This is a genomic window from Streptomyces sp. NPDC004609 (assembly GCF_042873655.1).
In the GTDB taxonomy this organism is placed as follows: domain Bacteria; phylum Actinomycetota; class Actinomycetes; order Streptomycetales; family Streptomycetaceae; genus Streptomyces.
In genome coordinates this window covers 57169-112149 of sequence record NZ_JBIALS010000022.1, presented here as the reverse complement: position 1 = coordinate 112149, position 54981 = coordinate 57169, and the positions used below count along the sequence as shown (strand labels likewise).

Annotated in this window: 55 protein-coding genes, 1 pseudogene and 1 riboswitch (1 of these 57 only partly in view); of the genes and pseudogenes, 27 read left to right on the top strand and 29 right to left on the bottom strand. The window is 72.1% G+C overall.

The genetic code is table 11. The features are described from left to right. A protein-coding gene (locus tag ACFYT4_RS22185; RefSeq protein WP_389271527.1) for a hypothetical protein crosses the window boundary here: on the bottom strand, positions 1-198 show its 5' portion. Its footprint begins 159 nt before the window's first position; 198 of the gene's 357 nt are visible here — the first part of the coding sequence; its start codon is at positions 196-198; its stop codon lies off the left edge, out of view. A gap of 101 nt (positions 199-299) precedes the next feature. Here ACFYT4_RS22185 and ACFYT4_RS22180 point away from each other — a divergent pair, with 101 nt between their 5' ends. From ACFYT4_RS22180 to ACFYT4_RS22170, 3 genes are all read left to right on the top strand, one after another. Next, a complete protein-coding gene (locus ACFYT4_RS22180) occupies positions 300-1220 on the top strand; it encodes a MurR/RpiR family transcriptional regulator (protein WP_389271524.1) in 921 nt (306 codons plus the stop codon). Positions 1221-1328: 108 nt separating this feature from the next. Continuing rightward, complete coding sequence (gene murQ, locus ACFYT4_RS22175) at positions 1329-2264, top strand: N-acetylmuramic acid 6-phosphate etherase (protein WP_389271521.1); 936 nt, start codon at positions 1329-1331, stop codon at positions 2262-2264. Positions 2265-2419: 155 nt separating this feature from the next. Further along, positions 2420-4060, top strand: coding sequence for a PTS transporter subunit EIIC (locus tag ACFYT4_RS22170; protein ID WP_389271518.1), 1641 nt, complete (start codon positions 2420-2422; stop codon positions 4058-4060). Between the two features lie 189 nt (positions 4061-4249). Here the strand turns inward: ACFYT4_RS22170 and ACFYT4_RS22165 are convergent, their stop codons facing one another. From ACFYT4_RS22165 to ACFYT4_RS22145, 5 genes are all read right to left on the bottom strand, one after another. Further along, positions 4250-5281, bottom strand: a complete 1032-nt coding sequence (locus ACFYT4_RS22165; RefSeq protein WP_389271515.1) for a Clp protease N-terminal domain-containing protein — start codon at positions 5279-5281, stop codon at positions 4250-4252. Between the two features lie 250 nt (positions 5282-5531). Next, positions 5532-5951, bottom strand: a complete 420-nt coding sequence (locus ACFYT4_RS22160) for a RidA family protein (RefSeq protein WP_389271512.1) — start codon at positions 5949-5951, stop codon at positions 5532-5534. A gap of 198 nt (positions 5952-6149) precedes the next feature. Continuing rightward, on the bottom strand, positions 6150-6566 hold the full coding sequence (locus ACFYT4_RS22155; protein WP_389271509.1) for a PPOX class F420-dependent oxidoreductase: 417 nt from the start codon (positions 6564-6566) through the stop codon (positions 6150-6152). Between the two features lie 104 nt (positions 6567-6670). Continuing rightward, positions 6671-6868, bottom strand: coding sequence for a hypothetical protein (locus tag ACFYT4_RS22150; protein ID WP_389271506.1), 198 nt, complete (start codon positions 6866-6868; stop codon positions 6671-6673). After that, positions 6865-7095 carry a hypothetical protein gene (locus ACFYT4_RS22145; protein ID WP_389271503.1) on the bottom strand — a complete coding sequence of 77 codons (231 nt, stop codon included), beginning with the start codon at positions 7093-7095 and terminating at the stop codon, positions 6865-6867. Before ACFYT4_RS22145 ends, ACFYT4_RS22150 begins: the two co-directional genes overlap by 4 nt. Positions 7096-7704: 609 nt before the next feature. Between ACFYT4_RS22145 and ACFYT4_RS22140 the strand changes: the two genes are divergently transcribed. Beyond that, the gene (locus tag ACFYT4_RS22140) at positions 7705-8178 is read left to right on the top strand and encodes a hypothetical protein (protein WP_389271500.1); all 474 of its coding nucleotides are present in this window, start codon (positions 7705-7707) and stop codon (positions 8176-8178) included. Positions 8179-8450: 272 nt separating this feature from the next. Here the strand turns inward: ACFYT4_RS22140 and ACFYT4_RS22135 are convergent, their stop codons facing one another. Beyond that, positions 8451-8615, bottom strand: a complete 165-nt coding sequence (locus tag ACFYT4_RS22135) for a hypothetical protein (RefSeq protein ID WP_389271497.1) — start codon at positions 8613-8615, stop codon at positions 8451-8453. A gap of 47 nt (positions 8616-8662) precedes the next feature. Between ACFYT4_RS22135 and ACFYT4_RS22130 the strand changes: the two genes are divergently transcribed. Beyond that, positions 8663-9589 carry a hypothetical protein gene (locus tag ACFYT4_RS22130; protein ID WP_389271494.1) on the top strand — a complete coding sequence of 309 codons (927 nt, stop codon included), beginning with the start codon at positions 8663-8665 and terminating at the stop codon, positions 9587-9589. Positions 9590-9707: 118 nt separating this feature from the next. On the opposite strand, the gene ACFYT4_RS22125 is transcribed toward ACFYT4_RS22130, so the two are convergent. Then, positions 9708-9842: a hypothetical protein gene (locus ACFYT4_RS22125; protein ID WP_389271491.1), complete on the bottom strand. Its 135-nt coding sequence runs from the start codon at positions 9840-9842 to the stop codon at positions 9708-9710. A 329-nt stretch (positions 9843-10171) separates the two neighbouring features. Continuing rightward, entirely contained in the window at positions 10172-10387 is a 216-nt protein-coding gene (locus ACFYT4_RS22120) for a hypothetical protein (RefSeq protein WP_389271488.1), read from the bottom strand. 116 nt (positions 10388-10503) lie between these two features. On the opposite strand from ACFYT4_RS22120, the gene ACFYT4_RS22115 reads away from it, so the two are divergent. From ACFYT4_RS22115 to ACFYT4_RS22080, 8 genes are all read left to right on the top strand, one after another. Then, entirely contained in the window at positions 10504-11343 is an 840-nt protein-coding gene (locus tag ACFYT4_RS22115) for a helix-turn-helix domain-containing protein (protein WP_389271485.1), read from the top strand. Next, a complete protein-coding gene (locus ACFYT4_RS22110) occupies positions 11327-11533 on the top strand; it encodes a DUF397 domain-containing protein (protein ID WP_389271482.1) in 207 nt (68 codons plus the stop codon). Before ACFYT4_RS22115 ends, ACFYT4_RS22110 begins: the two co-directional genes overlap by 17 nt. Before the next feature lie 155 nt (positions 11534-11688). Continuing rightward, positions 11689-12135 (top strand): hypothetical protein, encoded by a 447-nt coding sequence (locus ACFYT4_RS22105; RefSeq protein WP_389271480.1) that lies wholly within the window; start codon positions 11689-11691, stop codon positions 12133-12135. A gap of 250 nt (positions 12136-12385) precedes the next feature. Further along, on the top strand, positions 12386-12985 hold the full coding sequence (locus tag ACFYT4_RS22100) for a YceI family protein (protein WP_389271477.1): 600 nt from the start codon (positions 12386-12388) through the stop codon (positions 12983-12985). 331 nt (positions 12986-13316) lie between these two features. Next, positions 13317-14159 (top strand): GNAT family N-acetyltransferase, encoded by an 843-nt coding sequence (locus ACFYT4_RS22095; protein WP_389271474.1) that lies wholly within the window; start codon positions 13317-13319, stop codon positions 14157-14159. Positions 14160-14449: 290 nt separating this feature from the next. Further along, the gene (locus ACFYT4_RS22090) at positions 14450-16408 is read left to right on the top strand and encodes a hypothetical protein (protein WP_389271471.1); all 1959 of its coding nucleotides are present in this window, start codon (positions 14450-14452) and stop codon (positions 16406-16408) included. Positions 16409-17854: 1446 nt separating this feature from the next. Continuing rightward, positions 17855-19534, top strand: a complete 1680-nt coding sequence (locus ACFYT4_RS22085; RefSeq protein ID WP_389271468.1) for a hypothetical protein — start codon at positions 17855-17857, stop codon at positions 19532-19534. Continuing rightward, complete coding sequence (locus ACFYT4_RS22080; RefSeq protein ID WP_389271465.1) at positions 19524-21200, top strand: hypothetical protein; 1677 nt, start codon at positions 19524-19526, stop codon at positions 21198-21200. Before ACFYT4_RS22085 ends, ACFYT4_RS22080 begins: the two co-directional genes overlap by 11 nt. Before the next feature lie 297 nt (positions 21201-21497). Here the strand turns inward: ACFYT4_RS22080 and groL are convergent, their stop codons facing one another. The 4 genes from groL to thrC all read right to left on the bottom strand — a co-directional run bounded on the left by groL (position 21498) and on the right by thrC (position 25910). Beyond that, positions 21498-23120, bottom strand: coding sequence for a chaperonin GroEL (gene groL / locus ACFYT4_RS22075; RefSeq protein ID WP_389271462.1), 1623 nt, complete (start codon positions 23118-23120; stop codon positions 21498-21500). A 528-nt stretch (positions 23121-23648) separates the two neighbouring features. Beyond that, a complete protein-coding gene (locus tag ACFYT4_RS22070; protein WP_005315736.1) occupies positions 23649-23852 on the bottom strand; it encodes a cold-shock protein in 204 nt (67 codons plus the stop codon). A gap of 478 nt (positions 23853-24330) precedes the next feature. Then, positions 24331-24606, bottom strand: coding sequence for a MoaD/ThiS family protein (locus tag ACFYT4_RS22065; RefSeq protein WP_389271459.1), 276 nt, complete (start codon positions 24604-24606; stop codon positions 24331-24333). 20 nt (positions 24607-24626) lie between these two features. Continuing rightward, on the bottom strand, positions 24627-25910 hold the full coding sequence (gene thrC / locus ACFYT4_RS22060; RefSeq protein WP_389271456.1) for a threonine synthase: 1284 nt from the start codon (positions 25908-25910) through the stop codon (positions 24627-24629). A gap of 17 nt (positions 25911-25927) precedes the next feature. Beyond that, a riboswitch (SAM riboswitch) is annotated at positions 25928-26092 on the bottom strand. 160 nt (positions 26093-26252) lie between these two features. On the opposite strand from thrC, the gene ACFYT4_RS22055 reads away from it, so the two are divergent. The 5 genes from ACFYT4_RS22055 to ACFYT4_RS22035 all read left to right on the top strand — a co-directional run bounded on the left by ACFYT4_RS22055 (position 26253) and on the right by ACFYT4_RS22035 (position 30638). After that, the gene (locus ACFYT4_RS22055; RefSeq protein ID WP_389271632.1) at positions 26253-27197 is read left to right on the top strand and encodes a glucosyl-3-phosphoglycerate synthase; all 945 of its coding nucleotides are present in this window, start codon (positions 26253-26255) and stop codon (positions 27195-27197) included. Between the two features lie 38 nt (positions 27198-27235). After that, entirely contained in the window at positions 27236-27490 is a 255-nt protein-coding gene (locus ACFYT4_RS22050) for a hypothetical protein (protein ID WP_389271454.1), read from the top strand. A gap of 92 nt (positions 27491-27582) precedes the next feature. Next, entirely contained in the window at positions 27583-28989 is a 1407-nt protein-coding gene (locus ACFYT4_RS22045) for a trehalose-6-phosphate synthase (RefSeq protein WP_389271451.1), read from the top strand. A gap of 235 nt (positions 28990-29224) precedes the next feature. Then, positions 29225-29746, top strand: coding sequence for a SigE family RNA polymerase sigma factor (locus ACFYT4_RS22040; protein ID WP_389271448.1), 522 nt, complete (start codon positions 29225-29227; stop codon positions 29744-29746). Between the two features lie 148 nt (positions 29747-29894). After that, positions 29895-30638, top strand: a complete 744-nt coding sequence (locus ACFYT4_RS22035) for a hypothetical protein (protein WP_389271445.1) — start codon at positions 29895-29897, stop codon at positions 30636-30638. A 51-nt stretch (positions 30639-30689) separates the two neighbouring features. On the opposite strand, the gene otsB is transcribed toward ACFYT4_RS22035, so the two are convergent. The 3 genes from otsB to ACFYT4_RS22020 all read right to left on the bottom strand — a co-directional run bounded on the left by otsB (position 30690) and on the right by ACFYT4_RS22020 (position 33555). Further along, positions 30690-31565 carry a trehalose-phosphatase gene (gene otsB, locus ACFYT4_RS22030; RefSeq protein WP_389271442.1) on the bottom strand — a complete coding sequence of 292 codons (876 nt, stop codon included), beginning with the start codon at positions 31563-31565 and terminating at the stop codon, positions 30690-30692. Between the two features lie 10 nt (positions 31566-31575). Beyond that, on the bottom strand, positions 31576-32022 hold the full coding sequence (locus tag ACFYT4_RS22025) for a DUF3263 domain-containing protein (protein ID WP_389271439.1): 447 nt from the start codon (positions 32020-32022) through the stop codon (positions 31576-31578). A 306-nt stretch (positions 32023-32328) separates the two neighbouring features. Continuing rightward, positions 32329-33555, bottom strand: coding sequence for an extracellular solute-binding protein (locus ACFYT4_RS22020; protein ID WP_389271629.1), 1227 nt, complete (start codon positions 33553-33555; stop codon positions 32329-32331). Between the two features lie 345 nt (positions 33556-33900). Between ACFYT4_RS22020 and ACFYT4_RS22015 the strand changes: the two genes are divergently transcribed. The 5 genes from ACFYT4_RS22015 to ACFYT4_RS21995 all read left to right on the top strand — a co-directional run bounded on the left by ACFYT4_RS22015 (position 33901) and on the right by ACFYT4_RS21995 (position 39663). Continuing rightward, on the top strand, positions 33901-34794 hold the full coding sequence (locus tag ACFYT4_RS22015) for an SIS domain-containing protein (RefSeq protein WP_389271436.1): 894 nt from the start codon (positions 33901-33903) through the stop codon (positions 34792-34794). 559 nt (positions 34795-35353) lie between these two features. Beyond that, the gene (locus tag ACFYT4_RS22010) at positions 35354-36292 is read left to right on the top strand and encodes an ROK family protein (protein WP_389271433.1); all 939 of its coding nucleotides are present in this window, start codon (positions 35354-35356) and stop codon (positions 36290-36292) included. Continuing rightward, positions 36292-37467, top strand: coding sequence for an N-acetylglucosamine-6-phosphate deacetylase (gene nagA / locus ACFYT4_RS22005; RefSeq protein WP_389271430.1), 1176 nt, complete (start codon positions 36292-36294; stop codon positions 37465-37467). The genes ACFYT4_RS22010 and nagA overlap by 1 nt, the downstream gene beginning before the upstream one ends. 205 nt (positions 37468-37672) lie before the next feature. Further along, positions 37673-38599 (top strand): 1-phosphofructokinase family hexose kinase, encoded by a 927-nt coding sequence (locus tag ACFYT4_RS22000; protein WP_389271428.1) that lies wholly within the window; start codon positions 37673-37675, stop codon positions 38597-38599. A gap of 203 nt (positions 38600-38802) precedes the next feature. Next, a complete protein-coding gene (locus ACFYT4_RS21995; RefSeq protein ID WP_389271425.1) occupies positions 38803-39663 on the top strand; it encodes a ketose-bisphosphate aldolase in 861 nt (286 codons plus the stop codon). Here the strand turns inward: ACFYT4_RS21995 and ACFYT4_RS21990 are convergent. Together ACFYT4_RS21990 and cdgB are read right to left on the bottom strand one after the other, a co-directional pair. Next, entirely contained in the window at positions 39644-40621 is a 978-nt protein-coding gene (locus tag ACFYT4_RS21990; protein ID WP_389271422.1) for a CBM35 domain-containing protein, read from the bottom strand. The two genes, ACFYT4_RS21995 and ACFYT4_RS21990, sit on opposite strands and share 20 nt — an antisense overlap. Before the next feature lie 213 nt (positions 40622-40834). Continuing rightward, positions 40835-42478 (bottom strand): diguanylate cyclase CdgB, encoded by a 1644-nt coding sequence (gene cdgB, locus ACFYT4_RS21985; protein WP_389271419.1) that lies wholly within the window; start codon positions 42476-42478, stop codon positions 40835-40837. Between the two features lie 667 nt (positions 42479-43145). Between cdgB and ACFYT4_RS21980 the strand changes: the two genes are divergently transcribed. Then, complete coding sequence (locus tag ACFYT4_RS21980) at positions 43146-43730, top strand: flavin reductase family protein (RefSeq protein WP_389271416.1); 585 nt, start codon at positions 43146-43148, stop codon at positions 43728-43730. A 117-nt stretch (positions 43731-43847) separates the two neighbouring features. On the opposite strand, the gene ACFYT4_RS21975 is transcribed toward ACFYT4_RS21980, so the two are convergent. The 7 genes and pseudogenes from ACFYT4_RS21975 to arfB form a co-directional block, all read right to left on the bottom strand. Further along, positions 43848-45017: a YncE family protein gene (locus ACFYT4_RS21975; protein WP_389271413.1), complete on the bottom strand. Its 1170-nt coding sequence runs from the start codon at positions 45015-45017 to the stop codon at positions 43848-43850. Continuing rightward, complete coding sequence (locus tag ACFYT4_RS21970) at positions 45014-45613, bottom strand: ankyrin repeat domain-containing protein (protein WP_389271410.1); 600 nt, start codon at positions 45611-45613, stop codon at positions 45014-45016. Before ACFYT4_RS21970 ends, ACFYT4_RS21975 begins: the two co-directional genes overlap by 4 nt. Positions 45614-45885: 272 nt before the next feature. Then, positions 45886-46293 carry a PIN domain nuclease gene (locus ACFYT4_RS21965; protein WP_389271407.1) on the bottom strand — a complete coding sequence of 136 codons (408 nt, stop codon included), beginning with the start codon at positions 46291-46293 and terminating at the stop codon, positions 45886-45888. After that, positions 46290-46523: a type II toxin-antitoxin system VapB family antitoxin gene (locus ACFYT4_RS21960; protein WP_389271403.1), complete on the bottom strand. Its 234-nt coding sequence runs from the start codon at positions 46521-46523 to the stop codon at positions 46290-46292. The genes ACFYT4_RS21965 and ACFYT4_RS21960 overlap by 4 nt, the downstream gene beginning before the upstream one ends. 381 nt (positions 46524-46904) lie before the next feature. Beyond that, positions 46905-47729 (bottom strand): hypothetical protein, encoded by an 825-nt coding sequence (locus tag ACFYT4_RS21955; RefSeq protein WP_389271400.1) that lies wholly within the window; start codon positions 47727-47729, stop codon positions 46905-46907. A gap of 265 nt (positions 47730-47994) precedes the next feature. Beyond that, positions 47995-48063: pseudogene (locus tag ACFYT4_RS21950) on the bottom strand (hypothetical protein); the annotation flags it as partial. 311 nt (positions 48064-48374) lie between these two features. Then, positions 48375-48803 (bottom strand): alternative ribosome rescue aminoacyl-tRNA hydrolase ArfB, encoded by a 429-nt coding sequence (arfB, locus tag ACFYT4_RS21945; protein ID WP_389271397.1) that lies wholly within the window; start codon positions 48801-48803, stop codon positions 48375-48377. 227 nt (positions 48804-49030) lie between these two features. Here arfB and ACFYT4_RS21940 point away from each other — a divergent pair, with 227 nt between their 5' ends. After that, complete coding sequence (locus ACFYT4_RS21940; RefSeq protein ID WP_389271394.1) at positions 49031-49606, top strand: TerD family protein; 576 nt, start codon at positions 49031-49033, stop codon at positions 49604-49606. 231 nt (positions 49607-49837) lie between these two features. Here ACFYT4_RS21940 and ACFYT4_RS21935 read toward each other — a convergent pair whose 3' ends face one another. The 4 genes from ACFYT4_RS21935 to ACFYT4_RS21920 all read right to left on the bottom strand — a co-directional run bounded on the left by ACFYT4_RS21935 (position 49838) and on the right by ACFYT4_RS21920 (position 52783). After that, positions 49838-51223, bottom strand: a complete 1386-nt coding sequence (locus ACFYT4_RS21935) for a M1 family metallopeptidase (RefSeq protein ID WP_389271391.1) — start codon at positions 51221-51223, stop codon at positions 49838-49840. 83 nt (positions 51224-51306) lie between these two features. Continuing rightward, positions 51307-51717: a PIN domain-containing protein gene (locus ACFYT4_RS21930; protein ID WP_389271388.1), complete on the bottom strand. Its 411-nt coding sequence runs from the start codon at positions 51715-51717 to the stop codon at positions 51307-51309. Continuing rightward, positions 51714-51935, bottom strand: coding sequence for a type II toxin-antitoxin system VapB family antitoxin (locus ACFYT4_RS21925; RefSeq protein ID WP_389271385.1), 222 nt, complete (start codon positions 51933-51935; stop codon positions 51714-51716). The genes ACFYT4_RS21930 and ACFYT4_RS21925 overlap by 4 nt, the downstream gene beginning before the upstream one ends. A 290-nt stretch (positions 51936-52225) precedes the next feature. Further along, complete coding sequence (locus ACFYT4_RS21920; RefSeq protein ID WP_389271382.1) at positions 52226-52783, bottom strand: heme-binding protein; 558 nt, start codon at positions 52781-52783, stop codon at positions 52226-52228. 341 nt (positions 52784-53124) lie between these two features. On the opposite strand from ACFYT4_RS21920, the gene ACFYT4_RS21915 reads away from it, so the two are divergent. Together ACFYT4_RS21915 and ACFYT4_RS21910 are read left to right on the top strand one after the other, a co-directional pair. Next, entirely contained in the window at positions 53125-54270 is a 1146-nt protein-coding gene (locus ACFYT4_RS21915; RefSeq protein ID WP_389271626.1) for a sensor histidine kinase, read from the top strand. Further along, a complete protein-coding gene (locus ACFYT4_RS21910) occupies positions 54267-54890 on the top strand; it encodes a response regulator (RefSeq protein ID WP_389271379.1) in 624 nt (207 codons plus the stop codon). The genes ACFYT4_RS21915 and ACFYT4_RS21910 overlap by 4 nt, the downstream gene beginning before the upstream one ends. Positions 54891-54981: the final 91 nt, after the last annotated feature.

Here is a 54981-nt window from a genome sequence, read left to right as displayed (position 1 = left end):
CTGGACGTCCTGGGCGACCAGGCCCGTGACGAACGCGACGCCCTCCGGCCACTGCCCCACCCACCAGCGGCGGTGGGTCAGCGACTCCTCGACCATGGAGACCACCTCGGCGTCCGCTACGTCGCGCGCGGCCAGATCGGCGAGGACCAGGGCACGTGCCGTGTGCAGGGCCTGCTCGATGGGGTCGGCGTCGTCCATGGGGCCATTGTCCCGCACGGGTGTCCCACGGTGGACCGGGAGCACGATTCCTCCCGAACGGGGGTTGACCGGACAGCACGTTCGAAAATATCTTTCATGATGTGAGCGAAACAGTGAAGGAAATTTTCAGCGACAAGGCCCCGCCCGCGCCCGCCGCCCTCGCCGCCAAGGTCCGGACGCTCAGCCCGTCCATGACCCGCTCCATGCAGCGCGTCGCGGAGGCCGTCGCCGAGGACCCCGCCGGCTGCGCCGCCCTCACCGTCACCGGTCTCGCCGAGCGCACCGGCACCAGCGAGGCCACCGTCGTCCGCACCGCACGCCTCCTGGGTTACCCGGGGTATCGAGATCTACGCCTCGCGCTCGCCGGACTCGCCGCCCACCAGCTCTCCGGCCGCGCGCCGAGCGTCACCGCCGACATCGCCGTCGACGACCCGATCGGGGACGTCGTCGCCAAACTGGCGTACGACGAGCAGCAGACCCTCGCCGACACCGCCGCCGGACTCGACACCGCCCAGCTCTCGGCCGTGGTCACCGCCGCCGCGACCGCCCGCCGTATCGACATCTACGGCATCGGCGCGTCCGCCCTGGTCGGGATGGACCTCGCGCAGAAGCTGCTGCGGATCGGACTGATCGCCCACGCGCACTCCGACCCCCATCTCGCCGTCACCAACGCCGTACAGCTCCGCTCCGGCGATGTGGCCGTCGCGATCACCCACTCCGGCTCCACCGGCGATGTGATCGAGCCCCTCCGGGTCGCCTTCGAGCACGGCGCCACGACCGTGGCCATCACCGGCCGCCCCGACGGGCCCGTGACGCAGTACGCCGACCATGTGCTGACCACCTCCACCGCACGCGAGAGCGAGCTGCGTCCGGCGGCCATGTCGTCCCGGACGAGTCAGCTCCTGGTCGTGGACTGCCTGTTCATAGGCGTCGCCCAGCGGACGTACGACACCGCCGCCCCCGCGCTCGCCGCGTCCTACGAGGCCCTCGCCCACCGGCACAGCCCGCGCGGCACCCGCTGACCCGGCGCACCTCCACGCGCAGGCTCCTCGGACTCTCACCGGCCCACCGCTCACCGGCCCATCGCTCACCAGCTCACCGGCCACCGGCTCATCAGGAAGGCGTGCCCCATGACCCCCACGTCACCCGCCTACGGCGAACTCCGCGCCCAGCTCAACTCGCTCACCACCGAGGCGTTCCGGCCCGAGCTGGCCGACATCGACCGGCTGCCCACCCTTGAGATCGCCCGGATCATGAACGGCGAGGACCGGACCGTGCCCGGCGCGGTCGCCGAACAGCTGCCGCGGATCGCCGCCGCGATCGACGCGACCGCCGAGCGGATGGCGCGCGGCGGGCGGCTGATCTACGCGGGTGCCGGCACGGCCGGCCGGCTCGGCGTCCTCGACGCCAGCGAGTGCCCGCCCACCTTCAACACCGATCCCTCGAAGGTCCTGGGGCTGATCGCGGGCGGTCCGTCGGCGATGGTCGAGGCCGTCGAGGGCGCCGAGGACAGCGAAGAACTGGCCACCGCCGATCTGGACGCCCTGGCGCTGCGCGCCGAGGACACCGTCGTCGGGGTCTCCGCCTCGGGCCGTACTCCGTACGCGGTCGGTGCGGTGCGGCACGCCCGTGCGCTCGGCGCGCTCACCGTCGGGCTGTCCTGCAACGCGGACAGCGCGCTCGCCGCCGAAGCCGACCACGGTATCGAGGTCGTCGTCGGGCCCGAACTGCTCAGCGGCTCGACCCGGCTGAAGGCCGGTACGGCGCAGAAGCTCGTTCTGAACATGATCTCGACGGTCACCATGATCCGGCTCGGCAAGACCTACGGAAATCTGATGGTCGACCTCCGCGCGTCCAACGACAAGCTGCGGGCCCGCTCCCGAAGAATCGTTTCCTTTGCGACGGGTGCCTCGGACGAGGAGGTCGAGACGGCTCTCGCCGCGACCGACGGCGAGGTGAAGAACGCGATCCTCACGATCCTCACGGGCGTGGACGCGCCCACGGCCACGCGTCTCCTGGCGGAGTCCGGGGGGCATCTGCGGGCCGCCCTGCGATCGGCGGGGTGAGCGCTCCGCCACGGTGAGCCGCCGCCGCCCGGCGGCCGGCCGCCCACCGCTCACAGGCCGCACAGGTCACGACACCGCAGGCCCCGACACCACAGGCGCGGCGCGTGAACACGCGCCCGCACCGCACCACCCGCACAGAACAAGGCACCCGCACCATGGCACAAGACCCTGCCGACAAGGCATCCGGCAAGAACCGGAGGATCGCGGCCGAGATCCTCCCTCTCATCGGCGGCGCGGCCAATGTCTCATCCGTCGCGCACTGCATGACCCGCCTGCGCATCGGGCTGCACGACCGCTCCCTCGTCCAGGACGAGGCCCTCAAGGCGCTTCCCGCCGTACTGGGCGTGGTCGAGGACGACACGTACCAGATCGTGCTCGGGCCGGGCACGGTCGGCCGTGTCACGCCCGAGTTCGAGGCCCTGGTGGCCGAGGCGCGGACGGAGGAGGACCTCGCGGTCGGCGCGGGCGCCGACACGGACGCACCCCGCGCCTCCGGTGGATCCGCGCCCGCTCCCGGTGGCGCCGGAGACCCTCAGCAGCCCCTCACCGCCGAGGAGCTGGCCGAGCGCGGTGCCGCCATCAAGGCCGCGCAGAAGACCCGTAACGCCACCCCCTTCAAACTCTTCCTCCGGAAGATCGCGAACATCTTCGTCCCCCTGATCCCCGCCCTCATCGGCTGCGGCATCATCGCGGGACTCAACGGGCTCCTCATCAACCTGGAATGGCTCCCCTCCGTCACCCCCGCGCTGGCCGCGATGGCGAGCGGCTTCATGGCGCTGATCGCGGTCTTCGTCGGCTTCAACACGGCGAAGGAGTTCGGCGGCACCCCGATCCTCGGCGGCGCGGTCGCCGCGATCATCGTGTTCCCCGGGGTCGCCAACATCGAGGCGTTCGGCCAGAAGCTCTCCCCCGGCCAGGGCGGTGTGCTGGGCGCGCTCGGCGCGGCGGTGCTCGCGGTGTACGTGGAGAAGTGGTGCCGCCGCTGGGTGCCCGAGTCGCTGGACGTCCTGGTCACCCCGACGCTGACCGTCCTGCTGTCCGGCCTGGTCACCATCTTCGGCCTGATGTTCCTGGCCGGTGAGATCTCCGGCGCCATCGGCGACTTCGCCGACTGGCTGCTCGACAACGGCGGCGCGGGCGCGGGCTTCGTCCTCGGCGGGCTGTTCCTGCCGCTGGTGATGCTGGGTCTGCACCAGGCGCTGATCCCGATCCACGCCACGCTCATCGAGCAGCAGGGGTACACGGTTCTGCTGCCCATCCTCGCCATGGCGGGCGCGGGCCAGGTCGGCGCGGCGATGGCCGTCTATCTCAGGCTCCCGAAGAACACCTCGATCCGCGCCACCATCAAGTCCGCGCTCCCCGCGGGCGTCCTCGGCGTCGGCGAGCCCCTGATCTACGGTGTTTCGCTCCCGCTGGGGCGCCCGTTCATCACGGCGTGCGTCGGCGGCGCGTTCGGCGGCGGGTTCATCGGGTTGTTCACCATGCTCGGCGACAAGGTCGGTTCGACGGCGATCGGCCCCTCCGGCTGGGCGCTGTTCCCGCTCGTCCAGGGCAACCAGGGCCTCGGCACGACGATCGCGATCTACGCGGGCGGGCTGCTCGTCGGGTACGCGGTGGGCTTCTGCGCCACGTACTGGTTCGGGTTCACCCCCGCGATGCTGGAGGAGTTCAACAAGGCGCCCGCGCCCCGGCCGACGACACAGGTGGCGGGGTCGGAGCCGGTCCCGGCCACCGCCACGGCATCGGCGGCCCAGCCCGGGGGCGGTGTCCCGGCCTCCCCGGCGGACCGGCCGTAACCACGGGCCCGGGTGGCCCGTGCCCCGGCCCGTGTCCCCGGCGGACCCGCCCGAACGCACGGGTAGAACCACCCGCACGGGCGAGGAAGGGGACCCGTACGTCGTACGGGAGGACGGGACCCGTACGACGTACGGGAGGGCGCGCTCGACGGGACCGAGCCCACCGGTCCGGAAGCCCCCTCCGGAGGGTCACCGCTCCAGAAGGCCGAGCAGTCGGCGGGCGCGGGCCTCCTCCGCCAGCAGCGAGGTCACCAGCGCCGCCGTCCCGCCGTCCCGCGTCCGGCGCAGATACTTCTCCGCCGGACGGGCGTCGCTGCCCAGGTTCCCGCCCCGGGTGGTGAGGGCCGCGTGGACGGCGGCGTAGTCGATGCCCCGGGCGGCCAGGGAGGCACCGCCCGCGTAACGGGTGTCCGGATCGCCCGTGCCCGGGCCGGTCAGCTGGGGATACCGGAGCCCGACCTCGTGGGTCGCCAGGACCGCCAGCAGGAGGTGCTCGGTGCCGATCGCGCGGTCACCGAGGCGACGGGCCTGCTCGCGCACCTCCAGGCCGATCCAGATCAGGGGCACACTCGCCCAGTTGGCCGCCGGACCCGTCAGGAACCGTCGCCAGAAACTCATCGGATACGGGGTGCGGCCGAGCAGCGCGTCACGGGTGGGCCGCAGCAGCGGACCGACGCGCTCCGCCGGGGTCACCGGCTCACCGTCGAGGGCGCGCAGTACGTCGGCGGGGTCCGCCTCGCACGTACGCAGCAACTCCCGGGCCCGGTTGCCCTCCTCCGCGAGCAGCCCCCGCAGCACGTGCACGGCGGTGAACTCCTCCGCGCCCTCGCCCCGGGCACACCGCATCGCGGCGCGCAGCGCCCGCGCCGCGGCCCCGCTGAGGCGGATGCACCGGTCGCCGCTCTCCCCCAGGACGGCCACCGAGTCGACGCGCCCGTCCTCGTCGTCCGTGCTGTCCCACGCCTCTTCCCACTCGTCCCGCTCCTCACGGTCCGACAGAACGGCCAGGACGAGGGTCGCGGCCGCCCCGGCGTCGGAAAGCGCCTCCCGGGCCGCGCCCTTGGTGCCGACGACGGCCGCGAGCAGATGCTCGGTGCCGATCGTGCTTCCCCGCCCGCCCGCCGCGCCCCGGGCCGCTCCCAGGAGGCCTGAGGCCCGCCGGTCGGGCTCCACGATCGCCGGCGCGCGGCTCTCCCCGTTGTCACCGGTCAGGGGAGCCACCCTGCCCGTTCCCGCCCGGTGCCGCGCCGGGCGCGGGTCGCGGCGCCCGCCTCTCCTCCGTCGTACAGCGGCGGGGAGAAGAAGCCGCCGGAGATACGTGCGCGACCGGGTACGGGCGGGCCGGACCGCAGCAGACGCCCGGCACCCGGGAGCGCCACGGGTAGCCTGCGCCCTCGCTGCGGGTGCGCCACGGGTGACCTGCACCCCTCGCTGCGGGAGCCCCACGGACGCTCCGGTCCGCCCGGCCCGCTCAGGCGCCCGGCGCGGCGGTCAGGTCCACCTCGACCAGTTGCCCGGGGAAACCGAGCCGGGCCACGCCCAGCAGGGTGCTCGCCGTGGTGAACGCGGGTGCGAGGGGTGAGTCGTTGAGGCGGAACCAGGCCGCGGCCAGAACCTCCTCGTCGTCGCTGACCACGTAGATGACCGAGCGGACGACGTCCTCCGGGCGGGCGTCCACCGCGCTCAGGGCGGCGACGGCGTTGGCGGCGACCTGGTCGATCTGCGCGTCGAGATCGCCCTCGCCGACGAGCGCGCCGGTGGGGTCGAGGGGGCACTGCCCCGCCAGATAGAGCGTTCTCCCGGGCTGGACGACGGTGATGTGGTGGTAGCCGGGGGTGGGATGGAGCTTCTCGGGGTTGATACGGGCGATGCGGTCGTTCGTGTCGGTCATATGCCCGAGTCTGCGAAAGCTTCCCGGTTCGCGCATCCGGATTTCCCCTCGCGTCCGGCCGCCCTCACCACCGTCCGGCCGGGTCACCAACCACCCGGCCTGATGACCAAGCGCCCGGAGGCCCTCACCTGCCACCCGGCCGGTCATCACCCGCCCGAAGGCCCTCACCGCCCGGAGGCCCTCACCGCCCGGAGGCCCTCATCGCCCGCGGTGCACGGCCCGTCTCGCCTCGTACCACTCCTCGCCGACCGGCAGCCCCGCCATGTTCCAGCTCCAGGACACGGTCGGGTTGATCCGCAGATACGTCCCCGGCCCCACCAGCCCCACCCGCTCGACGGGGTCCTCGGCCTCTCCGTAGACCCGCACGCCCCGCGCGATGAACGGCTCGAAGGACACATGGTCGTCGATGACCAGGGAGACCTTCCGCTGCCCCGCCCGCACATTGCGCATCTTCCGTGTCCTGACCACGCCCGGCCCGCCCCCGATCCAGAACCCCACCCCGTCGAACTCGAAGGCGACCGGCACGACATCGGGCTGCCCGTCCCCGGACACGGTCGCGAACCGCGCGAGCGGCTGCGACCCGATGTACGCGATCTCTTCGTCACTGAACGACATGGCGTCTCCCTGCTCACTGCCCCGGCCCACGCCGACGGCCTCCCCACCGTCTACACGACCCCCACCACGCCCCCGCGCCGACGCGCCCACCCCGCATCCCGCTCTCAGCCGGCCGTACGGAGAGGGGTGCACTCATCCGCTCCGGGTCCCGGCGGTAAGGTCCCGACGTCCTCGGGGCAGGTGTACAGGGTGGTGCCGGGGGCGTCGGCCGGTTCGAGGCGGCGGACTTCGACGGGTGCGGTGGTGTGGCGGTGGCAGACGGCACAGATCGCGCTCATGGTGTGCGGGAGTTCGGTGGTCATCCGGCCTCCCCCGGGCGGAGGTGGACGCCGTACGGGGCGATGTACAGCTTCCTGGGCCTTCCGTGTGCGGCTCGCTGCCGCAGGATCGCCCGGGCCTCTTCCTTGGTCGGGCCCGCCCAGGGCCTGGACCAGGGGTTCACCCGGACCCGGGGGACCTCGGGGCCGGTGACGGGAGGGCGGTGGGTACGCCGGTGCAAGCAGAGCACCCGGGCGAGGGTGTGGCGCATGGGGTGGTGGCTCCTTGTCACACGAGGTGCACTCCACCTCCCGCACCGGCCCGGACACCCCCGGAGAACGATCCGCCCCGATCACCCGGTCCGCCCGCGTCACGACCGCCGCCACGACCCCACCACCGGCACCACCCTGGCCGCCGCCGCGGACGCCGTACAGCGGGCACACGAACACGCCGGAAACGCCAACGACTGAGGAACCGGCCCATCCTCATCCCTCGCCACCACAACCGGCCGGCCCACGGGAACCCGCTCCCCGTCCCGGCCCACCCGATACACCCTGATCGACATCACGGGCCGGGCCCGCTCGTCCCGCGAGGCCGGAGTGCCCGGCGCCCTCGGACGAACGGCCAGCATTCCCGCCGTCCTCCGGGCGCAGTCACTTTCACGGCCGCGCACGCCGACTTCGTATCCGTACGAGGTGACATAGCGTCCGTCCCGGACCGTAATCTCTTCAGTGCCGTGCAGGGGGTCGGTCACCAGCAGGCGGTGTCCCCTGTCGTTCTCAGCGACAGCGAGCCCATGTTCCCGTAGGTGACCGGCCAGTTCTTGCAGCCCGTTGATCTTCACACGGTGACGGTCTCAGCAAGGGAGTTGCCGCGGGATATGACAACCTATGACACAGAGTCGATCACCAGACGGATCGCCGTCACGGGCACGCGCGACACGGGCCACCGGACGCCCGACGAGTACGCCGGAATCTTCGCCGACTACCTCGGCCCCTTCGCCGACGCTCACTTCTACCTCGGCGGCGCCAGGGGAATCGACAGCCTGTCCTTGCTGTGGCTCGCCCGCACGACATCGGCGGGCATCACCGTCGTCACGCCCGGAACCGTCGAGCAGCAGCCGGAGGAAGCCCGGGAGGCGATCAGGAACACCGCCCACCGCATCGCGGAGATCGTCGAACTGAAGGCAGCCGAACTCACGACCCCCGCCTACTTCGCGCGCAACCGGTGGATGGTCGATCACGCCACCATGACGATCGGATTCCCCAGGGAAGGGGCTCCGGCATCGGGAACCTGGCACACCCTCGACTACACGGCCGACTGCGGGAAACCCCGGCTGATCGTGCCCGTATAGGCGGTTTCTCCACCACCATGACGAACATGGACGGCAAAGCCGCGGGAGCGGCCATCCTGAAGGCCCTGCGCCGGCGGCGCGGGCTGTCCCTCGCGGATACAGCGCGGGCGTTGAGCCGGATCGCGGACTCGCTGGGGGCGCCGCCCCTGCCGCCGGTGGCCGGTGGCCGGTGGCCGGTGGCCGGTGGCCGGTGGCCGGTGGCCGGTGGCCGGTGTGCAACGATCCGTCGCGCGCTGGGAGTCGGCCTCGCCCACCGTGCCCGATCAGCGCTATCAACTGCTCCTGGCCCACTTGTACGCCCGTACGCCCATCGGGCAGCCGTCGCTGGGCGCGGGGTCGGACTTCGCCGAATACCTCGACGCCCTCAGGCACTTCGGTCTGAGCGAGCGGCTCGTCGCCGAGATGCGCACCACGGTCACGCTCATGGCGACGGACACGGGCGGGGGACTGCTCGCCCTGCTGGCTCCCGCGGTGCCGGGCCGTCTTGGCCGACGCCCTGGCCGACCCCTCGCGCATCGGCGAGGAGACGGTCTCCGGTCTGGCTTCCGCCGTGTCCGATGTGAACGCGCAGGTGGGCAGCCTGCCGTTCGTCCGGCTGCAGTTGATGCTGGCTCCTGTGGTCGAAGCCTGCCGACGGCTGCTGGCGGGACCTGCGCCGACGGCGTTCGTCGGTCAACTGCGGCAGACCGCCGTCGCCGCGTCCACGCTCGCCGGGCGTCTGGCATTCGAGACCCGGGACGACGCCGCGTCCCGGGCGCTGTACGCGGAGGCGACCCGGGAGGCGGAGTTGCTTCGCCGGCCGTGGCGGCAGGCGACCGTCCACATGAGTCACGCTCTCGTCACGCTGTACTCGGCCCACGGCATCGAGGGCGCGCGAGTCCTCGTCGACCGGGCGGTACGGGCGGCGCGCGTGGGCGACAACATCCTCGTCAGAGCACGTGCCTATGCGCTGGAGGCGGAGATCGCGGCCCGCGCGGGCCTGGAGCGCCCCTGCCGGACCGCGCTCGGGCTGGCCTGGTACGACATCGAGGCGGGCCACACGGACGATCCGGCGGCTTCCGCCTTCTCCCCCGCGCATCTGCGGGGCTTCGAAGGCGTATGCGAGCTGTATGTGGGAGATCCGCGCTTGGCGCACGACCGGTTCGCCGCGTCGGCGGCAGCACTGACCTCACCCCGGGAGCAGGTGCAGCGTGCGATCGTCATCACCGATCAGGCCCTGGCCCGGCTCCGCTTGGGCGAGCCGGGAGCGGCGGCCGAATTGCTCCACGAATGCGTGACCGCAGCGGCTTCCACCGGGAGCAGGGTCCCCGCGATCCGGCTGCGGCGGGCCAGACGGGAGCTGAGGCCCTGGAGGGGCGAACCATTCGTGTCGGAGCTGGACGACCATCTGATGGACGCGTTCGGGACGTGAGCAGGGGCAACGCCTCAAGGCCCGGCGATCGCCGGCAACGCACCGACCCCGGACGCGTCACACGTCGAACAGCCGGCCGGACCGACCGCGTCCGTGGTCGCCGACGGGAGTCGTGACGTCACCGCGGGACCAGCGTGACGGCCGTGACGAAGAAGAGGACGACCAGCGCCCGGCCCAGGCAGCCGATCCGGCGGCGCTCCGGATTGCGCCCCTGGGGCCACTCGCCTGCCCCGTCCCGCGGTACGTCGTTCATGACTCCGCAGGTTACCGGCCGCGACCGGGGCGCTCCACGGGGCGGTTCCGGTGCGGGCGGGCGTATCGCGTCGTCACCCGTGGACGGCACAGGACACGGGTCCCGGGCGACCCCCGGCCGGCGCCCCGGCACCGGATGGAGGCGGCGTCCCGGGCGCACGCGGGCCACCCACACGGATGAAGCCCGCCCCGGTGCCGATATCCGGACGGATCGCCCGGGACCGGTCACCCTCACGGCCGACCGCAGCCGTGGGCCGGGTGTCGGCCCGGGGCGCCCGCCCTCCCCGCCGGGGCCCCGGGACGGCGGCGGTTCCGGGGCCGCGGGACGGGTCAGCCGCGGGCCTTGTGGAGGGCCGCGGCCAGGCGGAGAGCCGTATCGAGGTTGCAGCGGCCCAGGTCGATCAGCGGATGCGGGTCGTCGCGCGCCAGCGAGACCGCGTCCACATTGAGCGATGGCAGTTTTACGCCCATCTCGCCCAATTCGGTCCGCAGTTGCTCGACGGCCTCCTCGACCGCCCGCAGCCGCTCCGCCGCTTGCACCGCCATGCGTCAGACACCTCCACGCTGAGTACTTCTGTTATCTACACAGCGTGTCCAGGATCTGGCTAGCCTGAACAGTCACGGCGACTGGACAGCCCCATCTGTACGAGCGGGAGTTCATCATGGCTGTACCAAAAGACCCCGATCCGTCCCAGTCCCTGAGGGTGATGCTCGGCTCGGAGTTACGTCACGCACGCCTGGAGGCCGGGCTGAGCCAGGAGGCCGTGGGGGAACCTCTGTTCGTCAGCGGGTCGTACATCGCCAAGCTGGAGAACGGCACCCGGCGGATGCCCCATGAGATGGCGTGCCAGTTCGACGAGATGTTCAGCACGAACGGGTTCTTCGCACGCAACTGCGTGGTGGCGAACCGCTCCAAGTACCCCGACCACTTCGCCGAGGCGGCCGACGCGGAAGCCATCGCGACCAAGATCAAGCAGTACGCGCCCCTGCTGATCCCGGGGCTGCTGCAGACGGAGGACTACGCGCGGGCGGTGTTCCGCGCGCACCACCCGACCGCGACGGACGAGGCGATCAACCGGCTGGTCACGGCCCGGATGGAGCGGGCCCGCATCCTCGGCGACCCGGCGACCCCGCTGGTGTGGATGGTCCTGGACGAGGCCGCGCTGCGCCGGCAGGTCGGCGGGGCCGGGGTGATGGCGAGGTCGATCCAGCACATGGCGAAGCTGGCGCGGGCCAACCGGGTCATCGTGCAAGTGTTGCCGTTCGCGGCCGGGTGCCATGCCGCGATGGAGGGGCTCCTCAAGCTGATGTCCTTCGAGGACGCGCCGCCGCTCAGCTATATCGAGGGCCCCGGTGCGGGCCATCTGGAGGACGATCCCGCCACCGTCGCCCGCCATGAGCTGACGTACCAACTGATCACCGCGAGCGCTCTGCCCCCGCGTGAGTCGCTGGTGTTGATCGAATCCGTCGCAGAGGAGTACGGAAATGAAGCGCAGCTCTGAGCACAGCGGGAACACGGCGGTCTGGCGGAAGTCCACGTACAGCGGCGGCAGCGGCGGCGACTGCCTGGAGGTCGGCGCCGGGCACCCGGGCGTCGTGCCCATACGGGACTCCAAGCGGCCCGGCGGGCCGGAACTGGTCTTCCGGGCCACCACGTGGTCGGGCTTCCTCGCCGGCCTCAAGTGCGGCTAGAGCCTCCCGGTCGTCGCGCCGGCGTTCCGTGCGCTCGTGCCCCGCGTGGTGCCTCGGAGCGGTGACGGGGTGCTGTGCGTTTGACATGCGTCGGACGGATGACAGGCTGGTGAGGGGGCGACGTGTTCAGGGGGGCCGTCCAGAGGAGGCCCGGTATGGCATCCGGTATGGCACTCGGTACGGCATCGCGATCCACAGCGCTGCAGGTGCCGCTCAGGCTCCCCGTCGGCGCGTTCTTCCTCAACTCCGGGCTGTCGAAACGCGGCGCCGACCAGGCCACCGCCGAGGGATTGCAGCAGTTCGCCGCCCTCACCTATCCGTTCCTGGCCAAGCTCGGCGCCCGGCGGTTCGCCAGGCTGCTCTCCACCGGGGAGCTCGCCATCGCCACCGCGCTGTTGCTGCCGGTGGTGCCCGCCGCCGTCGCCGGGGCCGCGCTGACCGCGTTCTCCCTCGGCACGCTCGGGCTGTACCTGCGTACGCCGGGCATGCGCGAGGAAGGCGGCATCCGCCCCACCGAGCAGGGCATACCGCTGGCCAAGGACGTCTGGATGCTCGGCATCGGCATCGCTCTCATCGTCGAGGGCGTGACGGAGCACCGGTGACCCGCTTCCGTGGTCCGCGGCCGTGAGCCGTCGCCATGACCTGTGACCGTGACCTGTATCAGCGATCTGCGTCTGAGATCTGCGTCCACCGCCCGGCACCGCACCGCGCGCTCCGGTGACCCGGCCGGCCGGACCCGGCGGTCGTCCCGGCCGCCGGGAGAAGACATGACCCAACCAGTGCGCACCGTCCACCGCGGGCCCCTTCACCGTCCGGCGGACGCTGAAGGGGCAGCGCGCCAAGGGAGCTTCCATGGCCGTGACCAAATGGTTCTTCGAGCCCGGCCATTCGAGCGCGGAGTTCCGTGCCAGACACATGATGATCACCTATGTACGCGGGCAGCTCAAGAACATGCAGGGGCTGCTGGAGGTCGATCCCGACGAGCCGGAGAAGGCCCGCGTGGAGGCGACGATCGACGCGGCCAAGGTGTACACCGGTCAGCCCCAGCGTGACGACCACCTGCGCAGTGCCGACTTTTTCGATGTCGAGCACCATCCGACGTGGACGTTCACCGGGTCGGGCGTCCGTCAGGTGAGCGCGAACGAGTTCGAGGTCACCGGAGATCTCACCGTACGCGGAGTGACACGTTCCGTAACCTTCGAGGTCACCTATCTCGGGCAGTGGGACACCCCGTGGTGGGAGGACGGCCGGGACCTCGGCCCCAGGCGGCGCGCCGGTTTCATCGCCCGGACACGTATCAACCGCCATGACTTCGGGGCGAGTTGGAACGACGTGGTCGACCGCGGCGGCGTGGTCGTCAGCGCCATGGTCGATGTCGTGGTCGACGTCGAGGCCGTCCTGGACCCGGGACCCGAGGAGCAGTCACAGCAGTCACAGCAGAGCGCGGCCTGATCCTCCTCCGAGCCGATGAGCGTCGCGATCTCCCCGGCGACGGGCGCCGCGGCCTCGGGTGGTGACGCGTCAGAGCCTTCGCGGGCCGCCGTCGTCGGTCTCCGGAGGGTTCTTGAGCCGGTCGAGAATCCCGGGCGGGAATCCCGGTCGAGATCTCGTCGGACGGGCCCGGGCCCGGGCGCGGGCACGCGACGCGGTGTCCGCGCACCCGAAGCGCCGTGGCGTGCCCGCCGCATACGGGGCGCCCGGGCCCGATCGTCACGAACGGCCCGGTCGGCGGCGCCGGATTACGGGGTGCGGCGCGGTCCGGCCCCGTGATGGGATACGCCGCATGAGCGACCTGCGCGCCCGTATCGAGCAGTACTACGCCACCGTGCCGCTGGCGTTCGCGGACACCGAGGAGTACGGCCCGCTGCGGCTGTTCGTGCGCACCGCTCCGGGCACCCCGTACTACGGCGGGCCGAGCCACGCGCAGCCCACCGCGGAGGGCGCCTCGGCCGTCACCCCGGCGGACATAGCCCGGGTACGCGCGCGGCAGCGCGAACTCGGCGTGCCGGAGGCCTTCGAGTGGCTCGCCGAGGTGGCCCCGGCCCTGCGCGCCCGGATCGAGGAGGCCGGCCTCCCGGTGGAGGAACGCCCGCTGATGATCCTCGACGCGGACCGGCCGCCGCCCCCGCGGCCGGTGCCGGACGGCGTCACGGTCCGGGTACTGGACGCTGAGGATCCGGCCCTGGCCGCGGCCCTCGCGATTCCGCGCCTGGCCTTCGCCGAGGGCGGTACAGCGGTGGGGTCGGCGGGCCGCGCCGAACTGGCGGCGGCGGTCGGCGAACTGACCGCGGACGGCACGCTCGCGACGACCGGCCCCACCATCAGGGCCGGACACAAGGTGCTCGCCGCCGCCCTCGCCCCCGACGGCACCCCGCTCGCCGCCGGTCACTACCACCCGGCGGGCGGAGTGACCGAGATCGGCGGCATCGGCACGCTTCCCACCGCCCGGCGCCAGGGCCTCGGCGCCGCCGTCACGGCGGCGCTGGTCGCCCACGCCCGCGCCCACGGCGTACACACGGTTTTCCTGGCGTACGCGGAAGACGCCGTGGCCCGCATCTACCTCCGCCTGGGGTTCCGCCCGGCCGGCACCACGCTTCTGATCGCCAATCAGCCCGCACGGTCGTAGGGCGCGCAGGAGAGCGGGGCTGCCGTCCGGCGGCGGGAGCCGTTCCGGGGCCCTGCCCGCACCCACCGGATCCCCTGCGGCCGGTGACGACCGCCGCCGTTGTACCTCCCGGGCCTGATCCGGTCCATCAGGTCCATCAGGTCGCGCAAGCCACGGTCCCGGCGAGAACCCGGCGACGGTACGGCACCACGCGCCCGTCTGTGCCCGCCCGCGTCGGTGCCGTCGTCCCACCGGCCCACCGGTAAGGGTCCCGTCGGAGGACCGGAGTCCGGGGTGGCCATACTGCGTACGTGAGCGATCTCCCCCTGCCCCTGCCGCACGACCGGATACCGCCGGGCACCCGCGACTGGCGGTCGGCGGACGCCAGTCGGTGGCTGGCCGCCGCTCCCGCCCGCTGGGCGCATCCCCTGTGGCCCACCGCGGCACTCGTGGCCACGGCGGTGTGGGCCATCGCGACGGCGGACGGGGCCGCGTGCACCTCGGCCGATCCGTGTGCCGCCGACTGGTGGGGGCTCGCGCTGGCGGGAGCGGCCCTGCTGAGCCTGTATTGGGTGTGGCGGCTCCCGCTCCTCGCGCTGCTGGGACTCGCGGTGACCACGGCGGGCGGCGTGGCCGACGGGGGGCTCTCCGGCGACTGGTGGGCGCCGTCCGTCCTCGCGCCGCTGTTCGCCGTCGCGTACGCCGTGATCACCCTGGTCCACCGGCTGGCCGCCGCGAGGAGTCAGCGTGCGCTCGCCGAGGAGGCCGCCGGGCCGGACCGGCATCGGCTTCCCCCGGCCGCACGGAACTTCAGGCGCGGTCGCGTCTCCCTCGCCGTGGCCGCGCTGCTGCTGCCGGTGGCCGCCTTCGCCCTCTGGCAGGCCCGTCAGGTCATCGGCGCGTACGAGGAACACGCGGCGCGTGCCACCCCGGTCGCCGCCGAGGTCCTCTCGGTCGAGGAGGACGACGAGGGGGCCACAGTCCTCGAAGCGGCGGTGGCGGAAGGCGATACGACGTACACGGTCGAGAACGTCCTGCCCGAGGACTATCCGGTCGGCAGCATCGTGATCCTCCTGGTCGACGGCGGGTGGGTCCGCCTGGCCGCGGAGCCGTACGACATCTTCGGCTGGGAGCTGCTGCTGCTGGCGGCAGCGACGGCCGGCTCGGCGTTCCTGGTCAACGGGGTGACGGGGCGGCTGCGCGGGGACAGGCTGGGCCGGGAGCCGCTGCCGGTGCTGAGGGTTCTCGTCCGTGAGGGCCACGGGGACGGGCGGACATGGGTGTACGCGGCGGACGACCTCACGGCCGGGCATCCGCTCCTGAGCTTCCACTCCCTCCCCACGCCGGACGACGAAGAGACCGAGAACGCCGACGACACCCAGAACGCCGACGACTCCGACGACGACGCCGAGGACGAGGGGGCGGGGCAGGGAGGGCACGGGGAGCCGACCGAGGAGGAGACGGCCGCGCTGGAACGGGAGATGGCGGAGGTCGCCGCCATCCTCGGGGGCACCGATCCCCTGCCGCCGCTGTGTGAGGCCGTCCTGTTCGGTGCGCCCCGCGCGGGAGCCGAGCTCGCCTTCGTCGCCGGGGAGGACGACGGCGCGATGGTGGAACGCAGTGTCACCCCGGCGAGGCCCGCGGTTCCGGGCCCCCTCGAATCCCTGCGGGGCGGGTCGAACCAGCGGCGCGAACGCCGTCGGCGCATCCCGGTGGACGAGATCGCCGCCGGGATGCGGCCGACGGCCGCCCCTGTGTCCTGGTCCGCCGACCGGGGCTCGCGCGCCGTCGGTCTGCTGCTGCTCCTCGCACAGGGCGGTGCCACCTGGGTGATGCTCGTCGACGGCCCCTCCTGGCACCGGGCGGCTCTGGTGATCGGGCTGCCCTGGCTCATCGGCTCCGTGTCCACCGCGCTCAACTGGCGTGTCACCGCCGACCGCCGGGGCCTGTGGGTCACGGGTGCCTGGCGGGTCCGCCACGTCCCCTGGGAGCGGATCAGCGTCCTCCGCCACGACCACGACAGCATCGTCGTCGGGGCCACCGGGCAGGACGATGTGAAGCTCTCCCCGACGGGCTGGAGCTGGTTCCAGCACAGGCTCGGAGGCTCCCCCGCGGCGATCCGCGCCGCCGACGAGGCCCGTGCCCTGTGGCACCGCCCGGAACTGCGCCCGGAACGGGACTCCGCACCGGGCGAACAGGGCATGCCGCTCGGCCCGCTGATCGTCGCCCTGGGCGTGCTGTGGGGCGCGGCCGTGCTCCTTCTGTTCTGACCGGGCCCGCGCGGGCCGCCAACCGCGCCCTGTCCCGGGCCGCCGACCACTGCCCGTCCGGGCCGCCAACCGCGCCGCGCCCCGCCCAGGCGGGAGATCGTGTCTCCGTCCTCCGGGCCCGCCCGACCGACCGCGGTGGCGGCGGCGGAGAACCGGCCCTCCGGCCCCAGGTGTTCCGGCCCCGGACCGCCCGGCCCACGCCGCGGCCCGAGGCCGCCCACCCCGAGCCGCCTCTGCCGGTGGCGGCGGCCCCGCCCACGAGGATCGGCTCGCGGTCGGCCGCGGCCACGACGCCGTAGAAGGCCGGAGCAATTCCTTGTCCGCGTCACCGGGCCCGCATTCGACGGGCGTACACGCACCGACGCCACGGGGGCCGAACCCGGTCAGGTCGTACTGATCCCACACGGATTGCGGCAGAGCGGCGCGAAGCTCAGCGGCATATCGAGTCCGGCGATTCCGGGGCCGCCGGGATGGAAGAACAGGCCGCCATGCCTCTTGGCGGAGTCGGCGGCCTTGATACGGGATATCACTACGTCGATAATTCCGCCTCTCGGGCGCCGGTAGTCAGTGGCACTCTCACGGTGGCGCATTCAAAGAACACCGGTGTTCCGGGGCCGCGTCTCTCCCGGGCCGTCGTCCGCCGTGTGTACGGAGCCAGGGCGCGCGCACCGGGACCCGAGACGGCGGTGGCGGGGCTCGGAGAGACAGCGGTGGCCGGTATCGTCCCGGCGGCCGGGGAAGCGGTCGCCGAGGCATGGGCGGTCGCCGGGGACGCTGCGGCGAGCACGGGAGCCTGCGTGGTCACCGGACTCACCGCCAGCAGTGGCGCGAATCGTCGTACCCGCGCAGAGTCGGTCCTTCCGTGCGGCGTTCGGGCTGGGCACACCGCCTCTGCCGTGCCGTACGGGACCGACGAATCCCTCGGTGATACAGGCTTTTGCCCGACTCGGGTCGCTCCCGCGAGGGGCACGGCGGACGCCAACTGCTCCCGGCGGAGCAGCGGTTTCCGGCCGCCTCTCGGGATCAACGGGGTCACGGACCGGCCCACCCCGGCGGTCCGTGACCGCCGGCGGGACAGCGCCCACGCTCCCCGGCATGACCTCTGAGGTAATCGCCCTGATGGTGTGTTGCGGACAGAATCTGCGACGGAACCGGTTGCAGGCACCAACCACTCCCGCCCCGCGTGCATTCGAAGGGAACCCGGAGTTCGCCGTGCCCACAGCCGCCCGCGCCGCTTCCGGCGGCCGCCGCCCCTGACCCCGTGAGCCTCCGAAGGAGAAATGCACGTGCCGAAAACGGTCACACGCTAGATATTCCTGCATCCGTCACGTAGAACACTTGCAGCACACCTCTATCGTGGTGTGATCAGCGATCCGCACTCTTGCACGATCGCCCGCGGCCCGCCATGTCATGGCGCGCCGCCCTTGATGACCTGTGGGGGGTCCCTTGACGCGTTCAGCGCGCAGACTGCCGTATGCCTTGGTGCGTACGGCGGCCGTATTCGTCCTCTCGACGGGGGTAGCCGTACCCGCCGTCGTCATGGCACCGAACGCCTTCGCGGCGACGACGGTGTCCCATGTCGTCACCAACGACCGAGGGCAGCTCGTCATCGGGCTGCCGTACAACGCCTACTGGGTGAAGGTGGACGTCCTCGCCTCCTCGGAGCCGGGCGCGGCCGTACTGGCGAGCACCGACCAGATGGTCCAGGTGGGGTACTCGAACACCAGCAACCCCGCCGGGTGGGCGACCGAACGGCCCATCAGGCTCCCCGAGGGAACGCCGTACGGCAACTACCCGGTGAGCATCTCGTACCACATACCCAACGAGACGGCCCAGGAACGGAAGTTCGGGACGTTCACCTACAAGCAGCACACCGGAGTCTCCTCTCTCGCGTACGACCGCGCGACCACGGACTTCGACAACCGCACGGTCGTCGCGTCCGGCAAGGCGACGACGTTCGACCCGGCCACCGGCGTCAGCGCACCGGCTCGCGAGGGCACCGAGGTCAAGGTGACGCTGAGCCTTGACGGCCGCAAGAATCCTTCGTCCAAGGTGGAGACCGCGGTCGTGGGCGCGGACGGCACCTTCTCGCTGCCGCTCACCCCGGACGCGCGGATCACCAACAGCAAGGCCCAGGTCGTCGAGAGCGCCGACACCGACCCGCGGCACGAAGTCTGGTTCCCCAGCTCGGTGGGGGTGGAGACCACGACGGTCCGGATCTCCGCGAACACGGACAAGTACCGCGTGCACAAGGGCGCGCCCTTCAAGGTGGCAGGAAAGGTCGAGCGGCTCACCAACGACGGCTGGCAGCCCTTCGCGGGCGCGCCGCTCGTGTCCTCGATGAAGTCGCCCGTCCACTGGGACTACTTCACCGGCGGCACGGTCGGCACCGGCACGGCGGCGGCCGACGGCACCTTCGCCTACACGGCCAACGCCACCGTCCCCGGCACGGTCCACACATCCGTGGAGCAGTCCGACTACGTGACCACGGCTCACGACACCGAAGTCATCGCCGTCCCCGCCGCGTTCTCGTACACGAACGTCAAGTACAACCTCGACGAGTTCGGCACGATCTCGGTGTCCGGGCAGATCAAGGGCGCGACCTGCGAAGGCGAGAAGGTCCACCTCCAGTACTCGCCCGACGGCGTCAAGTGGAAGAGCATGGTCGTCGGGACCGCGCACTACTCCGGCGCCGACACCTGCTCGTTCAACGCCAATGCGCAGGGCTTCGTCGCGATGTACTACCGCGTCTACCACCCGGAGTCGAACGGGCTGGTCGCGCTGGCCTCCAAGGCCTCCTTCCAGTACCGGTACGTGACCCGGTTCGCGTCCGCGACGTACTCGTCCACGCGCCCGAAGGTGAACAGCACGATCACCGCGTCCGGTTCGCTTCAGCGGTATGTGAACGGCAAGTGGCGCGCCTTCCCGAACCCGAAGCTGATGGTCCTGTTCAAGCCCAAGGGCGACCCCCAGTGGTACTGGGTCGCCAAGGGCAGGGCCAACAGCAACGGCGTGTACTCCATCAAGGCGAAGGTCTACGGGGACGGCCACTGGGCCGTGATCACCGAGCCGACTCCGGGGCACTTCTACACCGAGACGAAGGCGACCTACATCGATGCGCGCTGACACCATCAACCGCAGGCGCGTCAGGCTCTCGGTCGTCGCGTCCGCCGCCGCTCTCGCCCTGGCCGCGACCGCCGCTCCCGCCGTCGCGTCGGATCCGCCGATCCCGAGGATCGGGGCGGCGACCACCGACAGCGAGCGCGGTACGTTCACCGTGGGCGTGCTGCCCAGCATGGGCGTCGGGATCGAGTCCGTGTCGGCGAAGATCCGCTCGGACGCCACGACCGTGGTCGCCGAGGTGCCCGAGCTCACCGAGACGGCCACGGACTCGGGCTACTACGGCTTCCCGATGGGGGCCGACCCGCTCAAACTGGTCGAGGACAACGGCACCATGCCCGCCCTCGGGAAGTACGCGATCGATATCACGGTCACCGACGCCTTCGGCAGGACGACCACGCGGCAGGACGCGGGCACGCTGAACTTCACCCTGGAACCGGCGATCACCGGCCTCACGTTCGGCACACCGACGTGGGACGACCCCAACGCCCGGGCACAGGGCAACCTGGTGGGGATCCAGCCCGGTTCCGGAGATCTCGTCCCGCTGCCCGGCCCCGGCCGGGAGGTCGAGATCACCCGGCTGTCACCGCACGACGTCCGTACCGCGAGCGTCGACGAGCAGGGCCGGTTCGCCGCGGTCATCCCGCTGACCCCGCAGACGTACGGCTTCGACGTCAGGTACTCCGAGGACAGCGAGACGGTCGACGGAAGCGTCCTCCAGAACGGTAGTCCCAAGCAGGTCACGACCCGCGCGATCACGCTGACCGGAAGCGCCGACAAGTCCCGGGTCATGCCCGGCGAGAAGGTGACGCTCAGCGGCCGGGCCCTGTACGGCGACACACCGGCCGCGAACACCGAGGTGAAGGTCGGCTTCACCCGGAACGGCTCTCCCCACTACGTCGGGCAGAAGACCGTGACCACCGACGCGGACGGGCGCTACACCGCCGTGGTCCCGGGCGTGTCCTCCATGGGATACGACGGCTGGGCCGTGGTGCCGGCCAACCCGTTCGTCATCGGCGAGGCCACGGGTCCGCTGGTGATCCCCAACGAGGTCTCGCTGCGGACGAGCGTGTCCATGGGCAGCGACGGGTACGTCACGGCGAACGGGTCGCTCCGCGGCACGTTCCGGACCGACCACTGGGACACCGTGCCGTACGGCCATCAGCGGGTGCAGCTCCAGCACTCGGCCGACGGCAAGGCGTGGAAGGCCGTGAAGACCGGCGAAGTCGAGGTCGGCAGAGGCTCGTGGACGCCCTTCCAGCTGAGGCTCAAGGGCCTCAACGGCCACTACCGGGTGGTCGCCCTCGCAGATGACAAGTTCGCGGACGAGACCGGCCCCGTGACCAAGCTGTCGCGTACCGCGACCCTGGTCAGCGGTGTCAACGCGGTTCCGGAGCCGATCCGCAAGGGCGCGGTGATCACCGTCACCGGCACGCTGAGCGAGAAGGCCGGATCTTCCTACCGGGCCATGCCGAAGCAGCGCGTGGCCCTGGTGGTCAAGTGGAAGAACAGCAGCAAGTGGTCGGTCGCCGCCTGGGGCACGACGGACTCCAAGGGCCGTGTCTCGCTGAGGGCGAAGCCTTCCATGGACGGCACCTGGTCGATCCGGTACACCGGTGACGCCACCCACTTCGACTCGCTCGGAGCGGGCGACTTCGTCGATGTGCGCTGACTGATCCGGCCGGGACCCGCGGCCACGGCACGGGTCCCGGCCGCGGTTCCGGCCGTGGCCGGGACCCGCCGTGTTCTCGGCTGCTGGCTGGCGCCAGGTCCCGGTCACACCGTGGCCACGGCCACCGACAGTCCTGCCGTGGCCGCTGACTCGCCGTGATCCCGGCTGCGGTCGCGGTCCCGGTCCCGTCGTGGAAACGGCCGCGGCCGTACGCCGAAGGGCGGCACCCCCTGGGAGTGGGGGTGCCGCCCTTCGTACGTACTCCGTGTCACGCCATGGTCCGCTGATCCGGAAGGATCAGAAGTCCATGTCACCGCCCGGCATGCCGCCCGGGGCGGCCGCGGAGGCCTTCTCCGGCTTGTCGGCGATGACGGCCTCGGTGGTGAGGAACAGCGCGGCGATCGACGCGGCGTTCTGCAGTGCCGAGCGGGTCACCTTCGCCGGGTCGAGGATGCCCTCGGCGATCATGTCCACGTACTCGCCGGTCGCGGCGTTGAGGCCGTGACCCGGGGTGAGGTTGCGGACCTTCTCGACGACGACGCCGCCCTCAAGACCGCCGTTGACCGCGATCTGCTTGAGCGGGGCCTCCAGCGCGAGCTTGACGGCGTTGGCACCGGTGGCCTCGTCGCCCTCCAGCTCCAGCTTCTCGAAGACGGAGGAAGCCTGCAGCAGGGCGACGCCACCGCCGGCGACGATGCCCTCCTCGACGGCCGCCTTCGCGTTGCGAACGGCGTCCTCGATGCGGTGCTTGCGCTCCTTGAGCTCGACCTCGGTCGCGGCACCGGCCTTGATGACGGCGACGCCGCCGGCCAGCTTCGCGAGGCGCTCCTGGAGCTTCTCACGGTCGTAGTCCGAGTCGGAGTTCTCGATCTCGGCGCGGATCTGGCTGACCCGGCCGGCGACCTGGTCGCTGTCCCCGGCACCGTCGACGATGGTGGTCTCGTCCTTGGTGATGACGACCTTGCGGGCGCGGCCGAGCAGGTCCAGGCCCGCGTTCTCCAGCTTGAGGCCGACCTCTTCGGAGATGACCGTGCCGCCGGTGAGGATGGCGATGTCGTTCAGCATCGCCTTGCGGCGGTCACCGAAGCCCGGGGCCTTGACGGCGACGGACTTGAAGGTGCCGCGGATCTTGTTGACGATCAGCGTGGACAGGGCCTCGGCCTCGACGTCCTCGGCGATGATCAGCAGCGGCTTGCCCGACTGCATGACCTTCTCCAGCAGCGGGAGCAGGTCCTTGACCGAGGAGATCTTGGAGTTGACGACGAGGATGTACGGGTCGTCGAGCGACGCCTCCATGCGCTCCATGTCGGTCGCGAAGTACGCCGAGATGTAGCCCTTGTCGAAGCGCATGCCCTCCGTCAGTTCGAGCTCCAGACCGAAGGTCTGGGACTCCTCGACGGTGATGACGCCTTCCTTGCCGACCTTGTCCATGGCCTCGGCGATCAGCTCGCCGATCTGGATGTCGCCGGCGGAGATGGAGGCGGTGGAGGCGATCTGCTCCTTGGTCTCCACGTCCTTGGCCTGCTCCAGCAGGGCGCCCGAGACGGCCTCGACGGCCTTCTCGATGCCGCGCTTCAGGGCCATGGGGTTGGCGCCGGCCGCGACGTTGCGCAGGCCCTCGCGGACGAGCGCCTGGGCGAGGACGGTCGCGGTGGTCGTACCGTCACCGGCGACGTCGTCCGTCTTCTTGGCGACCTCCTTGACCAGCTCGGCGCCGATCTTCTCGTACGGGTCCTCGAGCTCGATCTCCTTGGCGATGGACACACCATCGTTGGTGATCGTGGGGGCGCCCCACTTCTTCTCGAGGACGACGTTACGGCCCTTGGGGCCAAGGGTGACCTTGACGGCGTCGGCGAGCTGGTTCATCCCGCGCTCGAGACCGCGCCGTGCCTCCTCGTCGAACGCGATGATCTTTGCCATGTGAAGTGTCCTCCACGGACTGGGTGGGAAGCTCAAGGGACCGCGCTGGCGCCCGCGACGGACGGCCTGCCGCGCCGGGTGGCTCCTTGCGCCACGGCGGCGGGCGGGCCTCACCGACCCGGTCCTTAGTAGCACTCTCACTCGGAGAGTGCTAACGCCAATGATTAGCACTCGGCACCTGTGAGTGCAAGCGGCTGAGGTGACGCGGCCCCCCGCCTCCCCCTCCCGGGCCCACGTCCCCGGGGCTCCGCTCCCCGGACGCCGGAGAGGCCGTCCCCGCCCGGGAGGACGCACGGGAGGACGGCAGGGCGCGCGGGAGGAGCCGTGCGCCCATGACGCTCAGAGGGTTCCGGCACGGAGGGGCCGTACCCGCGCAGGGGGAGCCGTACCCGGTGCGGCCGTCACGCGGAAGACGCAGACGACGCAGACAGGGACGCGGGCGCACGCATGTGGGGTCCGCATCCCGGCCGGGATGCGGACCCCACATGCGTGAAGCGCGTCGGAAGCCGCGCGTCCGGGATCGGGACTTCAGACCGCGAGCTTGACCATGTCCGCCTGCGGGCCCTTCTGTCCCTGCGAGATCTCGAACTCGACTCGCTGACCCTCCTCCAGGGTGCGGTACCCGTCCATCTGGATGGCGCTGTAGTGGACGAAAACATCCGCACCACCGTCGACCGCGATGAAGCCGTAGCCCTTCTCCGCGTTGAACCACTTGACGGTGCCCTGAGCCATGCCTAACTCCCCTATTACTGGCCCTTGCACAGGACCGCACCTCGCGGACCCGGGTCATACCTCACGCCGGAACGCGTCGACCGCGGCTGAATGTATCTGCCCAACTGCCCTCTGCAACAGGTCAATCGGACGAGAATTCCTGGAACCTACGATCGGGTAATTGACCTGAATTCAAGAAATTCCGGGGCAAATCAGGCCGGACAAAGAGCACTTACGAGACATATCGATGGCGCACTTTGGCTGCTTCTTATCGCGGCCGGGCGCATTCTCGTGGGCGGGCGGCGCGTGCGGTGAAGGGGCGTTCCCCAACTGTAGCGCGCTCAACCATGCAGAATTGCCCCCTCCGGATCTCTCACGGAGGGGGCAATCGCAATGACCCTGCGTAAATAACTCTTCGTCAGCCGGGCCGCGCCGGGCGGGCTCGGCCGGGGCGGCGCGCAGGGGGACGGACCGGCGGAGCGGCCCGTCCCGCCGGGGCTCAGCCGCCGGCGACCGCGGGGATGATCGAGATCCCGGCGCCGTCGGGCGTCACGGTCTGCAGGCCCTGCTCGAAGCGGACGTCGTCGTCGTTCACGTACACGTTCACGAAGCGGCGCAGCTTGCCCTGGTCGTCCAGGACGCGCGCGGCGATACCGGTGTGGTTCTTCTCCAGGTCGGTGATGACCTCGGCGAGGGTGGCTCCCTCGGCGGCGACCTCGGCCTGGCCGCCGGTGTACGTGCGCAGGATGGTCGGGATGCGGACCTTGACGCTCATCTTCGGATCTCCCAGGGGTTTCAGTTGGCCAGGCCCGCGGCGCGGAACGCGTCCAGACTCGGGCGGATGGTCGCCGTGGGACCGGTGGTCGGTGCTACCGCGTCCAGGGTCTTGAGGCCGTCGCCGGTGTTGAGTACGACGGTGGTGAGGGCCGGGTCGAGGACACCCGCGTCCAGGAGCTTGCGGGTGACGCCCACGGTCACCCCGCCCGCGGTCTCCGCGAAGATGCCCTCGGTCCGCGCGAGCAGCTTGATCGCCTCGACGACCTGCTCGTCGTCGACGTCCTCGACCACACCGCCGGTGCGGCGGGCGATGTCCAGGACATAGGGGCCGTCCGCGGGGTTGCCGATGGCCAGCGACTTCACGATGGTGTCGGGCTTGACCGGGCGTACGACGTCGTGGCCGGCCTTGAAGGCCGCGGAGACCGGGGAGCAGCCCTCGGCCTGGGCGCCGATGATCTTGTACGGGCGGTCCTCGACCAGCCCCAGCCCGATCAGCTCCCGCAGGCCCTTGTCGATCTTGGTGAGCTGGGAGCCGGAGGCGACGGGGACGACGATCTGGTCGGGGATGCGCCAGCCGAGCTGCTCGCAGATCTCGTACGCGAGGGTCTTGGAACCCTCGCCGTAGTACGGGCGGAGGTTGACGTTGACGAAGCCCCAGCCCTCGCCGAGGGGATCGCCGATCAGCTCGGAGCAGAAGCGGTTCACATCGTCGTAGGTGCCCTCGATGCCGACCAGCTCACCGCCGTAGACCGCGGCCATGACGACCTTGCCCTGCTCCAGGTCGTGCGGGATGAACACACAGGAGCGGAAGCCGGCGCGGGCCGCGGCGGCGCCGACGGCGCCCGCGAGATTGCCGGTGGAGGAGCAGGAGAGCGTGGTGAAGCCGAAGGCGCGGGCGGCCTCGACGGCGATGGCGACGACGCGGTCCTTGAAGGAGTGCGTCGGGTTGCCGGAGTCGTCCTTGATGTACAGACCGCCGGTGACACCCAGTTCGCGGGCGAGGTTGCCGGCCTTGACGAGCTTGGTGAAGCCGGGGTTGATGCCGGGCTTGTCCGCGACGTCGGCGGGGACGGGCAGCAGGGGCGCGTAACGCCAGATGTTCTCCGGGCCGGCCTCGATGCGCTTGCGCAGTCCCTCCGGGTCGCCCGCCGGCAGGTTGTAGGCGACTTCCAGAGGGCCGAAACAGGAGGCGCAGGCGAAGACCGGGCCGAGTTCGAAGCGCTCGCCGCATTCGCGGCACGAGAGGGCCGCTGCGGGTCCGAGATCGATGGAGGTCGTGCTGGTGACGGTCTGCACAGCCATGGAGGCGAGGCCCTTTCTCCTCATCTTCCTCATGGCGCATCTCGCCATGAGACGGATTTGGCACCTTCCCTAGCCGGGAGCCTCGCGGCGCTGACGCACCGAATGTGCTGTCGCGACGGAGACCGGCTGGAGGGTTGCCGGGGCTTCAACGGGCCGTTTCCCTCTGCCCCTCTGGATGAGCGGTATTCGATTATGGGTTTCGATTGTTGAACAGTTGAACGCCGGACCCCCGACATGCGACGGTCATGCGCGTTGTTCAAGACTGTAACCGAAGGTCCGGACGGTTGAGATAGTCGTCCGAACCGCGAGATGGATCACACAGAGGACCCCGGAGAGTCGAACGTGCTCGATGAAGTGGAGCGCTGGCTGGCGACGCGCTCGTGGTCGGCGGCCGACCGCCCGCCCGCCCGGCTGGCGGCCGCCAAGGCCGCGCGCGGCACGACCGTGAGCGTCGTGCTGCCCGCCCTCAACGAGGAGGCGACGGTCGGTGACATCGTCACCGTGATCCGCCGCGAGCTGATGGAGGCGGTGCCGCTCGTCGACGAGCTCGTGGTGATCGACTCGGGCTCCTCCGACCGTACGGGCGAGGTGGCCGCGGCGGCCGGGGCGCGGGTGGTGCACCGGGACGCGATCCTGCCCCGGATACCCGCCCTGCCCGGCAAGGGCGAGGTGCTGTGGCGCTCGCTGCTGGTGACCCGCGGTGACGTCGTCTGCTTCGTCGACGCGGATCTGCGGGACTTCTCCGCCGACTTCGTCTCGGGGACCATCGGACCGCTGCTGACCGATCCCGGGGTGCAGTTCGTCAAGGCGACCTACGACCGTCCGCTCGGCGATCTCAGCGGTCAGGGCGGCCGGGTGACCGAGCTGGTGGCCCGTCCGCTGCTGAATCTGCACTGGCCGCGGCTCGCCGGGTTCGTCCAGCCGCTCGGCGGCGAGTACGCGGCCCGGCGCTCACTGCTGGAGCGGCTGCCGTTCCCCGTCGGGTACGGCGTGGAGCTGGGGCTCCTCGTCGACGCGCTGCACACGGTGGGCCTCGACGCGCTCGCGCAGGTGGACGTCGGCTCGCGCAAGCACCGCCACCAGGACGGTCAGGCGCTGGGCAGGATGGCGGCGGCGATCTACCGGACCGCGCAACTGCGGCTCTCGCGCGGGCACTTGGTGCGGCCCGCCCTGACGCAGTTCGAGCGCGGCGAGGACGGCTTCATACCGAGGACGCACCCGGTGGACACGGAGGAGCGTCCGCCGATGCGCGAGATCGGTGAGTATGCGGCGCGTCGCGCCGCATAGCCGGGTAGATGCCCCATATGTGGCTAAATATCCTATGTATGCATCGTCAACGCCTCAGGGGTGCTTCGCGCCGCGCGCTGCGGCTCACCACCGTCCTCGGCACTCTCGCCCTCGTCGTCGCGGCCACCACCGCCGGTGCGCCGCCCGACGCGCTGCCCCCGGCTCTGGCCCCGGCCGGCGAGGGCCGCGGCACGGAGCGGCTGTGGCTGCTGGGCGGGCTCGGGTTCGCGCTGACCGCCGCCGGGCTCGTCGCCCTGGCGGCGGCACGCTCCCGGGTCGGCCGCCGCCGGTGAGGCACGCGGTCGGCGCAATGAGTGACCGACGGCACGCCGAGTGGCGCCGTACTCGCGTTTGAGGGGTTACGGGACGGGCTAGGTTTCGGCACATGGTCTCCGAGCCCCCCGCAGCCCCGGCCCGTGCCAGGGTCCTCGTCGCGTCGAACCGCGGCCCCGTCTCGTACACGCTCAACGACGACCACACCCTGGACGCCCGGCGCGGCGGCGGCGGACTGGTCTCCGGTCTCTCCGCCGTCGGCTCGGACGCCGACTCCCTGTGGGTGTGCTCCGCCCTCGGCGCGGGCGACCGCGAGGCCGTGCGGCGCGGGGTCGGCGAGCCGGGCGTGCTGATGCTCGACATCGACGAGGCCGTCCACACCGACGCGTACAACGGCATCGCGAACTCGGTGCTCTGGTTTGTCCACCACATGCTCTACCAGACACCTCTGGAGCCGGTCTTCGACGAGGAGTTCCGGCACCAGTGGCGCTCGTACGAGAGCTACAACCGGTCCTTCGCCCAGGCCCTGGCCGACCACGCGGAGGACGGCGCCGCCGTGCTGGTGCAGGACTACCATCTGGCGCTGGTGCCCGGGATGCTCCGGGAGCTGCGGCCCGATCTGCGGATCGGGCACTTCTCGCACACCCCCTGGGCGCCCGTCGACTACTTCCGCCTGCTGCCCGACGACATCGCCGAGCAACTGCTGCGCGGCCTCCTCGGCGCGGACCGCACCTGCTTCCTGACCCGGCGCTGGGCCGACGCGTTCACCGCGTGCTGTACGGAACTGCTGGGCCACGACGCCCTCAAGGGCACCCGGATCGGGGTGCACGGGCTCGGCGCGGACGCGGACTTCCTGCGCGAGCGCGCGCACCGGCCGGACGTGGAGGAGCGGATCGCCGCCCTGCGCGAGCAGATCGGCCCCGGCCGCCGGACGATCGTGCGCGTCGACCGCACCGAACTGTCGAAGAACATCGTGCGCGGGCTCCTCGCCTACCGCCTGCTGCTGCGGTCCCGGCCCGAGTGGCGCGAACAGGTGGTGCATGTCGCCTTCGCCTATCCCTCCCGCCAGGACCTGGCCGTCTACCGCGACTACACGGCCGAGGTCCAGCGCGTCGCCGACGAGATCAACGAGGAGTACGGCACGGCGGGCTGGACCCCCGTCGTCCTCCACGTCCGGGACGACTTCGCCCGCTCGCTCGCCGCGTACCGCCTCGCGGACGTGGCCCTCGTCAACCCGATCCGCGACGGCATGAACCTCGTCGCCAAGGAGATCCCGCTCGTCTCGGACCACGGCTGCGCGCTGGTGCTGTCGCGGGAGGCGGGCGCGTACGAGGAGCTCGGCGAGGACGCCGTCACGGTCAATCCGTTCGACGTGAGCGGCACCGCCGACGCCCTCCACGAGGCCCTGACCATGCCCGACGCGGAACGCTCGCGCCGGTGCCGCCGCCTGGCCGCCGCGGCGACCGCGCTGCCGCCCCAGCGCTGGTTCCTGGACCAGCTGGAGGCGCTGACCTCGTAGAACCGCGGTGACCTCGTGACCGCGGTGACCTCGTGACCACGGCGGGCTCCGTGGTCACACCCGCCCCGCCCCGGCGCCCGCCCATGACCGCGTCCGGGCCGTCCGGGCCGTCCCGCCCGGCGTCCGCGGTGGGTGCCGTCGTGGCCTTCCGCGTTCCCCGGAACCTCCCCGCACTCCCAGGTCCTCGATAAGGGGGAGACCGCCCATCCGAGGGCGGACGGGGAGTGGTCGGCGGATGAGAGACGGCAGGGATGAGGCGTTCACGGCGTTCATGGACGCGCGCTACCGCTCGCTGCTGCGCACGGCCACGCTGCTGACCGGTGGCGGCGCGAAGGCCGAGGACCTCACACAGGAGGCCCTGCTGCGGACCTATCGCGCCTGGCACCGGATCGGGCGGATCGAAGCCGCCGAGGCGTACACCCGGACCACGATGGTCCGGCTGCTGGTCAAGGACCGGCGCCGGCGCTGGCACGGCGAGATACCCGCCGAGCAGTTGCCGGAGATCCCGCTGCCCGGGTCGGAGGACCAGTTGGTGACCGGGGTCGCCGTCCGGGAGGTGCTGCGGGAGCTGCCCGCGGCCCAGCGGGCGGTGCTCGTCCTTCGCTACTACCACCAGCTCAGCGAGAAAGAGATCGCCGGTGTGCTCGGGTGCTCGCCCGGCACGGTCAAGAGCCGGGCCGCGCGGGGGCTGGCCGCCCTGCGGGACGCGGGTCTTGTTCTGCCGGCCACCCCCGAAAGGAGCGCAGCCCATGGCTGACCAGTGGTTTACGGAGTCACCCCGGGCTTCAGGGTCCCCCTGGCCTTCCGGATCCGCGCATCTCCCGGAGCACTCCGAGTGCTCCGGGCACCCCGCATCACATGACTCTCCCGGGTTCCGGGAGTCCGACGTAGAGGAGCAGGTACGGATGTTGTTCTCCCGCGCCGCCGAACCGACCGACATGCCCCCCGTGCCCGGCACGGACTTCACCGCCCGTGCCCGGCGCGGACTGATCCGCCGGCGGATGGCGGTGGTGGGCGGCACGGCCGCCGTACTCGCCTGTGCGGTGACCGTGCCCGCCCTGAGCGCCGACACCCCGAAGCCCGGCGAGACGACCGTGGCGACAGCGACGGACGGGTGTGTCGAGGACGCGGTCCGGAAGCTGAGGAAGGGTGAGAAAGACGGCTATCGGGCCGTGTACGGACTCCACGAGTACCAAGGGTCCGCGGCCTCGAAGAAGCACGGGAAGTCCTCGGTCATGTCGGTGTCCATCGAGGGCACGCTTTGGGGATCGAAAGAGGGCCTGCCCTCCCACTCCTCGGCCGGGAGCACGATGAAGGTGAACCCGGTAGCGAAGGACGGACGCTATGTGATGCTGTTGAATGTCGCCGATGACCGCAGGTTCAAGAAGGCCGGCAAGGGGTGGGACGGGAAGGAGTGGGACGGTCTACTGATCTCCGAGCCCCTCCTGCCGCTCAGCCAGGACAACCAGGTCACGCTGACCTGCGCCGACGGCAAAACGAAGACGGTCGACCTGGAAACACTGCGGGCCGCCGGCGCTTCCGAGGCCCCGGCCCCCTCCGCGGCCGAGAGCCGGAGCACCTCCGGCACCGAGGCCCCGGACGCCTCCGCAACCGAGAGCCGGAGCACCTCGGAGACCGAGAGTCCTTGACGCACCGGTTGGCACACGCATAGGGCCTGCGGATGTCCCCGCCGGGTGTGCCTACAGGTGGTCCGCCAGGGTCGCCAGGAAGTCCACGACGGCCGACGGGCCCGCCAGCAGCAGATCGGCGCGTTCCGCCAGTTCCGTGACCTCCGTGCTGCCGCTGCACACCAGGAGCCCGGGGATCCCGTCCGAGCGCAGCTTCTCCACGGCGGCGAAGGCGGGCAGATCGCCCAGATCGTCGCCCGCGTACAGCACGGCCCGCGCGTCCACTTCGCGTACGTACTCGGCGAGCGCGACGCCCTTGTCCATGCCGGGCGGGCGGAGTTCGAGGACCATGCGCCCCGGCTCCAGGACCAGGCCGTGGCGGGAGGCGAGCGTGGCGAGCGGCTCCCGCAGCGCCTCGAACGCGGCCCCCGGGTCGGACGCCCGGCGGGTGTGGACCGCGACCGCCTGGCCCTTCTCCTCGATCCAGGTGCCCTGCCAGGCTCCTATACGGTCGAGGAAACCGGGCAGTTCGGCGCGGACGGCGGCGACGCCCGGGTGCGGGGCGGGGGTGTTCACCGTGCCGGTGACCGCGTCCCAGCGCTCGGAGCCGTAGTGGCCGAGCACCACCAGATGGTCCAGGCCCCCGACCCCGGCGAAGCCGCCGTAGCGGACCGCGACCCCGGCCGGGCGTCCCGTGACGACGGCGACGGACGCGACCTTCGGCGCGAGGCGTGCGAGCGCGGGGACCGCGCCCTGGTGGGCGCGGGCCTGCTCGGGGTCCGGGACGATCTCGGCGAGGGTGCCGTCGAAGTCCAGCGCGGCCACGGCCCGGGAGGGCCGGGCCAGGATCGCGGCGAGGCCGTCCCGGCCCGCGGGGGTCGACGGAGTCGGGAGGGGACGCGCCTGCGGGGCGTCCGGGGGACGCGGGGAGTGCGGGGAGCTGCCCATGGTTCCGACCCTATCGGCGTGCGCGTTTCGCGTCTCTCACCCGGCGCAGCCTGTTGACGGTGACCGGGTCGTGGGCGAGGGCGCGCTCGTCGTCCAGGAGGGCGTTGAGGAGCTGGTAGTAGCGGACCGGGGAGATGCCGAGCTGCTCCCGTACGGCCCGCTCCTTGGCCCCGGGCCCGGGCCAGGAACGCCGCTCCATGGCCAGTACGCCCCGGTCCCGCTCGGAGAGGGCGCCGAGCCGACGCCCGGCGGGGCCGGGGGCTGCGGGTTCGGTGGACGCGGGCCCGGCGGTCGCTGCCTCGGCCGGCGCGGGGCCGGCGGGTTCCGGCTCCGTGGTCCCGGGGCCGGCGGTCGCGGGCTTCCCGGGCTCGGGGCCGGCGGCCCCGGTGGGCCCATCGGCCGGACCGGCGGGCTCGCCGCCCGGCGGGGCGGGCGCGGCGGGCTCCTCGTCGGTCATACGGCCACGATATCCGGGGCGGCCCGGGCGGAGGCAGGGCCCGGCGGAACAGCCCCGGCCGGGGCGGGGCGGGCGAACCACCGGGCACAACGGCCGACGGGGGACCGGGACCGCGCAGGACGGCGGCCCGCCGGGCGGGAAGCCGCCGGGTGCGGAAGCCGCCGCCGGGTGCACGGGAAACCGCCGGGTGCGGAAGCCGCCGCCGGGTGCACGGGAAACCGCCAGGCATACGGGCAGCCCCGCCAGGCGTACGGGGAGCCGCCGGGCCCCCGGACGCGGCCGGGGTGTCCCGGGGCGGACCAGGAGCTACTCGCTCGCCTCGGCCGCCGCGGCCCGCTGGGCGATGGCGCCCAGGACCTCCCGGGGATCGCTGCCGGGCGCGACCGCCTGGCCGATGCGCTGCTTGATGTCCTCGCTGACCGCCGCCCACGACGTCTTGCCGACGGGTGGCAGCAACGAGGTGGGGAGCGCCTCCAGGAACTCCCTGAGGTGCTGGTGCTCCGGGTCCTCCTTCATCGCCTCGGACGCCGAGATCGTCACCGGCAGCAGGGCGTTCTCCGCGGCGAAGTCGAGGACGTTCTTGTCGTCGAACAGGAAGTTCATGAACTTCCCGATCTCGGCGCGGTTGCCGTTCTGCTTGAAGCCCATGATCCAGTCGGCGACGCCCATCGCGGCCTTCGGCCTGCCGTTGCGGCCCGGCATGGGCACCTTGCCCAGTTCGATGCCCGCCTTCTCCGCGGTGTGCATCAGGGAGGGGTGGCCGTTGAGCATGCCGACCTCGCCCCGGGTGAACGCGGCGAACGCCTCCTTGCGGTTCAGCTTGCCGGGGGCGACGGGCCCGGTGAGCTTCTTCTCGACGAGGTTGGCCTTCAGCCACTCGAAGGTGTCGATGTTCGGCTCGGAGGCGATCACATAGCTGCCACCGGACTCCACATACCCCTCGGTGCCGTTGCCGAGCAGCCACATCATGGTCTCGGCCTGGGCCTCCTCGGGCCCGAGCGGCAGGGCGAAGGGGTACTCGACCTCCGTGTTCTCCTTCAGCTTCCGCGCGCTGTCGCGCAGTTCGGCCCACGTCTGGGGAGGCTTCGATATACCGGCGTCCTCGAACAGCTTCTTGTTGTAGAAGAGCAGCCGGGTGGAGGCGACGAACGGCAGCCCGTACTGGACGCGACGGTGCTCGCCCGCGTCGGTCAGCGGCGGAAGGAAGTTGGCCTGCACCGGGATGGAGAGGAGATCCTCGGCGGCGTAGAGCTTGCCGTCGGCGGCGTAGTCGGCGTACGCCCCGATCTGGGCGATGTCCGGGGCCTTGCCGGCCTTGACCATCTCCGCCACCTTGCGGTCCACGTCGTTCCAGGACTCGATCTGGACCTGGAGCTTCACACCGGGGTTCTGGGACTCGAACTCGCTCGCGATCCCGGCCCAGTAGTCCTTGCTGCTCTGTCCGCCGTCGACGTCGTAGTCGGCGGCGACCAGTCGGAGGGTGACCTCGGACGAGCCGCTGGACGATCCACAGCCCGCGAGCGTGGCCGTCATCCCCAGCGCGGCGGTGGCCGCGGTCACTCCCAGAAAGTGCCTGTGCACAGCTGTTCCCCACCCTTTGAGCCGGACAGCTTGACAGCTGGACAGCCGAATTTGTGCCGTGAAGGCCCCCGTGACGCCCCCGTGGCGCCCCTTTTTGCACCCAGGTGTCCCCCGGCGTCCCCCGACGCCGCCCGGAATGAGGAGCGATTTTTCCCCATCGTCCTTCAGAGGTCCATGCCAGGCGGTCTCGCTTGTGCAACGTCTTCATCACCGATGGTCACCATTGCCGGGGCACGGGGCTGGCTGCTAAGCACGTTCCGACACGAAGTGGTCTGCACGCGCGAGGAGCACCGCCGTATGTCCCGTACAGCAACGGAAATAGCGACCCAGCCCGCCTGCTGGCGGCGGGCGGCCGAGTCGGCCGCCGGATTCGACGGGCTGCCGCGGCCGGGCGAACGGGTGGCCGTCACGGGCTGCGGGACCTCGTGGTTCATGGCGATCGCCTACGCGGCGCTGCGCGAGGCGGCCGGGCAGGGCGAGACGGACGCGTTCGCGTCCTCGGAGTTCCCGGTGGGGCGTACGTACGACCGCGTGGTCGCCGTCACCCGCTCCGGTACGACGACGGAGGTGCTGGAGCTGCTGGCCCGGCTCCGGGGCACGGTGAGGACCGTCGCGCTGACGGCGGACGCCGGGACGCCGGTCGTGGACGTGGCCGACGAGGTCGCCGTCCTGGACTGGGCGGACGAGGAGTCGGTCGTGCAGACCCGGTTCGCCACGACCGCGCTGGCGTTCCTGCGGGCGGGGCTCGGGGACGTGCCCGGCGTGAAGTCCGTCGCCGACGCGGCGGTGGACGCGGAGCTGGCGGTGACGGAGCCGCTGCCGGACGCCGTACTGGCGGCGGAGCAGTGGACGTTCCTGGGCCGGGGCTGGACCTACGGGCTGGCCCTGGAGGCGGGGCTGAAGATGCGGGAGGCGGCGGGCGCCTGGACGGAGGCGTACCCGGCGATGGAGTACCGCCACGGTCCGGTCTCCATCACCGCGCCGGGGCGGGTCGCCTGGGTCTTCGGCGCGCTGCCGGAGGGGCTGGCGGCGGACGTCTCCGCGGCGGGCGGGACGCTGGTCGCGCATGTGGCCGCGGATCCTCTGGCGGATCTGATCCGGGCGCAGCGGCTCGCCGTGGCCCTGGCGGAGTCGCGCGGCTTCGACCCGGACCACCCCCGCAATCTCTCCCGGAGCGTGATCCTGCCCTGAGCACCTGAGCACCTGAGCACCCGGGGCTCCGCCCGAGCGGCCCGCGCCCGTGCCAGCCCGAGCCGCCGCCCGAGTTCCGTGTGCCCGCGCCCCGGCCCGAGGCTCCCTCGCCGGACCCTCGGCCCCACCGGGAGCACGCCCCGGGAACGGCGCCCCAGGCCAGGGCCCGGGGTCATCGCCCGCGCCCGGCCCGGGTCCCGCCTCCGCGTCGCTCCCCGAGCCGCCCGCGCCCCGGCCGACGCGCCCCGCGCCCGGCCTCCCTCAGCCCTGCCCGCCCCTTCGCCGGAGCCCTGCGCGCGCCTGGCCCGATCTCGTATCCACGCCCTGGCCCGATCCCGTACCCGTGGCTCGAACGGCCTTCGGAGCGGGCCCCTCCGCCCACCCGCGCGAGCAAACCACTCACACTCCCGGATCGGGTCCAAACGGGTCGAGTCGCAGGCATCCGCACCCCAAATCGCGGCAAACAATCCCAAAAAAAGCCACCGGAATTTGTATGGCCACGCAACAATCCGGTGTAGTGGACTAGACCTTTCGGGTGCTCACCCGCCAGACTGTGCGCGTGAGACACGTCATCGCCCTCGATGTGGGCGGCACCGGCATGAAAGCCGCCCTCGTCGGGGTGGACGGGACGCTCCTCCATGAGGATCGGCGCGCCACAGGGCGGGAGCGGGGGGCCGATGCCGTCGTGCAGTCGATCCTCGACTTCGCGGAGGACCTCCGTTCCTACGGGGTCGACCACTTCGGCCAGAGCGCCCTCGCCGCGGGCGTGGCCGTGCCCGGCATCGTCGACTCCGACCTCGGGATCGCCGTCTACGCCGCCAACCTCGGCTGGCGCGACGTCCCGATGCGCAACCTCCTCAGCCGCCGGCTGCGCGGCATCCCCGTCGCCCTCGGGCACGACGTCCGTACGGGCGGCCTCGCCGAGGGGCGTATCGGCGCGGGAAGGGGCGCCGACCGGTTCCTGTTCGTGCCGCTCGGCACCGGTATCGCGGGAGCCATCGGCATCGACGGCGCCATCGAGTCCGGCGCGCACGGCTACGCCGGCGAGATCGGCCATGTGGTCGTACGCCCCGACGGCCCCGACTGCGGCTGCGGCCAGCGGGGCTGTCTGGAGACCCTGGCCTCCGCCTCCGCCGTCACCCGCGCCTGGGCCCAGGCCAGCGGCGACCGGTACGCGGACGCCGCCGACTGCGCCAAGGCCGTCGAGGACGGTGACCCCCGGGCGATCGCCGTCTGGCAGGACGCCGTCGACGCCCTCGCCGCCGGGCTCGTCACCGCCCTCACCCTCCTGGACCCCCGCGCCCTGATCATCGGTGGCGGTCTCGCGGAGGCGGGGGAAACCTTGTTCACACCGCTCCGGGCCGCGGTCGAGGAGCGCGTCACGTTCCAGAAACTCCCCGCCATCGTCCCGGCCGCCCTCGGGGACACCGCCGGCTGCCTGGGCGCCGGGCTGCTCGCCTGGGATCTGATCGCCACCGACTCGGAGGTAACCGTCTAATGGCCGCCAGCGCCGCACTGGCCGACAGCGCCGCACGCGCCGACTGCACGATCCTCACCGGAGCCCGGGTGGTACTGCCGACCGGGACCGTCCGCAACGGACGGCTGATCGTCGACGGGACGAAGTTCGCCGGGACCGCCCCCGACGACACGCCCGCCCGCGACCTGTCCGGCCACTGGATCGTCCCCGGCTTCGTCGACATCCACAACCACGGCGGGGGCGGGGCGTCCTTCACCGGCGGCACCGCCGAGGACGTGCTCCGGGGCGTACGGACCCACCGCGAGCACGGTACGACCACGATCGTCGCCTCCCTGGTGACCGCCGAGACGGACTTCCTCGCGCACCGGGCCGGGGCGCTCTCGGAGATCGTCGAGCAGGGCGACCTGGCGGGCATCCACTTCGAGGGCCCGTTCATCTCCCCCTGCCGCAAGGGAGCGCACAGCGAGGAACTGCTGCGCCACCCCGACCCGTCGGAGGTCCGCAAGCTGATCGACGCGGCGCGCGGCACCGCGAAGATGATGACGCTCGCGGCCGAGCTGCCCGGCGGCATCGACTCCGTACGGCTGCTCGCCGAGCACGGTGTGATCGCCGCGATCGGGCACACGGACGCCACGTACGAGCAGACCGCCGAGGCGATCGAGGCGGGCGCGACCGTGGCCACGCACCTGTTCAACGCGATGCCCCCGCTCGGGCACCGCGCACCCGGCCCGATCGCCGCGCTGCTGGAGGACGAGCGGGTCACCGTCGAGCTGATCAACGACGGCACCCATCTGCACCCCGCCGCCCTCGAACTCGCCTTCCACCGCGCGGGCGCGGGCCGCGTCGCCTTCATCACGGACGCGATGGACGCGGCGGGCTTCGGCGACGGTCACTACCAGCTCGGCCCGCTCGCCGTCGACGTCACCAACGGCGTCGCCCGGCTGGTCGAGGGCGGCTCGATCGCCGGCTCCACGCTCACCCTGGACACGGCGTTCCGGCGCGCGGCCACCGTGGACCGCATCCCCGTGGAGGACATCGTCCAGGCGATCTCGGTGAACCCGGCGAAGCTGCTCGGCGTCTGGGACCGGGTCGGCTCGCTGGAGCCGGGCAAGAACGCGGATCTGGTGGTCCTGGACGAGGAGTTCCAGCTCAAGGGCGTCATGCGCCAGGGTGCGTGGGTGGTGGACCCCTCATAGGGTGATTCCTGCACAGAACACGGCACGGCGGTTGGCCCGGGGTCTGGGCCAACCGCCGTGTGTTTGGCATGATCAGGACCGAAGGCACACTGTCGTACGAACCGTTCGTACGACGGGTCCGTACGGGTGGCCGGACGCGGCGGCCGGCCACCGTGGCCGGCACGGCGGAGGCGGCCGGCACGGCGGTACGCAGAGGGGTGGCGCGGTGATCCTGACGGTGACGCTGAACACCGCGCTCGACATCACCTACCGGGTGCCCGCCTTCACCCCGCACACCAGCCACCGTGTCACCGACGTCCGTGAACGCCCCGGCGGCAAGGGCCTGAACGTGGCCCGGGTGCTGTCCGCCCTCGGCCACGAGAGCGTCGTCACCGGCTTCGCGGGCGGCCGGTCCGGCACCGTCCTGCGCGAACTGCTCGCGCCTCTCACCCCGCACGACGCGCTCGTCCCCATCGCCGGGGCCACGCGCCGCACGATCGCCGTCGTCGACACGGCGAGCGGGGACACGACCCAGCTGAACGAGCCCGGGCCGACCGTCACCGCCGACGAGTGGGTCCGCTTCCTCGACGCGTACGACGCGCTGCTGCGGGACGCCGACGCCGTGGCGCTCTGCGGCAGCCTGCCGCCCGGAATCCATGTCGGCGCGTACGGGGAGCTCGTGCGCAGGGCACGTACCGCGGAGGTGCCCGTACTCCTCGACACCAGCGGCGAGCCCCTGCGCCGGGGCATCGCCGCCCGCCCCGACCTCGCCAAGCCGAACGCCGACGAGCTGGCGCAGCTGACCGGGACCCGCGAGCCGCTGCGCGCCGCGCTGGGCGGGCGGCGCAGGGGCGCGCACTCCGTGGTGGCCTCCCTGGGCGCGGACGGTCTGCTCGCGGCCACCCCGGAGGGCATCTGGCAGGCGAAGGCACCCGCTCCCGTGAAGGGCAACCCGACGGGGGCCGGCGACTCCGCCGTCGCCGCACTGCTCGCGGGCGTCGTGGAGGGGCTGCGGTGGCCGGAGAGGCTCGCGCGCGCGGTCGCCCTGTCGGCGGCGACGGTGCTGGCCGCGGCGGCGGGCGAGTTCGACGCGTCCGCGTACGAGGAGCTGCTGCCGCGGGTGACGGTGACCGAGCGCACGGCGGTGGCATGAGCCGGGCCCGGAACACGGACCCCGCCCCGCGCCCGCACCTCATGGACCCTCACCCGGCCCCGCGCCCGTCGCGCGCCGGGCGCCCGGGCCCCTACCCGTGCCTCCGGCGCCCCGCCCCTTCTCCCACGAGCCCCCGACCGGGGCCGTCGAGTCCCGCGTGTACGCGCCACCGAACCAGCCACTGTGGAAAGTGAGGCGCTCCCATGCCCCTCGTCCGTACCGGCGACCTCGTCTCCGCCGCCGTCGCCGAGGGCCGGGGCGTCGCCGCGTTCAACGTCATCACCCTCGAACACGCGGCGGCGATCGCCGCCGGAGCGGAGAGCGCGAACTCCCCCGCGATCCTCCAGATCTCCGAGAACGCGGTGGCGTTCCACGGCGGCCGGCTCGCCCCCGTGGCCGCCGCCGCGGCGGCCGTGGCCCGCGCCTCCTCCGCGCCCCTCGCGCTCCATCTGGACCATGTGACCACGCCCGAACTGCTGGAGGCCGCCCGCGACGAGGGCTTCGGCTCGATCATGTTCGACGCGTCGAAGCTCTCGTACGACGACAACGTGCGGCAGACGAACGACGTCGTCCGCTTCGGTCTGCGGCACGGCATCTGGGTCGAGGCGGAGCTCGGCCGGGTCGGCGGCAAGGTGGGCGAGGCCCCGCTCGACGCGCACACCCCGGGAGTACGGACCGACCCGGACGAGGCCGCGGCCTTCGTCGCCGCGACCGGGGTGAACGCGCTCGCGGTCGCGGTGGGCTCCTCGCACGCGATGACCGAGCGCACGGCCGCCTTGGACCACGCCCTGATCTCCCGGCTCCGCGACGCCGTCCCCGTACCACTGGTGCTGCACGGCTCGTCGGGCGTTCCCGACGGCGAGATCCGCGCGGCCGTCGCCGCGGGCATGGTCAAGATCAATGTGGGTACGGCGCTGAACGCCGCGTACACGGGCGCGGTCCGCGCGTTCCTGGCGGCGGACAGCGCCACCGTCGACCCCCGCACCTACCTCGCCCCGGCCCGCGAGGCGATGGCCGGGACGGTCGCGGACTTCCTCGGGCTGCTCAGAGAGCCCCGTCGCTGACCTGGAGCCAGTCGAGGACCGCGTTGCACTGATTCCCCTGCTCGCAGGAGATCTTGATCTCGTTGGCGCCCTTCTTCAGGTTCACGGGCGCCCAGGTGGTCTGCCAGTTCTTCTCCAGCTCCGGGTCGGAGGAGCCGATGAAGTTCTTCAGGCCGATCGGGTTGGAGTTCGCCTTGCCGTTGATCGTCAGGGTCGCGTTGGCGTCCTGGGCGGGGATGGCGTAGCGGACGTAGAGGCGGTATTCGCCGGCCTCCTGGACGCTGGCCTTCCAGGTGACGGAGGCGCCGACCGCGTTGAAGCCGGTCACGAACGCCCCGCCCGTGCCCTCCGCGCCCTCGATGTCCGTGCCCAGCTGCGCGGGCGCGCCGAGCTGGAGCGTCGCCGCGTCCTGCTTGGGCAGGGCGGTCTCCTCGGGCTTGTCCGTCTTCGGGGGATCCTCGCTCGGCTTCACCGACTCACCGGCGGTCGGGCCGCCGCTCGGCTGGGTGCCGCCGCCCGCCTTGTCGTCGTCGCCACCGCTGGTCACCAGGGCGGCGGTGATGCCTATGACCACCACCGCGACCACCGCGATCGCGCCGAACAGCAGGCCCTTGGTGTTGGGGCCGCGTCCGCCGCCGTGCCCGGCGCCGGGGTGCGGGGACGCGGGGCGGGCGGGCGCGCCGCCGGGGTAGGTCTCGGGGGCGGCGTACTGCGCGGTGGGCTGCCCGTACCCCTGCTGCGGCGGGACCTGACCGTGCGCCTGACCGTGGGAGGGGCCGCCGCCGTACTGGCGCTCGCCGACCGTCCGTACCTGGTTGTACGAGGTCCTGGGGACACCGGGCTGCGCGGCGGGACCCGGGTAGCCGTACCCGCGGCTCTGGCCGGGCGGTGTGGCGCCCGCCGCCTGGCCGTCCTCGTACAGGTAGCCGAACGGGTCGTCGTCCTCGGGCGTGGTCCCGCCGTTGTTCGCGGCCGTCATCCCTTGTCACTCCTCACCATGTCGTCAGCGCTACGCCGACGCGGGCGAGCCTACCCGCTCCGGTGTAACCAAATGTCTGGCGTTGCCCCGGACAACCCGGGCCGTACGGCGCCTCGGCCGGGCCTCGCACGATGCCGGCACCCGTACGAGCCTACGGCCGCTCCGGGGCCGGGCCGGGGCCTTCGCCCTCCCGCCCGCGGGCCGCTCCGCAGGTCAGCCCGCCCGGCGGTGCACCTTCGCCCGGGACCGCTTCTCGATGTACATCCGCTGGTCGGCGGATTGCAGCACCTCGTCCACCGACATCCCGCAGCTCGCCCAGCCGATGCCGAAACTCGCGCCGACCCGCACGCCCCGCCCGCCCACCCGGATCGGCAGGATGATCGCGTTCCGCAGGCGCAGGGCCAGATCGGCCGCGTCCGCCGAGCCCAGGCCGTCGGCGAGGACGACGAACTCGTCACCGCCGAGCCGGGCGACGGTGTCCCCCTCGCGTACGCCGGTGGTGAGCCGTCGCGCGACCTCCACCAGCACCGCGTCACCGGTCTGGTGCCCGAACCGGTCGTTGATCGACTTGAAGCCGTCGAGGTCGCAGAAGAGGACGGCGAGCCCCTTCGCCCCGTCGTCGAGTTCGCCGTCGGGCGCGATCGTGTGGACGTGGTGGTCGTACGGGTCGCCGGGGGACCCGAAGTCGAAGCCGTCCGTGCTGTAGAACGCCTCGGCCTCGGACTCGTACGCCGCGTCCATCGCGCCGACCGCCGTGCCCCGCCCCACCGGCTGCGGCAGCTCGCACAGCTTGGCGCTGAGCCGCGCGCGCAGTTCGGCGCTGTTGGGCAGGCCGGTGAGCGCGTCGTGCGAGGCCCGGTGCGCGAGCTGGATTTCGTGGCGTTTGCGGTCCTCGATGTCCTCGACGTGGGTCAGCAGGAAGCGGGGGCCGTCGGCGGTGTCCGCGACGACGGAGTTGCGCAGCGAGACCCAGACATAGGTGCCGTCCCGGCGGCCGAGCCGGATCTCGGCCCGCCCGCCCTCGGCGGAGGTGCGCAGCAGGGTGCCGACGTCCTCGGGGTGGACCAGATCGGCGAAGGAGTAGCGGCGCATCGCGGAGGCGGGCCGGGCGAGCAGCCGGCACAGCGCGTCGTTGGTCCGCAGCAGACGACCGTGCTGGTCACCGCCCATTTCGGCGATCGCCATGCCGCTCGGCGCGTACTCGAACGCCTGCCGGAACGACTCCTCGCTGGCGCGCAGCGCCTGCTGCTCGCGCTCCAGGCGGACGAGTGCGCGCTGCATGTTTGCTCTGAGCCGTGCGTTGCTGATCGCAATGCCCGCCTGGGACGCGTACATCTGGAGGGCTTCCTGCCCCCAGGGGCCCGGCCTGCGTCCGTTGCGGGGCCGGTCGACGGAGATGACGCCGAGGAGCTCACGGCCGGTGCCGGAGGCGTACATGGGCGCGTAGAGGCGGTCGCGCGGGTGCCACTCGTCCTCGAAGCGGGGTTCGGGGCCGTCGGTGTGCCACTGGGGCACGTCGTCCTCTATGAGCACCCAGCCCTCGGTGTGCGGGATGAACCGCAGCTCGCCCCACGCCTCCCCCATGGACAGCCGGCGCTCCCAGGACGGGCGGGAGCCGACCCGGCCGGTGATCAGGGCCTCGGCGGCGGCACTGCCGGCGAAGGCGGCGACGACGAGATCCCCGTCGGGTCGTACGAGGTTGACGCAGGCCAGCTCATAGCCGAGACCGGCCACGATCCCGTCGGCGACGGTCTGCAGCGTGTCGGCGAGGCTGCGGGCCATGTTGAGGTCCGCGACCACCTTGTGCAGCTGCCGCAGGGACGCAAGACGGACGTAGGGCTCCGACTCGGTCTCCATGCTCGCTCTCCCCGAGACCTCGACAGCAGACTCCAGGTATCTCTTCGGCCTTCTTGTTGCGGTCTTCTCGCGGTCGTCTCGCGCACTACTCGGCGCGCGGTTTCCCGGCCACTGAATCACAGCGAGCTGTCCACCCGGTACACAGGGTCAACAAATACCGCTCTCTGTGACTCAAGTCACATCGACAGATGAGTGACCAAGGGTTCCGTGTGGAAGTGCGTTTGGCTCTTACCAGCGTTTTCTGAACGCAAATCGGTGTTGCCGACGAACCGGGCAGGGGCGTGGCGGGGGCGCGGGGCGGGGGCGTACAGGGGGGCGCATCCGGTGCGGGCCGGAAGCGTACCGAGAGCGTCCGCAGGGGTCCGGGAGGGCCCGCGCGAGGTCTCCCGGGGCCCGCGCGAGACCTCCGGAGGGCCCCGGGAGGCAGGCGGGAGGCCTCGGGAGGCCGGCGGGAGGGGTACGGGCGCGGGGGCGGGTCCCGGCGGCGGCGGGCCGGGGGCGGCGGAGGCCGGCGGTCGCGGCGGTGGCGGGGCGGGGCCGCGGGGCGGTGGGTCACGGCGGAGGCCGGCCGGGGGCCGAGGTGGGGCGGCAGGTGCCCGGGTCCTAGGACTATCGCCGGTCCTTTCGCCCGATGCGCCGGGAAGGTACCCGCAGCTAGCGTGCGTATGTGCTGCAGACGACGCCGGCTTCCGGCCCCGATCCCGACCCCGCGACCGCGATCCTCCAAGCCGCGATCCCCCATGCTGAGGGGGTGAGCAACGAGGAGTTCCGGGCCGCCATGTCCCGGCTGGCGGCGGGCGTGGTCCTGGTGACCGCGCGCGACGTCGACGCGGGCCCCCGGGGCGAGGACGCCGGGATGACGGCCACGGCGTTCGTCTCGGTGTCGCTGGACCCTCCGCTGGTGATGGTCAGCCTGCGCAACGGTTCCCGTATGGACGACCTCCTGTGCGAGCAGCCCCTGTGGGGTGTCTCCGTCCTCTCCCAGAGCCAGCGCCACATCGCCGGCCGTTTCGCGATGAAGGGCCGGGTCAGCGACCGCCTCCTCTTCGAGGACATCCCGTACACCCGGGGGGAGGTCAGCGGCGCCCTGCTCGTCCGCGGTGCGCTGGCGACGCTGGAGTGCCGTACGGAACAGCGGGTGCCCGCGGGGGATCACACCCTGGTGATCGCGCGGGTGCTGGAGGTGGGGCTGCCGAGCGCGGAGGGCGGACCGCTGACGTATTTCCGGGGCCGGTACCGGCACCTGGGGTGACTCGGGCGCGATGACCGCGCCCGGTACCGGCGGCCGTTTCGCGGTCGCCCCCGGGCGGCGGAGGCCAGAGCCGCACCGGGCAGCGGACGCGGGGACGGCGTCCGGGTCCCGGCCCCGCTACAGGACGGCGATGCCCAGCGGGCGCGAGCCGCCCGGCAGCCGGCGGGTGGTGCCGTCCGCGAGACCGACGGCGGTGATCCCGTCCCAGTGGCCGTCCCTGGTGAAACCCCCGGTGACATACGCCGTGCGGCCGTCCCGGGACACGGCCACGTCCTCGTGCGGCCCGTCGAGCGGTACCACCCGTTCCGTACCGTCCGCGGCCCGGATCGTGAGCGACGCCTCCCGGTCGCCGGCGCCGATGGGCCCGGTGCCGACGGCGAGGAGCGTGCCGTCGGGGGTGAGGGTCGCGCCGTGCTGGTGGGTGTTGGCGGTCATCGTCTCCACGGTGACCTGCCCGGTGCGCGGATCGAGCACGGCCAGCCGCTCCCCCTCGAACGGCAGCAGCAGCCGCCCGTCGTCCCGTACGACCGCGTAGTGCGGCTTGAGCCAGGAGCCGAGCCCGCCCTCGGTGCCGTACGGAGCCACCTCGAAGCGGCGGGTGCCGAGGCCGTCGGCGCGTACCGCCGTCACGTCGAAGGAGTCGTGGCCGGTGGCGTACACCTCCCCGCCGTCGGGCGACACATCGACGTCGAAGGGCCGTCTGCCGACGGGCACGGTGCCGGTGATCTCACGGGTGGCGGTGTCGACGACCTCCAGCACACCGGCCCCACCGGGGACGTTGACCCCGACATAGACCCGCTTCCCGTCCGGCGCGAGCGCGATCCCCATCCCGCCGCCCCGGTACTCGCCGTCCGTGACGGGCCCGGTCCTCGTCCGGTACGGGACACGGCCCAGGCTCTCGCGGGTGCGCGTGTCCACGACCGCGACCCCTTCGGCCGTGGCGATCCAGGCGCGGCCGTCCGCCCCGACCGTGAGCCCGTACGGCGCGGTCCCGACCTCGACGGAGGCCAGGGGGCCGCGCTCCGGGTGCAGAAAGGTGACGGTGTTCCCGCCGAAGTCGGCGACGAGGAGGGTGCCGGGCGGGGTGGGGGTGCCGGGGTCGCGGTCCCCGGCCGCGGGCGGCTGCGGGCTCGTGCCCCGGCTCCGGTCCTGACCCGGGTCCCGGGTCTGGTCCCGGCGCGTGTCCGGGCCGCCCGGCTCCCCGCCCGCCCTCCCGCCGTCGTCCTGCGCGCACCCGGCGAGCAGGCCCAGCAGGAGCGGCACGACGAGCAGGGCGCGGCGCCTCATCGGGCGTTCCGCAGGAGCGCGGCGATCTCCTCGAACCCGCGCCGCTGCGCGTGGTCGAGCGGGGTGAGCCCGTCGTTGTCACCGATCGTCGGCGTGGCCCCGGCCGCCAGCAGGATCTCCACGATCTGCCGGTGGTCCGGTCCGCCGTCCCCGAGGATCACCGCCTCCAGCAGAGCCGTCCAGCCCAGGTCGTTGACATGGTCGACGTCGATGTCGGTCTCGTTGAGCACGGCCCGTACGTACGCCACATGCCCGCGCTCGCTGGCCGGGATCACCGAGACCCCGCCGAAACGGTTGCGCAGGGTCACGTCCGGCCGGGCGGGCAGCAGCGCCCGCATCATCGCGACGCTCCCCGTGACCCCGGTGACCAGCCAGGCGCTGTCCACCCGGTCGTCCTGCGCGTCCGGATCGGCACCCGCGGCGACCAGCACCCGGGCCGCCTCGACATGATCCCCCAGCGACGCCAGCAGCAGCGGCGTACGCTGCTGTTCGTCCCGCGCCTCGATCTCCGCGCCCTCCCGCAGCGCGGCCGCCACCCCCTCGGCGTCTCCGGTGCGGGCGGCTTCCAGCAACCTGGTGTCGACGGCGCTGCTCATGGGCTCACTCCTTGTGACTCGGACGGCGGCGGGGGCTCCCGGCCACACTGTTCCCACGGTGCGCCACACGGGCCCGCGCACCGGTCGGCGCACCGGCCGCTCTCCGCGAACAGGATGGATGACCCCTCCATCATCCAATCGGCCGACACGGGTGCTCGCGGGAAGGGGTCCGGGGTGAGGAGGAGCGCGGCGGCTGCGTGCGCGGCAACGACCGCCGGGCGGGAGCACCGGTCCCGGCGCGGGACGGCCGAAGTCCATGGAGCCGTCGGCTCTCAGGCGCGGGCGTCCCGCTGCCGCACTTCCTTCAGAACCGCCGCCACCGCGGCGAAGTCGTTGTCCACGTGGAGCACGGTGTGTCCATGGTGGACCGCTGTCGCACACACCAGGAGGTCGATGGCTCCGGCGGCGCGGTGCTGCCCGCGTTGCGTGAGCTTGTACTGCGCGGAGTCGGCCCAGCGCCATGCGGTCTTCGGAACCGGCGAAAGATCACAGAGAGCGTCCAACTCCCCTGCCAACTCGTCCCGGTGCGCCGGGCCGGTCGCCGAGTACAGGAATTCGGTGCGCGTCGGCTCGCAGATGCGGAACGCCCCGGCCGCGATGTGCCCTTCCCAGGGAAGCAGTGCCCCGGGAGTCCGGAAGAGGTGCCACAACGCCGAGGTGTCAACCAGATACGTGATCACTCAAAGGCCGCCCGCCGTACGCGCTTGGCGGCATCGTACGCGGCAGCGGCCTCCTCGAACTCGCCCCGCTCGCCCCGCTCGGCCAGCTTCTCGGCGGCTTCGAGCCTCTTGATCCGGGCCACATACTCACGCAGAGCCGTGTTGACGGTCTCCTTCTTCGTCGTGACACCCATCAGGCGCATCGCCTCGGCCAGCATCTCATCGTCAAGATCGATCTGGGTTACGGACATGGCCACCCACCTCACCCGAGTACATGGCATACATAAAGAGAATACATCGCCAACATTCGTACAGCCATACGCGACAGCAGGCGGGCCCCTGCCGAGGACGGCCGTCCCGGTCAGTGTCCCCGGCAATCCGTTCCGCAGGCGACGGACCGCGCCGCTCGGGCAACGGCGGTGCGTAGAGCGCCCCGGGCGGCCGGGAAACCGTGCCGCCGCCCGGTCCGCCCTCAACCATCGATACCTCCGCACCTGCGGGCACGGCGGGCGCCACCCGAAGATGAGGGTTGCCCGTCAGCGCCGCCGTGTCAGGGGCCACGCTAGGAATCCGGGCAGACAACGCCCAGGGACGGACTGTCCCAGAAGGGAGATCAGGCAGGACAGGGCGTCCTACCTCATCAGACCCAGTCGGCCGGCCAGTCCCAGTACTGCTGAGTCCCGCCGTGGCGCGCGTTCCCGCAACTCCGCCACCAGGCGGCGCGAGGTCGAGGGGTAGCGCATCCACTCGGGGGCTTCGGCTTCGGCGCGCAGAAGGGCGTGACCGGCCGCGCGGTCCTGGCCGAGGTCCCCGTGTGCCAGAGCGCGGTCGACATGGAAGCGGGCACGCCAGGTCGGCGGCAATGAGTTGAGATCCGGAACGGTACGGGCCGCGCGGACCGCCTCCTCGTTCTTCTCCATCTCCACCAGGAAGTTGACCCCGGCCACACCCGCGTTCGTCGGCCCGAAGGGAGTGGCGTAGACGAGGTGGTCCTCCCCCAGGCTCGCAGCGGCGCCCTTGACCAGCCGGAGCAGATCCGTCACCGTGCCGTGCTTCTCCTGCCGCACGGCGGCCGTGGCAGCGCGCAGCAGCAGGATCCCCCACAGCGCCAGGTCTTGAGGCGCCGATCGGAACCCCGGCTCGATCTGCTCGGCGCGGGCGAGCGCGATCCGCTCGGCGTCGGCCAGCCGCCCCTGTTTGGTGAACACCCACGACAGCGTCGATGCGGCCAGGGTTTCCAGATGCGAATCGTCGCACAGCCGGATCGCCGCGAGTGAGCGTTCCATCGCCGTGAAGGCCGCGTCCTCCTTGCCGAGCGCGGTCAGCGTGGTCGCCGCCACCTGATACGCCACCGCGAGAACGGAATTCGCTGCTGCGGCCTCGCTGCCGGTGCAGGAGTGTGCCGCGGCACGGGCATCGCGAATGAGCTGAGGCACCAGCAGGCCGATCTCTGCCATGCGGCCTTCCCGCCGGACCGTTTCCGTCGACCGCAAGGCGGCGCGCAGATCTTCGATACCCGGCGGCTCCTCCGCGTCGGCGGCTCCTCCGAGGAGGTCCGCCACAGGCGACACGGCCTGACGGAGCGCCAGGACGGAAGGCAGCCCGTCGTCCTCGGATCCGGGCGCTTCGAACGTACCGGGCTGACCGACCAGGAAGCTGGGCCTCGGTGTCCAGAGCTCTCGCCAGCGCGTTGATGCTGGACAGCCGCGCAGTCCTTCTGCGGCCCTGCTCCAGCTTCCGGACCACATCGACGGACAGCCCGGCACGCTCGGCGAGAAGTTCCTGCGTCATGCCGCGCCGCAGCCGCAGTTCCGCCAGCCGGTCGCCCATGCCCGATTCGATCGTCACAGCAAGCCACCCCCGCCGGAAGGTTGGGCTTCCACAGTAGACGGGCCTCACGCCTACGAGTCCAGGAGCGAGGGCACGACCTGGCGTTCGCCCGGGCGTGGAGCGCCGTTCGGAGGCCACAGACACATTGGAGTGAGCGTTCTATCCAATCGGCTTGGGGTGAAGTAGCGGGCGGGCAGTCGGCAGACCTTCACGGGCGGGGCGGCCCAAGGGCGTGCAACGCGAGAGGCCGGGAAGGCGGGAGGTTCCAGCCCTCAGCCCCAGTCCCGCCCCGTGCGGCCCCGCTTCGTTTCCGCGCGTTGCTTCTTTTCGCGCAGGCGGCGCTCGTTGATGCCGCGCGGGATCCGGGTCTTGCGGCGCGGCTTCGGCGGTGGAGCCGTCGCCTCGGCGAGGAGGGACGCCAGGCGGACGGCCGCCGTCTCACGGTTGCGCCACTGAGAGCGGTGCTCCGAAGCGCGGACGGCGATCACACCGCCGACGAGCCGGCCCGCCAGCCGCTCCAGCGCGCGATCCTTCCAGACCTGGGGCAGCGCCTCGGTGGCGGCCAGGTCGAAGCGGAGCTCGACCTGGGTGTCGCTGGTGTTGACATGCTGGCCCCCGGGCCCCGACGACCTGGAGAAACGCCAGATCAGCTCGGCCTCCGGAAGGGAGACCGAGCCACGGATGACATAGGGCCCGGACATGGGTCCATGGTCGCGTGCGCACCGGCTTCACGTCACCCCGTTTTCGTCCGGGGCGCGCGTCGACGAGACACCCGATGGCGTCCGGGGCGCGCGTCGACTCGTGTCACGGATTCGCGATGAACCGAAAATCACAGGGAACCTGCTGGTCCTCTGCCCGCGTTATGAGGGATAACGGTAGCTTCGGCAGGGCTCAAGCCCACAGACTCGACCACAAAGGGGACATCCCAATGGCAGTAAGCCTGTCCAAGGGCGGCAACGTCTCGCTCACCAAGGAGGCGCCGGGCCTGACAGCCGTCACGGTCGGCCTCGGCTGGGACGTCCGTACCACCACCGGCACAGACTTCGACCTCGACGCCTCCGCGATCGGGGTGAACCCTGCGGGGAAGGTCGCTTCCGACGCTCATTTCATCTTCTTCAACAACCGGGCCACCCCGGACCAGACCATCGTCCACACCGGGGACAACCGCACCGGCGAGGGCGGCGGCGACGACGAGCAGATCAATGTCAATCTGGCCGGGCTGCCCGCCGACGTCGACAAGATCGTCTTCCCGGTCTCGATCTACGACGCCGTCACCCGCTCGCAGAACTTCGGCATGGTGCGGAACGCGTACATCCGTATCGTCAACCAGGCCGGCGGCGCCGAGATCGCGCGCTACGACCTGAGCGAGGACGCGGCGGTCGAGACCGCGATGGTCTTCGGCGAGCTGTACCGCAACGGCGCGGAGTGGAAGTTCCGCGCGGTGGGCCAGGGTTACGCGTCGGGTCTGGAGGGCATCGCCCGCGACTTCGGCGTCAACCTCTGACGTTCCCGCCCGCGTCCGCGGGCAAGGAGCCCCCGGCCCACGGCCTCCACCGTGACCGGGGGCTCCGCCCTGCGCGGCCACCGCGGGGAGCGGCCGGGAGTTCCCGAACCGCGCGGGCGGCCCCCGGCCCGCACAGGCACCCCCGGGCCGACCGCGCGTGGCCTCCGCCCTGCACAGGCACCACGGCCGCCGCAGCCCGATGCCCCGTCCCCGCGCCCGGACACGGCTGGCTCAGGGACGCGACGGTCTGCCCTTCCCGTACAGCCAGGTCTTCCACACCGGGTCCAGGTCCTTGCCCGAGACCTTCTCGGCGTACGCGGTGAAGTCGGCGGTGGACGCGTTCGCGTGCCGGTACGTCTTCGCCCACCCCTTCATGATCCCGGCGAACGTCCGGTCGCCGACCGCCAGCCGGACCCGGTGCAGCACCATCGCGCCGCGCCCGTACACCGGCGCGTCGGAGATCCTCGCGGCGGAGGGGGGATCGGCGGGCGGGAAGGCCCAGTTGGCGCTGTCCGCGAAGGCTGCCTCGTAACTCTCCCGGACCGGGGTGTCCTCGAAGTCCTCGGCCCAGAGCCACTGCGCGTAGGTCGCGAACCCCTCGTTGAGCCACATGTCCTGCCAGGTCCTCGGTGTCACCGAGTTGCCGTACCACTGGTGGGCGATCTCATGGACGAGGGTGGTCGTGTCGAACTGCCCGGCGGGGATGACGGGCCGGTTCTGGGTCTCCAGGGCATAACCGACCACGCCGTCGCGGACGGCGATCGCGCCCGCGGAGGAGAAGGGGTACGGGCCGAACCGACCCGTACCCCACTCCACGATCTCGGGGATACGGGCGCTGACCCGCGCGGTGTCCGCGGCGGCCGGGTCGGTGGCGGTCAGGACCGGCAGCCCCTGGGGCGTACGGGACGACGTCAGCCGGTACGGGCCGATCGCGAGCGTCGCGAGATACGACGCCACGGGCTCGGCCGACCTCCAGACGAAGGTGGTGCGGCGGCCGTTGGTGGTCTCGCGGGCCAGCTCCCCGTTGGAGACCGCCTTCAGCCCCTTGGGAACGGTGATCGCGATGTCGTACGTGGCCTTGTCCCCGGGGTGGTTGTTGCCGGGGAACCACGCCATCGACCCGGCGGGCTCCCCCACGGCGAGCGCGCCCCCCGGCGACGTCAGCCAGCCCTCCTCGGAGCCGTCGGCGTCGGTGATCGTCCGTGGGGTGCCGGAGTAGCGCACGACGGTACGGAAGAGGCTGCCCTCGGTGAGATCGCGGCGCGGGCGCACGGTCAGCTCGTCGCCCGCCTGATCGGCGGCGGCGGCCTCACCGTCGACGGTGACGTCCTCGGCGGTCATCCGGTGGAGGTCCAGATGGAAGGCGCTGAGGTCCTGGGTGGCCCGGGCGAGAATCTCGGCGGTGCCGGCGAGGCGGCCGGTCCGCGGCTCGTAGTCGAGGGTCAGGAGGTAGTGCCGTACGTCGTAGCCGCCGTTGCCGAGCCGGGGGAACAGCGGGTCGCGCACCCCCGCGGCACCCGGCTCGCCCTGGACACCACCGCCACCGCCGGAGCAGCCCGTGAGCAGGAGCAGGGCGGCGGCCGGGGCCAGGCCGCGCAGGCGGGCGGGCCGGTGCATGCGCTGATCCTAGGCGCGAGGCGGGGCCCCGGAGCACAGGGGGCGGGGCCGGGGCGGGGCTCCAAGGCGGCGGAGAAGCCGGATCAGACGATGTCGTGGACGCTGTGTTCGCTCAGATCAGCCGCGTGCCGGGCGACGGCGCGGTAGTCGGCATCGTCGTGCAGAACGGTCAGGCCGTGATAGGCAGCGGTGGCGGAGATGATGAGATCCACCGCCGAGGCGCTGCGATGTTCTCCCACTCGGGCCATCCGGTGCTGGACCGCGCCGATCCAGCGGCCCGCGTTCTTCGGCACGGACACATCGGGGTAGAGGTCCGTGAACATCTCCACGATCTCGTCGTACTCCCGTTGGTTCCGGGCGCTGTAGAGGAACTCGGCGCGCTGGGGGTAGCACGAGGACACGGCCCCGGCGTCGATGGCGTCGTACCAGGCCGACTGGAGCTTGGAATCGCTGAGCAATCGCACAAGACCGGAGGTGTCGAGCAGATAGATCACCGGCCGTGCTTCTCCGCCCGGTGCAGCAGTTCAGCGTCCTGGACCGCACCCCACTCGCGCGCGCGCTCGAAGTGACGGCTGATCCGCGCCGCGCGCTCCTGCCGCTCCGCGTAGAAACGGAGGGCGAGATTGACCGCTTCCTTCTTGGTCCTGGCATTTGACAGAGCCATGACACGTTCCAGGGTCTCGTCATCGATATCGATCTGCGTCACCGCCATGCCGCATCACCTCCGCAAAAGATGACTATGTACATAGAAATATACATCACCAACATCAGCTGGGAACGGCCCTTCCTGCCGCGGAACAGGAAGGGTCGGGTCCGGTCGGAAGAGTTCGGAGGCCCTCTCCGGCCGGAGAGGGCCACGCCTGCCCGGGAGGAGCCCCTCCGCAGGCAGGCGCGGGCAAGGCCGTCCGGGCGCGGGTCCGGGCGGCCGTGGCCGTCGTCTGTCCGGACCGGTACGGACAGGCGACGGGCACGGGACGACACCGCCCCCCGCGACCGCCCGCGTCAGCGGGCCAGCGCCGCGATGCCCGCCTGGGCGAACTCCTCGTCCTGTGCGCCGCTCGGGGCACCCGCGACGCCGATGCCCGCGATCGGGGCGCCCTTCGCCTGGACCGGGGCGCCGCCCGCGAGGAAGAGCGTGCCGGGGATGTCCTTGAGGTTGGGGGTGCTCTCCAGGCGCTTGACCAGCTCGGAGGTGGGGGCGTTCCAGGAGACCGCGGTGAACGCCTTCTTCTCGGCCGACTCGTACGACTGGGGGCCGGCCCCGTCGCCGCGCAGGGTCACGATGGTGTTGCCGTTGCGGTCGACCACGGCGACCGTGACCCGCTGGCCGGCCCGCTCGGCCGCGTCCAGTGTCGCCTGCGCGGCCTTGGAGGCGGCGTCGACCGTCAGGTGGGTGGTCTGCTGGAGGTTCCGGTTCGAGGTGTCGGTCTTGGCCGCGGCGCGCGACTCGGCGGCGGGGGCGGAGGCGCTGGCGGAAACGGCTCCGAACGTACCGGCGCTCAGCGCGACGGCGGCGACGGCACCGGTGATGACGCGGGTGCGGGTCGACAGCTTCTTCATGTTCGTGGGCTCCTGTGTGCGGTGCTCGGTGGACCTTCCGCCATCGATCCTCCGGCCGGGCACGGGCCCCACCGGTCGGCGTACCGGCTGTAGCGCACAGGCATCATGGAGGACGGCCGGGTCGACCGATCGGTTGATGCGGACGTGGTCCCGCCGGGTCACCATGCAGAAGAAGACCCAGCTCAGGAGAGATGACGATGTTCCACCGAGGGCGCGCGCCCGCCCCCCGCGACCACCGGGGCGACGGGGCCGCGGCAGCGGCCGCCGACCGAGGCGGCCTGCGGGCGGCAGGAACCCCCGACCGGGGCGCGGGCCGCGACAACCGGTGGCTCGACGCGCTCATGAACATCGCGTTCATCGCCCTCCTCGCCGGCGCCCTCCTGCGCTACCTCATCAACCACGCCGACAGCCCCCGTCTCCCCTGGGTCGTGGGCCTGGGCATCGCCCTCGCGGTCCTCCAGCTCGCCGGTCACCGTCTGACCGGGCACACCCGGCGCCGGGCCGAACTGGTACGGCTCGGGCTCGTCGTCGGCTGCTGGGTCGTCGTCGTCCTGCTGGCCCCCAGCTTCGCCTGGTGCGCCGTACCGCTGATCTACACCGCGCTGCGGGCCCTGCCCACCCGCGCGGCCATCGCCCTCGTCGCCGTGCTCTGCGCGCTCGTCATGATCGCGGAGTGGCGGCTGCGGGACGGGGTGGACCCGAATCTGTTCCTGCTGCCGCCCGCCGTCGCCGCGCTCGCGACCGGCGTGTTCCTCCATATGCGCCGCCAGGCCGACCGGCTCCAGGCGCTGATCGACGACCTGATCCGTACGCGCCGCGAGCTGGCCGCGACCGAACGCCGCGAGGGCACCCTCGCCGAGCGCCAGCGGCTGTCCATGGAGATCCACGACACCCTGGCGCAGAGCCTGTCCAGTCAGCAGATGCTGCTCCAGGCCGCCGAACGCACCTGGGACAGCGAGCCCGCGACCGCGCGCGGCCATGTCCGTACCGCCGAGTCCATCGCCGAACGCAGCCTCGCCGAGGCCCGGCGCTTCGTCCACGATCTGGCGCCCGCCGAGCTGGCGGAGGGCGGCGGGCTCGCGGAGGCCCTGCGGGCGCTCGCCGAACGGGAGACGGGAGGCGCGCTGCGGGTGCGGTTCCATCTGGACGGTACGCCCGTCCCGCTGCCCGACCGGGTCCAGTCGGCGCTGTTGCGGATCGCGCAGGGCGGGCTCGCGAACGTACGCGAGCACTCCGACGCGACCGCCGCCGCGCTCACCCTCAGCCACCTGGACGATCAGGTGGTCCTCGACATCGCCGACGACGGCCGCGGGTTCGTGCCCGAGGCCGCGCTCGGCGCGCTCCCCGGGCTGCGGGGGCACGGGCTCACCGCGATGCGGGCGCGGCTGCGGCAGCTCGGCGGGACCCTGACCATCGAGTCCGCGCCCGGCGAGGGCTCGGTCCTGTCCGCCGCGATTCCCCTGGAGACCCCCTTGGAGCAGCCATGACCGCCGTACGGATCCTGCTGTGCGACGACCACGCGGTGGTACGCGCCGGGCTGCTCGCCCTCCTCGGCAGCGAACCCGACATCGAGGTCGTCGGCGAGGCGGGCAGCGGTGAGGAGGCGGTCGCCATGGCGGCGAAGCTGAAGCCGGACGTCGTCCTGATGGACCTCCAGCTGGGGGCCGGGATCGACGGTGTGGAGGCGACGCGGCGGATCGCCTCGGCCGAGGTGCACGTCCTGGTGCTGACGACGTACGACACCGACGCGGACATCACCCGGGCGATCGAGGCGGGGGCGACGGGCTATCTGCTGAAGGCGGAGCGGCCGGAGGAGCTGTTCTCCGCGATCCACGCGGCGGCGCAGGGGCGTACGGCGCTCTCCGCGCCCGTCGCAAGCCGGGTCATGGACCATGTGCGCGGTACGAGCGGACCGTCCCTGACCGAACGCGAACGGGACATTCTGGGGCAGCTGGGGCGAGGGCTGGGCAACCGCGAGATCGCGCGGGCGCTGTTCATCAGCGAGGCGACGGTGAAGACCCATCTGGGCCGGATCTACGCGAAGCTGGGCGTGGACACGCGGGCGGGCGCGGTGGCGGTCGCGAAGGAGCGGCGCCTGCTGCCGTAGGTCCCGTGGGGTGCGGGGGTGCGGGTCTCCCGTTCCCGTGACCGGTCCCGGGTCGCCGTTCCTCACGGACCGGACGGGTCCGGCGGGCGCA

Coding starts and splice junctions, on each gene's coding strand:
- ACFYT4_RS22170 (WP_389271518.1), top strand. CDS start 2,420: ATGGCACAAGACCCTGCCGACAAGGCATCCGGCAAGAACCGGAGGATC.
- ACFYT4_RS21960 (WP_389271403.1), bottom strand. CDS start 46,523: ATGTCCGTAACCCAGATCGATCTTGACGATGAGATGCTGGCCGAGGCG.
- ACFYT4_RS22035 (WP_389271445.1), top strand. CDS start 29,895: ATGTTGTTCTCCCGCGCCGCCGAACCGACCGACATGCCCCCCGTGCCC.
- ACFYT4_RS21975 (WP_389271413.1), bottom strand. CDS start 45,017: ATGAGGCGCCGCGCCCTGCTCGTCGTGCCGCTCCTGCTGGGCCTGCTC.
- ACFYT4_RS22050 (WP_389271454.1), top strand. CDS start 27,236: ATGCATCGTCAACGCCTCAGGGGTGCTTCGCGCCGCGCGCTGCGGCTC.
- ACFYT4_RS21935 (WP_389271391.1), bottom strand. CDS start 51,223: ATGCACCGGCCCGCCCGCCTGCGCGGCCTGGCCCCGGCCGCCGCCCTG.
- ACFYT4_RS21995 (WP_389271425.1), top strand. CDS start 38,803: ATGCCCCTCGTCCGTACCGGCGACCTCGTCTCCGCCGCCGTCGCCGAG.
- ACFYT4_RS22080 (WP_389271465.1), top strand. CDS start 19,524: ATGCGCGCTGACACCATCAACCGCAGGCGCGTCAGGCTCTCGGTCGTC.
- cdgB (WP_389271419.1), bottom strand. CDS start 42,478: ATGGAGACCGAGTCGGAGCCCTACGTCCGTCTTGCGTCCCTGCGGCAG.
- otsB (WP_389271442.1), bottom strand. CDS start 31,565: ATGGGCAGCTCCCCGCACTCCCCGCGTCCCCCGGACGCCCCGCAGGCG.
- ACFYT4_RS22145 (WP_389271503.1), bottom strand. CDS start 7,095: ATGCGCCACACCCTCGCCCGGGTGCTCTGCTTGCACCGGCGTACCCAC.
- ACFYT4_RS22070 (WP_005315736.1), bottom strand. CDS start 23,852: ATGGCTCAGGGCACCGTCAAGTGGTTCAACGCGGAGAAGGGCTACGGC.
- ACFYT4_RS22150 (WP_389271506.1), bottom strand. CDS start 6,868: ATGACCACCGAACTCCCGCACACCATGAGCGCGATCTGTGCCGTCTGC.
- ACFYT4_RS21955 (WP_389271400.1), bottom strand. CDS start 47,729: ATGGCAGAGATCGGCCTGCTGGTGCCTCAGCTCATTCGCGATGCCCGT.
- arfB (WP_389271397.1), bottom strand. CDS start 48,803: ATGTCCGGGCCCTATGTCATCCGTGGCTCGGTCTCCCTTCCGGAGGCC.
- ACFYT4_RS22120 (WP_389271488.1), bottom strand. CDS start 10,387: ATGGCGGTGCAAGCGGCGGAGCGGCTGCGGGCGGTCGAGGAGGCCGTC.
- ACFYT4_RS22095 (WP_389271474.1), top strand. CDS start 13,317: ATGAGCGACCTGCGCGCCCGTATCGAGCAGTACTACGCCACCGTGCCG.
- ACFYT4_RS22040 (WP_389271448.1), top strand. CDS start 29,225: ATGAGAGACGGCAGGGATGAGGCGTTCACGGCGTTCATGGACGCGCGC.
- murQ (WP_389271521.1), top strand. CDS start 1,329: ATGACCCCCACGTCACCCGCCTACGGCGAACTCCGCGCCCAGCTCAAC.
- nagA (WP_389271430.1), top strand. CDS start 36,292: ATGGCCGCCAGCGCCGCACTGGCCGACAGCGCCGCACGCGCCGACTGC.
- ACFYT4_RS21970 (WP_389271410.1), bottom strand. CDS start 45,613: ATGAGCAGCGCCGTCGACACCAGGTTGCTGGAAGCCGCCCGCACCGGA.
- ACFYT4_RS22105 (WP_389271480.1), top strand. CDS start 11,689: ATGGCATCCGGTATGGCACTCGGTACGGCATCGCGATCCACAGCGCTG.
- ACFYT4_RS22110 (WP_389271482.1), top strand. CDS start 11,327: ATGAAGCGCAGCTCTGAGCACAGCGGGAACACGGCGGTCTGGCGGAAG.
- ACFYT4_RS21940 (WP_389271394.1), top strand. CDS start 49,031: ATGGCAGTAAGCCTGTCCAAGGGCGGCAACGTCTCGCTCACCAAGGAG.
- ACFYT4_RS22045 (WP_389271451.1), top strand. CDS start 27,583: ATGGTCTCCGAGCCCCCCGCAGCCCCGGCCCGTGCCAGGGTCCTCGTC.
- ACFYT4_RS22155 (WP_389271509.1), bottom strand. CDS start 6,566: ATGTCGTTCAGTGACGAAGAGATCGCGTACATCGGGTCGCAGCCGCTC.
- ACFYT4_RS22015 (WP_389271436.1), top strand. CDS start 33,901: ATGTCCCGTACAGCAACGGAAATAGCGACCCAGCCCGCCTGCTGGCGG.
- ACFYT4_RS22020 (WP_389271629.1), bottom strand. CDS start 33,555: ATGACGGCCACGCTCGCGGGCTGTGGATCGTCCAGCGGCTCGTCCGAG.
- ACFYT4_RS22115 (WP_389271485.1), top strand. CDS start 10,504: ATGGCTGTACCAAAAGACCCCGATCCGTCCCAGTCCCTGAGGGTGATG.
- ACFYT4_RS22065 (WP_389271459.1), bottom strand. CDS start 24,606: ATGAGCGTCAAGGTCCGCATCCCGACCATCCTGCGCACGTACACCGGC.
- thrC (WP_389271456.1), bottom strand. CDS start 25,910: ATGGCTGTGCAGACCGTCACCAGCACGACCTCCATCGATCTCGGACCC.
- ACFYT4_RS21915 (WP_389271626.1), top strand. CDS start 53,125: ATGAACATCGCGTTCATCGCCCTCCTCGCCGGCGCCCTCCTGCGCTAC.
- groL (WP_389271462.1), bottom strand. CDS start 23,120: ATGGCAAAGATCATCGCGTTCGACGAGGAGGCACGGCGCGGTCTCGAG.
- ACFYT4_RS21990 (WP_389271422.1), bottom strand. CDS start 40,621: ATGACGGCCGCGAACAACGGCGGGACCACGCCCGAGGACGACGACCCG.
- ACFYT4_RS22100 (WP_389271477.1), top strand. CDS start 12,386: ATGGCCGTGACCAAATGGTTCTTCGAGCCCGGCCATTCGAGCGCGGAG.
- ACFYT4_RS22125 (WP_389271491.1), bottom strand. CDS start 9,842: ATGAACGACGTACCGCGGGACGGGGCAGGCGAGTGGCCCCAGGGGCGC.
- ACFYT4_RS22140 (WP_389271500.1), top strand. CDS start 7,705: ATGACAACCTATGACACAGAGTCGATCACCAGACGGATCGCCGTCACG.
- ACFYT4_RS22160 (WP_389271512.1), bottom strand. CDS start 5,951: ATGACCGACACGAACGACCGCATCGCCCGTATCAACCCCGAGAAGCTC.
- ACFYT4_RS22025 (WP_389271439.1), bottom strand. CDS start 32,022: ATGACCGACGAGGAGCCCGCCGCGCCCGCCCCGCCGGGCGGCGAGCCC.
- ACFYT4_RS21910 (WP_389271379.1), top strand. CDS start 54,267: ATGACCGCCGTACGGATCCTGCTGTGCGACGACCACGCGGTGGTACGC.
- ACFYT4_RS21925 (WP_389271385.1), bottom strand. CDS start 51,935: ATGGCGGTGACGCAGATCGATATCGATGACGAGACCCTGGAACGTGTC.
- ACFYT4_RS21920 (WP_389271382.1), bottom strand. CDS start 52,783: ATGAAGAAGCTGTCGACCCGCACCCGCGTCATCACCGGTGCCGTCGCC.